This is a genomic window from Streptomyces sp. CA-142005, from assembly GCF_050942335.1.
Classification (GTDB): Bacteria; Actinomycetota; Actinomycetes; order Streptomycetales; family Streptomycetaceae; genus Streptomyces.
The window spans coordinates 2460929-2516229 of record NZ_CP192078.1; the positions used below are offsets into that span (position 1 = coordinate 2460929).

Sequence of the window (55301 nt, forward strand, 5' to 3'; positions counted from 1 at the left end):
AGAGCGACCGCGACCTGCACGGGAGGCGTTTCGCGCGGGAGGACGACGTCTCGCTGAACGCGTACTTCGAGAAGAAGGAGCATGTCGCGACGAGCCTGGACGGACTACCCGGGCTGCCGTTGCCGCTTCCGCCGTCTAGCGTCTGAGCCATGCGCCCCGGTGTCGTGCTCGCCCTCGTGTCGGCCTCCTCGCTCGCCCTGCTCGGTTTCACTCCGGGTCCCGAGTCCGGCCCGCTGCCCGCACGTCTGGCGGACACCGGCGGAGGAAGCCAGCTGCTCATCGCCCAGGCCCCGGACGCCGGCTCGACATCGGGGACGGTCACCTGGTGGGACCTGCGGGGCGGGCAGTGGGTGCAGGCCGGTTCGGCACCGGCGCGCTTCGGGGCGAACGGGCTGGCGGAGGGCACCTCGCGGAAGCAGGGGACGAACACGACACCGACCGGCTTGTACGACCTTCCCTTCGGCTTCGGGATCAGGGCAGCGCCGGGCGGGACGAGCGTGGAGTACCGGGCGGTCAAGGAGAGTTCCTGGTGGTGCCAGGACAACGACTCGGCGGCGTACAACCGTTGGGTGGATCCGCTGCCCGCCGACTGCCGCGCCTCCGAGTCCGAGCACTTGATCACCTACAGCACCCAGTACGCGTACGGGCTCGTCATCGGCTTCAACTACGACCGGCCGGTGCGCGGACGCGGAGCCGGGATCTTCCTCCATGTGAACGGGCAGGCGGCGACGGCCGGATGCGTGTCGGTGCCTCAGGACGCGATGCGGCGCATCCTCCAGTGGGCGAAGCCGGACCAGAAGCCGCACATGGCCATCGGGACGGTGGACGGAGCCACGGCCGTCACCCGGTACTGAAGGGCTCAGCTCGCCGGAAGCCGCACCGTGAACGTCGTCGAGCCCGGGCTGCTCTCCAGCCGCACGCCGCCCCCGTGCGCCTCCACCACCGCCGCCACGATCGACAGGCCGAGGCCCGCGCCGGAGCCGGAGGTGCCCGTGGGGCGGCGGTGTTCGGCTCGGGTGAAGCGTTCGAAGACGCCGGGCTGGACCTCCTCGGGCACGCCGGGGCCGTCGTCGTGGACAGAGAGGAGGGCCGCGTCGGTGCCGGCCTCCAGGGTGACCGTCACCTTGGTGCCAACGGGTGTGTGCAAACGCGCGTTGGCCAACAGGTTGGCCAACACCTGTTGGAGGCGGTGGGCGTCGCCCGGGACCGTCACCGGGTCCTCGGGCAGGTCCATGCTCCAGCGGTGGTCGGGACCGGTGGCGCGGGCGTCGGTGACCGCGTCCAGGACCAGGTGGGTGAGGTCCACCGGGCGGCGCTCCAGCGGGCGGCCCGCGTCCAGCCGGGCCAGCAGCAGCAGGTCGTCGACCATCTCGCCCATGCGGGCGGACTCGGCCGTGATGCGCTGCAGGGCGCGGGTGACCTCCGGCGGTACCGGGCCGGGGTGCAGCAGGGCCAGCTCGGCGTGGCCGCGGACCGAGGCGACCGGGGTGCGCAGCTCGTGGCTGGCGTCGGCGGCGAAGCGGCGCAGCCGCTCCTCGCTCGCGTGCCGTTTGGTCAGCGCGTCCTCGACATGGCCGAGCATGCGGTTGAAGGCCGCGGCGACACGGCCCACCTCGGTGCCCGGGTCGGCGTCCGGGGCGCGCGGCGGCAGCGCGACCTCGCCGCTGGCCAGCGGGAGTTCGCTGACCCGGGTGGCGGTGGCGGCGACCCGGCTGAGGGGGCGCAGGGACCAGCGGACCCAGAGGGCGCCGGCCACGCCGGTCACCACCAGGGCCAGCCCGAAGACGATCGCGGCGACCGCCTCCAGCCGGCGGACGGTGGCCTCGACCGGTTCCAGTGGCAGGCCGACGATCAGCACGTCCCCGTCCCGGCCGGCGGTGGCGACGACCCGGTAGTCGTGCAGGGCCGACAGCTCGACGGTGTGGGGCCGGCCGTCGGCCGGTGTCCGGGCCAGCCGGGCTGCGTCCTGCGCGGTCAGGCCGACGGTCAGGTCGGCCGCCGGGTCACCGGAGCGGATGAGGCCCTTGTTGGTGACCGTGCCGTTCAGCAGACGGGCGCCGAAGGTGCCGGTGGCCATCCGGCGGGTGTCGCCGTGCTCGTCCCCGTCGTGGTCGTCGGGCAGCTTGCCGTTGTGTTCGAGGCTCTCCGGGAACCGGGTGCCGACCTGGGCGAGCTGCTCGTCCAGGCGCTGGGTGAGGAAGCCGTTCAGCTCGACGACCGCGGCCAGGCCCACGGCCGCGCAGCTCACCGCCAGCAGCACCACCAGACCGAAGGTGAGCCGGGCGCGGAGGGTGCGGGGCCGGGGCAGCCGGGCCAGGGCACCGCGCAGGCCGAGGCGGCTCACTTGGTCACCGGTTTCAGGACGTAGCCCGCCCCGCGCACCGTGTGGATCATGGGCTCGCGGCCCGCGTCGACCTTCTTGCGCAGATAGGAGATGTACAGCTCGACCACATGGGCCCGGCCGCCGAAGTCGTAGGACCAGACCCGGTCGAGGATCTGCGCCTTGCTGAGCACGCGGCGCGGGTTGCGCATGAGGAAGCGCAGGAGCTCGAACTCGGTGGGTGAGAGCTCGATCAGTTCGCCGGCCCGGGTGACCTCGCGGGCCTCCTCGTCCATCACCAGGTCGCCCACGACCAGCCGGGGCCCCTCCTCCTGCTGCCGGGCCATGCCCGCCCGGCGCAGCAGGCCGCGCAGCCGGGCCACGACCTCCTCCAGGCTGAAGGGCTTGGTGACGTAGTCGTCACCGCCGGCCGTGATGCCCGCGATCCGGTCCTCGACCGCGTCCCGTGCCGTGAGGAAGAGGACGCAGACGTCCGGCTTCACCTCGTGCAGCCGGCGCAGCACGGCGAAGCCGTCGGTGTCCGGGAGCATCACGTCCAGGACGACGGCGTCGGGCAGCAGCTCGCGCGCGGTGCTGAGGGCCGACGCGCCGTCCCCGGCGGCACGCACCTCCCAGCCCTCGTAGCGCAGGGCGCCGGTGAGCACCTCCGCGAGGTCGGGGTCGTCGTCGACGACGAGGACGCGCAGCGGGGTGCCGTCGGGTCGGGTGAGGGCCGGGCGGCCGGAACGGGTGGTGTTCATCGCGCCTTCCAGCATCACCCATGGGGAGGAATGCGAGACACCGCCTCCGCTCTGAGTTTTCTCTGAGAGCCCTCAGGCCCGCTGAACGCAGTCTGAGAACAGCTTCTGAGTCTGCTCTCAAAGCGCCTGGTGACAGGGTTGCTCAGAGGTGTCTCAGAGCTTTCCGCCGCACAGTGGCCCGGTACGACGGACGAAGGGACGGCGACTGATGACCACCGTGGATGTGCGGCGGGCGGCACCGCCCGTGACCGCACGGCGCTCCCCCGCGGGGCCCGTGCTGGCCGCGCTGTGGGCCGGGGCGGCGGCCGTGGTCGCGCTCTGGTGGGCGGACACCGGGTCCGTGGTCGGTTCGGCCGGGTGGCTGACCGGCGCCGGGCGGATCGCCGGGCTGCTGTGCGGGTACGCCTGCGCGGTGCTGGTCGGTCTGATGGCGCGGGTGCCGCTGCTGGAGAGGCGGATCGGCTCGGACCGGGTGGCGCGCTGGCACGCGATGGCCGGCCGGTACACGGTCTGTCTGCTGGTCGCGCACATCGTGCTGATCCTCGCCGGGTACGCCGCCCAGGACCGGGCCTCGCTGTGGCACGAGGCGGTGACCGTCGTCCTGGACTATCCGGACATGCTCAAGGCCACCGCCGGCACGGTGATCCTCTTCGCGGTCGGCATCACCTCGGCCCGGGCCGTGCGCCGCCGCACCAGCCACGAGTTCTGGTACTACGTCCACCTGCTGACGTACGCGGCCGTGTTCCTGGCCTTCTTCCACCAGCTGACGCTGGGGAACGAGTTCAACGGCAAGCCGGTGGCGACCGCCGCCTGGTACGCGCTGTACCTGGGCGTCGCGGCCCTGGTGCTGTGGTTCCGGATCCTCGCCCCGGTCCGCCTCAACCGGCGCCACCGGCTGCGTGTGGACTCGGTTCACCTGGAGGCACCGGGTGTGTACTCGGTCGTCGTACGCGGACGGCACCTGGACGAGCTGGGCGCGCGGCCGGGGCAGTTCTTCCGCTGGCGGTTCCTCGGCGAGGGCCTGCGCTGGACGTCGACGCCCTACTCCCTGTCGGCGCCGCCGCGCCCGGATCTGATGCGCATCACGGTCAAGGCGCTCGGCGACCACAGCGCGGCCGTCGCCCTGCTGCGGCCCGGCACCCGGGTGTGGGCGGAGGGCCCGTACGGCTCGCTGACCGCCGACCGGGCCACCAGCCACCACTCCCTGCTGATCGCGGCCGGCGTCGGCGTCACCCCGCTGCGCGCCCTGTTCGAGACGCTGCCCGGCGAGGTCACCCTGCTCTACCGGGCGCGCCGCGCCGAGGACCTGGCGCTCGGCGCGGAGCTGGAGGCGATCGCCCGGTGGCGCGGCGCCCAGGTGCTGTACGCGCTGAACGGTCCCCGGGGCGAGCGCCCGGACATCACGGCGCAGTCGCTGCGCGCGACCTTCCCGGGCCTCGCCGGTCACGACGTCTACATCTGCGGGCCGCACGGCTTCGCGCAGGACGTGTACGAGGCGCTGCGCGCGGCCGGGGTGCCGGACCGCCGCATCCACCACGAGTCGTTCGAACTGTGAGAACCGTGAGAACTGTGAGGCTGACCACGTGCATGCCCTGAGGAAGAACCGCCCGCTCCGCCGGATCGTGCTGGCCAGTGCCGCCACCGTCTCCGGGATGGTGCTGCTGCTGTCGCTCAAGCCGCACACGGGCCCCACGCTGGCCACGGCCGACACCAAGTCGCCGACCGTGTCGAGCAGTTCGGCCCCGTCGAGCGGATCGGGCGGATCGTCGGGCGGATCGAGCGGCTCCTCCGGCGGCTCCGCCTCGGGTTCGAAGGTCAGCAAGACCGTCACCGGAGACACCGTCCAGACCCGCTGGGGCCCGGTCCAGGTGCGGGTGACGATCAAGAGCGGCAAGCTCACCGAGGTGACGGCGGTGCAGTACCCGCAGGACAACCCGCGCGACCAGGAGATCAACAGCTACGCCCTGCCCCAGCTGCGGCGTGAGGCGCTGGCCGCGCAGAGCGCGGACATCGACATGGTGTCGGGCGCCACCTACACCAGCACCGGCTACAAGCAGTCCCTGCAGTCCGCGCTGGACTCGGCGGGACTGTGAGGCGGAACCGCTGAACACTCGGCGCACGCGGCACGTATCTGTGGGCCAAGGGTCAAGTCCCCACGGAGGAACCGTGACCACCACGCTCGCAGGCGGACGTGCCGCCCGCCGACAGACGATGCGCCGCATCCGCCCGCGCCGCTCCCCGGCCGTACCGCTGCTGCTCGCCGTCTGGGCGGGCGCGGCGGCCGTGCTGTGGCTCTGGTGGCACAACACACCGTCCATCGCCGACGACACCGGCCGGATCCTCAACGCCGGCCGAATCACGGGCCTTCTGGCCGGCTATCTGATGGCGCTGGTCGTGTTGCAGATGGCGCGCGTGCCGGCGCTGGAACGGCGGGTCGGCTCGGACCGGGTGGCCCGCTGGCACGCGATGAGCGGCCGCTACACGATCTGCCTGATCGTGGCGCACGTCTTCCTCACCATGTGGGGGTACGCGCGCCAGGCGGGCAAGTCGCTCGGCGACATCGTCCAGCAGACCATCGACTCCATCAACCAGCTTCCCGATGTGGGCAAGGCGGCCATCGGCACGGGCCTGTTCGTGCTGATCGGGCTGACGTCGATCGGCGGGATCCGCCGCCGTATGCCGTACGACACCTGGTACCACGTCCATCTGATGACGTACGCGGCGGTGTTCCTGACGTTCTGGCACCAGATCACCACCGGCAACGACTTCGCGGTCGAGCCCATGGCGAAGACCTTCTGGTACGTCCTGTACGGCGCGGTCACCGCGCTCGTGATCTGGTACCGGATCCTCACCCCGATCCGGCTGAACCTCAAGCACCGGATGCGCGTGGAGGCGGTCATCGAGGAGACGCCGGGCATCGTGTCGGTGCTCATCGGCGGGCGCAAGCTGCACCGGATGGGCGCGGAGGCGGGACAGTTCTTCCGCTGGCGGTTCCTCGCGCCGGGGATGCGCTTCAGCTCGCATCCGTACTCGCTGTCGGCGGCGCCCCGCCCGGACATGCTGCGGATCACGGTGAAGGCGATCGGCGACCACAGCGCCCGGCTGCGCGAGCTCACGCCCGGCACCCGGGTGTGGGCGGAGGGCCCGTACGGCGCGATGACCGCGCAGCGCCGCAGCCGGGGCAAGGTGCTGCTGGTCGCGGGCGGCGTCGGCATCACCCCGATGCGGGCGCTGTTCGAGACGCTGCCCGGGGCGGCCGGTGACATCACCCTGCTCTACCGGGCCAACAGCACCCAGGACCTGGCGCTGTGGGACGAGCTGGCGAAGATCGCCGACGAGCGGGGCGCGCGGCTGATGTACGCGGTGAACAGCCCCGACGGGGAGCGGCCGGACATCTCCGCGGAGAACCTCCAGCGGAAGATCCCGGACATCGACCGGCACGACGTGTTCATGTGCGGCCCGACCGGGTTCGCTCAGTCGGTGTACGAGGCACTGCGCGGCGCGGGGGTCCCCGCCCGCCGCATCCATCACGAGTCGTTCGAGATGTGAGCGGGAGCTACGGACTGATGAGGAAGAGCCACCCCATTCGGCGGGTCGTGCTGGCCACCGCCGCCACCGTGTCCGGTGTCGTGCTGCTGCTGTCGCTGAAGCCGGCGTCCGATCCGGCCGCGGCCTCGGCGGCGGGCGCGGCCCCGCAGCAGCCGGCCGCGGGGCAGGAGTCACCGCAGGGCGGTGCCCAGGCCTCCACCGGCTCCGGCACGGTGACCGGCGACGCCACGCAGACGCAGTACGGGACCGTGCAGGTACGGCTGACCGTCGCGGGCGGCAAGATCACCAAGGCCGAGGCGGTGCAGGCGCCCAAGGGCGGACTCAGCGACCAGAAGACCGCGCTGGCCGTCCCCAAGCTCAACCAGGAGGCCGTCGCGGCGCAGAGCGCGCGGATCGACGCGGTGTCCGGGGCGACGTACACGAGCAACGGCTACAAGCAGTCGCTGCAGTCGGCGCTGGACAAGATGAAGACGTCCGCCGGGTCCTCGACGGGCACCCCGGCCGGCTCCTCCGGTTCCGGGGCCTCCGGTTCCTCCGGTGCGGCACAGGCCCGCACGGTCACCGGCAAGGTCGCGCAGACGCAGTACGGCCCGGTCCAGGTGCGGATCACGGTCAGCGGTGGCAAGATCACCAAGGCCGAGGCGGTGCAGGCGCCCAAGGGCGGACTCAGCGACCAGAAGACCGCGCTGGCCGTCCCCAAGCTCAACCAGGAGGCCGTCACGGCCGGGAACGCGAACATCGACGCCGTCTCCGGCGCCACCTACACCAGCACCGGCTACAAGCAGTCGCTGCAGTCGGCGCTGGACCAGGCCGGTGGCTGACCCGGTGACCGAGTCGGCCGATGCTCCCGCCGCGGTGCGTCATGCGGAGGAGGTCATGGGGACCGTCTTCTCCTTCGACGTCCGCGGCGGGGAACCCGGTGCGGTGCGCGAGGCGCTGGCCGAAGCCGTCGCCGGTCTGCACCGTGCGGACGCGGTGTTCAGCACCTACCGCGAGGACAGCGAGGTCTCGCGGCTGGCCCGCGGCGAGCTGACCGTGGCGGAGTGCGCGCCGGAGGTGGCCGAGGTGCTGGACCTCGCGGCCGAGGCGGAACGGGTGAGCGAGGGCTGGTTCAGCACCCGCTACCAGGGCTCGCTCGATCCCACCGGCATCGTCAAGGGCTGGGCCGCCGAGCGGGCCGCGCGGCTGCTGGCGGCGGTGGCCGGGGTGCGCGGGGTGAGCGTCAACGGAGGCGGGGACGTCCAGCTCCTCGGCACGCCGGAGCCTGGGCGGCCGTGGCGCGTGGGGGTGGCGGATCCGCTGCGGCCGGGTGGTCTGGCGGCGGTGGTCTCGACGGCGGGCGTGGCCGAACTGTCGGTGGCGACTTCGGGGACGGCCGAGCGGGGCGCGCACATCGTGGATCCGCGCACGGGGAAGTCCGCGGTGTCGGACCTGGTGGCAGTGACGGTGATCGGTCCCCGTCTGACCTGGATCGACTGCTGGGCCACGGCGGCCTTCGCGATGGGCTCCCGGGCGGGCCTGGTCTGGCTGGAGTCGCTGCCGGACGTGGAGGGACTGCTGATCACCGCCGGCGACGAGGTGCGGTGCACCGGGGGGCTGGCGGCGCGACTGGGCTGACCACCCGGGAAAAGCCCGCTCGCCGTATCAGGCGGCCACTGTTCCCTCCTTCGGTTGCACGACGTGCCCCTTCATCAGGTGGGCCGTGGCGATGACGGTGCCGCCGGGTGTCGTCAGCCGGGCACCGGAGAGGGTCGACAGGTCGCCGGGAGCGCCCACGCCCCACTCGCCGCGTCCGCCGCTCAGGAGGAAGTCGCCGACCCGTACGGTCGTGCCGTCGGCGCGCTCCAGCAGACAGGTGACCTTGCCGGTGTACACGCCGCGAGGCCCGGCGGAGTCGACGGACACGAAGATCCAGCCGGGGTTCTCGGGATGGATGTAGACCTCGCCGACCTTGCCGCCGTTCGTCGCCGAGGTCATGTCGCCGAGCAGCACGGGCTCGGACTCGGTGGCGGGCGCGGTCGAGGCGATGACGGTCTCGACGACGGTGCCGATCCCCCAGCCGGCGAAGCCGACGGCGACGGTGAGCGCGGTGGCGACGGCCGCGAGCCGCAGCCGGGCGCGCCGGGCGCGCCCGCGCAGGTTCCCCGGTGCACGGCCGGAGGCGCCCCTGGGAGCCTCGGGCCCCGAAGCCTGTTCGGCCAGCCTGCGCGCCACCCGGGTCTCGAACCCGGCCGGGGGCTCGGCGTCCGGCAGCAGGCCGATCAGCCGGTCGCCGACCAGGGTGAGCCGGCGGACGTACTCCCGGCAGTCCGCGCACCGGTCCAGATGGGCGACCGCTTCCGCGCGCTCCCGGGCCGGCAGCACGCCCAGCGCGAGCTCGGCGCCGATCTCGCGCAGCTTGTCGCAGTTCGCGTCACTGGACATGGTCGCCTCGCTTCGAAGGCGCGAGCGTGGTGCGCAGTTTCGCCATGGCGGCCCTGATCCGTGTCTTGGCGGTGCCCAGCGGGATGCGCTCCGCCTCGGCGATCTGCTGGGCCGTCATCCCGTAGATACCCGCCATCACCAGGGCCCTTGCCTGTTCCCGAGGCAACCGCCCCACGGCGGCCCGCAGCTGGGAGGAGGCCTCGTCGGCCAGCGCCCACTGCTCGGGGGTCTCGGTGACGACGCCGATGACGGAGTCGAGGTCCTCAGGTGCCATCGGCTCGGTCCGCCGGGAGCGGACGGCGTCGACGGCGAGGTTGTGCGCGATGGTCGTCAGCCAGGTGGTGACCGAGCCGCGGCGCGAGTCGTAGATCTGGGCGTGCCGCCACGCGCGCTCGAACGTCGACTGAGCGACGTCCTCGGCGAGTTGCACATCTCCGGTGACGGCCATGGCGACCCCGAACACCCGGCGCTGGAACCTGCGTACGAAGATCACCGCGAGTTCCGGATCACCGGTGGCCAGCCCGGCCAGCAGGGCTTCGTCCGGGAGGCGGTCCACGCGGAACCGGAAACCCGACACACCCTTGTATACGGCCGACGGCCGCCAGGGGATTGCCCGCCCACCTGCCCGCCCGCCGCGGAAGATCACACTGTCATTCTCCGCCCACGGGCGGGGCGCCGCATGCCGGTTCAGTGCCCGTTCTGCGCCAGCCGCAGCAGGTGGTCCGCCAGGGCCTGGCCCCCGCTCGGGTCCCGGCTGATCAGCAGCAGCGTGTCGTCGCCGGCGATCGTGCCCAGGATGTCGTGCAGCTCCGCCTGGTCGATGGCCGAGGCGAGGAACTGGGCGGCCCCCGGCGGGGTGCGCAGGACGACGAGGTTGGCGGAGGCCTCCGCGGAGATCAGCAGCTCCTGGGAGAGGCGCCGCATGCGCTCCTCCTTGGCCGACTCCCCCAGGGGGGCACGGGGGGTACGGAACCCGCCCTCGCTCGGCACCGCGTAGATCAGCTCGCCGTCGGTGTTGCGGATCTTCACCGCGTTCAGCTCGTCGAGGTCCCGGGAGAGCGTCGCCTGGGTGACGCTCAGCCCGTCGTCGGCGAGCAGCTTGGCCAGCTGACTCTGCGACCGCACCGGCTGCCGGTTGAGGATGTCCACGATCCGGCGGTGCCGCGCGGTGCGGGTCTGCGGCACGGCCGGTCCGGTACCCGCCGCCTGCTCGTGGTCCTGCGCCTGGCTCATCGTCGTCCTATTCTTCGGATCGTCCGTCCCCATCCACTGGGTTCGCTGCGTCGAGGATGCCGGGCAGCGCCTGCAGGAACGCTCCCGCCTCGTCGTCGGTCAGGTTCAGCGGCGGCATGAGCCGTACGACGTCGGGGGCGGGCGCGTTCACCAGGAACCCGGCCTCCTGGGCCGCCTGCTGCACCTGCGGCGCGTGCGGCCCGGTGAGCACGATACCCAGGAGCAGACCGGCGCCCCGCACAAAGTCGATCAGCGGGTGGCCCAGTCCCTCGATTCCCTCGCGCAGCTTCTCGCCCTGCCGCTTGACGTTCTCCAGCAGCCCCTCGTGCGCGATCGTGTCGAGCACTGCGAGTCCGGCGGCGCAGGCGACCGGGTTGCCGCCGAAGGTCGTACCGTGCTGGCCGGGCCGGAGCAGTTCGGCGGCCCGGCCGAAGGCCACGGTGGCGCCGAGCGGCAGTCCGCCGCCGAGCTGCTTGGCGAGGGTGACGACGTCGGGCAGCACGCCCTCGTGGGCCTGGTACTCGAACCAGGTGCCGGTGCGGCCGATGCCGGTCTGCACCTCGTCCAGTACCAGCAGGGCGCCGGTGGCGGCGGTGATGGCGCGGGCGGCCTTCAGATAGCCGGCCGGGGGCACCACCACCCCGTTCTCGCCCTGGACCGGCTCGATGATCACCAGAGCGGTCTCCTCGGTGACCGCCGCCGCGAGCGCCTGGGCGTCGCCGTAGGGCACGTGGGTGACCTCGCCGGGCAGCGGCAGGAAGGGGTCCTGCTTGGCGGGCTGGCCGGTGAGCGCGAGGGCGCCCATCGTACGGCCGTGGAAGCCGCCGGTCGTGGCGACCATGTGGGTGCGCCCGGTGAGCCGGCCGATCTTGAAGGCGGCCTCGTTGGCCTCGGCTCCGGAGTTGCAGAAGAAGACGCGGCCCTCCCGGCCGAAGAGCGTCAGCAGCCGTTCGGCGAGGGCGACGGTGGGCTCGGCCATGAAGAAGTTGGAGATGTGGCCGAGGGAGGCGATCTGCCCGCTGACGGCCTCCACGATCGCCGGGTGGGCGTGACCGAGGGCGTTGGTGGCGATGCCGCCGACGAAGTCGTGGTACTCCCGGCCCTCGGCGTCCCAGACCTTCACGCCCTCGCCGCGCACGAGGGGCAGGCGGGGGGTGCCGTAGTTGTTCATGAGCACGCCCTGCCAGCGCTGGGTCAGCTCCTGGTTTCCCCGGTGCTCCTGGGTGCCCTGGTTGCCCGTCACTGTGCGTCCCCCTCGAGCTCGTCGGGCACGACCATCGTGCCGATGCCTTCGTCGGTGAAGATCTCCAGCAGGATCGAGTGCTGGACCCGGCCGTCGATGACGCGGGCGGTGTGCACCCCGTTGCGCACGGCGTACAGACAGCCCTCCATCTTCGGCACCATGCCGGAGCTCAACTCCGGCAGCAGCTTCTCCAGTTGGGAAGCGGTGAGGCGGCTGATCACCTCGTCGGAGTTCGGCCAGTCCTCGTAGAGGCCCTCGACGTCGGTGAGGACCATGAGGGTCTCGGCGCCCAGTGCCGCAGCGAGTGCCGCAGCCGCCGTATCAGCATTGACGTTGTAGACATGGTGGTCGTCCTGGGAGCGGGCGATCGACGACACGACCGGGATACGGCCGTCGGCGAGCAGCGCCTCGATGGCGCCCGTGTCGATGGCGGTGATCTCGCCGACCCGCCCGATGTCGACCAGTTCGCCGTCGATCTCGGGCTGGTGCCTGGTCGCGGTGATGGTGTGGGCGTCCTCGCCGGTCAGGCCGACGGCGAGCGGCCCGTGCCGGTTGAGCAGGCCGACCAGCTCCCGCTGCACCTGTCCCGCCAGCACCATCCGTACGACGTCCATGGCGTCCTCGGTGGTCACGCGCAGGCCCGCCTTGAACTCGCTGACGATGCCGTGCCGGTCGAGGGCGGCGCTGATCTGCGGGCCGCCGCCGTGGACCACGACCGGCTTGAGGCCGGCGTGGTGCAGGAACACGACGTCCTGGGCGAAGGCCGCCTTCAGCTCTTCGTCGATCATGGCGTTGCCGCCGAACTTGATGACGACGGTCTTGCCGTTGTGCTTGACCAGCCAGGGCAGCGCCTCGATGAGGATCTGGGCCTTCGGCAGGGCTGTGTGCTTGCGAGTGCTCATGACGAATAGGCGCTGTTCTCGTGGACGTAGTCGGCGGTGAGGTCGTTGGTCCAGATCGTCGCGGTCTCGGTGCCCGCCGCCAGGTCGGCGACGATGTGCACCTCGCGGTAGCGCATGTCGACCTTCTCGCGGTCCTCGCCGACCGAACCGTTCTTGCACACCCACACGCCGTTGATGGCGACGTTGAGCTGGTCCGGGTCGAAGGCGGCCTTCGTGGTGCCGATCGCGGAGAGCACCCGGCCCCAGTTGGGGTCCTCGCCGTGGATCGCGCACTTGAGGAGGTTGTTGCGGGCGATGGAGCGGCCCACCTCGACGGCGTCCGCCTCGCTGGCCGCGTTGACCACCTCGACCTTGATGTCCTTGCTGGCGCCCTCGGCGTCCCGGATGAGCTGCTGTCCGAGGTCGTCGCACACCTGCCGTACGGCATCGGCGAACTCGGAGAACTCCGGGGTGATGCCGGAGGAGCCGGAGGCCAGCAGCAGGACGGTGTCGTTGGTGGACATGCAGCCGTCGGAGTCGACGCGGTCGAAGGTGACTTTCGTGGCGGCGCGCAGCGCCCGGTCCAGTGCGTCGTCGTCCAGCTCCGCGTCCGTGGTGAGGACGACCAGCATGGTGGCGAGGCCGGGGGCGAGCATGCCGGCGCCCTTGGCCATGCCGCCGACGGTCCAGCCTCCCTTCGTCACGACGGACGTCTTGTGGACGGTGTCGGTGGTCTTGATGGCGATGGCGGCCTTCTCGCCGCCGTGCTCGGAGAGCTGGGCGGCGGCCGTCTCGACACCCGGGAGCAGCTTGTCCATGGGCAGCAGGACGCCGATGAGCCCGGTGGAGCAGACGGCGACCTCGATGGCGCCCCGGCCGAGCACCTCGGCCACCTTCTCGGCGGTGGCGTGGGTGTCCTGGAAACCCTTCGGGCCGGTACAGGCGTTGGCGCCGCCGGAGTTGAGGACGACCGCCGAGACCTGGCCGCTCTTGAGCACCTGCTCCGACCACAGCACCGGTGCGGCCTTCACGCGGTTGGAGGTGAAGACGCCCGCGGCGGCACGGCGCGGCCCGTTGTTGACCACGAGGGCCAGGTCGGGGTTGCCGTTCTCCTTGATCCCGGCGGCGATCCCCGCCGCCGTGAATCCCCTGGCTGCCGTGACACTCACGGTGCGACTCCGATCGTGGAAAGCCCGGTGGTCTCGGGAAGACCGAGGGCGATGTTCATGCTCTGGACGGCACCGCCGGCGGTGCCCTTGGTCAGGTTGTCGATGGCGCTGATCGCGATGATGCGGCCCACGGACTCGTCGTACGCGACCTGCACCTGAACGGCGTTGGAACCGTAGACGGACGCCGTCGCGGGCCACTGGCCCTCGGGCAGCAGGTGCACGAAGGGCTCGTCGGCGTAGGCCTTCTGGTAGGCGGCGCGGACCGACTCGGCGGTGACGCCCGGCTTCGCGGACGCGCTGCACGTGGCGAGGATCCCGCGCGGCATCGGCGCGAGCGTCGGCGTGAAGGAGACCGAGACCCGCTCCCCCGCCGCCCCGCTGAGGTTCTGGATCATCTCGGGGGTGTGCCGGTGGCCGCCGCCGACACCGTACGGCGCCATGGAGCCCATGACCTCGCTGCCGAGCAGATGCGGCTTGGGCGCTTTTCCGGCGCCGGAGGTGCCGGACGCGGCGACGATCACCGCCTCGGGCTCGGCGATCTGTGCGGCGTAGGCCGGGAACAGGGCCAGGGTGACGGCGGTGGGGTAGCAACCGGGCACCGCGATGCGCTTGGACCCCTCCAGCGCGGCGCGGGCGCCCGGAAGTTCGGGGAGGCCGTACGGCCAGGTGCCGGCGTGCGGGGAGCCGTAGAACTTCTCCCAGTCGGCCGGATCCTTCAGCCGGAAGTCGGCGCCCATGTCGACCACGAGGACATCGGGCCCGAGCTGCTCGGCGACGGCGGCGGACTGCCCGTGCGGCAGCGCGAGGAAGACCACGTCGTGCCCGGCGAGCGCCTCGGGCGTGGTCGGAGTCAGCACGCGGTCGGCCAGGGGCAGCAGATGCGGCTGCAGTGCGCCGAGCCGCTGGCCGGCGTTGGAGTTCCCGGTCAGGGCCCCGATCTCGACCTCGGGGTGCGCGAGGAGCAGGCGCAGGGCCTCGCCGCCCGCGTATCCGCTCGCTCCGGCCACCGCCGCACGTACCGCCATGTCCATCCTCCTCGTGATGGCATGACTATACGTACTGCTGCAGTTTTATGCAACGACTATGCGGGCGGCCGGGCGATCTGCCGGGGAAGCATCACCCAGCGGGACACGACGAAGGTGACCGGGATCGCCGCCGCCGAGGCGAGCAGCGGGGCGAAACGGCTCCCGGCGTGCAGGACGTCGACGATGACGTAGACACCCGATGTGGTGACCAGGAAATTGGTGACGTTCGTCAGCGGGAACAGCAGGAATTTACGCCAGGTCGGCGGCGTCCGGTAGGTGAAGCGCGCATTCAGGAAAAAGGAGCCGATCATACTGGTCACGAAGGCGATGACATGCGCGAAGAGATAGGGCAGCCAGTTCAGGAACAGCAGGTAGAGACAGTAATAAGTGGCGGTGTTGATCACACCGACCGCGGCGAAGGTGAGGATCTGTCGCTTCAAGGAATGAGGTCTTTCGTCCGTTCCACGTTGGTCGCCTTCACCAGGAAGTGCGGACGGCCCTTCACCTCGTAGTAGATGCGGCCGGTGTACTCCCCGATCACTCCCAGCATGACCATCTGCACCCCCGCCAGGGCCGTCACGGCGGTGATGATGGTCACATAGCCCGGAGTCTGCACCCCGTTGATCAGCGCGGCGCCCACGATCCAGGCCGTGTAGAGGCCCGCGCACAGCAGCAGTCCCATGCCCAGCCAGAGGGCGGCGCGCAGCGGGCGGTTGTTGAAGGACAGCAGCCCGTCGATGCCGTAGTTGAGCAGGCCGCGCAGGTTCCAGGAGCTGTTGCCGGCCTCGCGCGCGGCGTTCTCGTACTCGAAGGTGGTGCTCGGGAACCCCACCCAGGCGAACAGGCCCTTGGAGAAGCGGTTGTACTCGGTGAGGGCCAGCACGGCGTCCACCACGCGGCGGGACAGCAGCCGGAAGTCTCCGACGCCGTCGACGAGTTCGACGTCGACCAGGCGGTTGACGAGCCGGTAGTACAGGCGCGCGGCGAGGGTCCGGGCGAGACCGTCGCCGGTGCGGCTGCGCCGGGCGATGACCTGGTCGTGCCCTTCCTCGCGCAGCCGGACCATCCGCCGGATCAGTTCCGGCGGGTGCTGGAGGTCGGCGTCCATGACGATCACGCAGTCGCCGGAGGCGTGCCGCAGGCCGGCGAGCAGGGCGGCCTCCTTGCCGAAGTTGCGGCTGAAGGAGACGTAGCGGACCCGTGCGTCGAGGTCGGCCAGGTGTTTCAGGACGGCGAGCGTACGGTCGCGGCTGCCGTCGTCGACGTACACGAACTCCATGTCGTGGCCGAGCGGCAGCAGTTCCTCGGCGACGCTCTGGATCTTCTCGTGGAAGCGTTCGAGGACGTCTTCCTCGTTGTAGCAGGGCGCGACGATCGATATCAGCATGGTGAATCCCCCCAGGGGCGCGGTCAGGGTGCGGTGGTCACGCGCTCGCGTGGTGGTGTGGGCGTGGGCGGCACGGGGGCGCGCCGGCGGCGGACGGCGGTGAGGGCGGAGAGCAGGGTGAGGGCCGCGAGCGAGACGAGCCCGACGGTCGTGCCCAGCCGCAGGCCGGGTGGGTGGAAGGTGCAGGTCAGAGTGGTCGAGCGGCCGTCGAGGGGGACGGCGATCAGGCCGTGGTAGTCCTCGGCGGGCCTGGCCGCGCCGTCCCCGGTGGCGCAGCGCCAGCCGGCGATGCGGGGTGCGGCGACGACCGCGATCCCCTTGCTGCCGGCGGGCAGTCGAGCCCGGACGGTGCCGTCGGAGACGCCCACCTCGGTGGCGCCGGTGGCCTTCAGCCGGGCCGCCGCGGTGTGCAGCCGCGCGGCGTCCAGGCAGCCGACCGCGCCGGGCGGGATCCGGCCGGGGCGGTCCGGGGTGAGCTCGATCCGTACGCGCCCGGAGGCCGGGGTACGGCCGAGCGGCTCCATGGCCGCGCGGTTGCGGCCGTACTCGAACCGGAAGGGGACGCCTGTGCCGGAGCCCGCGAGCCGCGCGGTGCCGGAGAAGTGCGGGGCCCACAGGTTCACTTGCGTCCCGGCCGGGCAGCGGGCGGTGATCGCCGGCCCGGTCATGGCGTTCCCCGCGCCCACATAGCGGCTGCTCACCGGCTTCCCGAAGTCGTCGTACACGGCGACGCGCGGCACGGTGTAGACCCGGCTGCCGAGCAGCAGTTCCTGGTTGCGGTACGGCGACGGGCCGAAGGGGGTGTCGTCGGGCGCGGTCCGCACGGTCACCAGGGGCGGCACCTCGCGCCGGATCACGGTGATCGGCCCGGTGGTCCCGGGCAGCGCCGCCTGGTGCGGGTCCGGCGGGTTGTGCAGCCGGGCGCCGACGGAGAAGAGGACGTCCGTGACGGCGTTGTCCAGGCTCTGCACACTGCGCCCGCGCGAGGTCCAGCCGCCGCCGAGGGCGGTGAGGGTACGGCTGAGGACGTCCGGGGTGAGGCTGCTGTAGTACTGGGCGCCCTGGCCGCCGACCAGCATCGGGTCGTTGCCGACGATCTGTTCGCGGCCGGGGTCGGTGCGGTAGCGCGGCCAGCCGTCGGCCTCGGCGATCGCCGCCGCCTGCCGCTGCTGCCGCTCGCCCCAGGGCGCGTAGTCGTCCAGGTGCTTCAGGCGCAGCTTGGTGGCGACGGCGGAGGTGGCGGCGGTCTCGCCGACCTGCGCGCCGAGGAGGAGTACGACGGCCAGGCCGGCGAGTCGCGTGCGCGGCCCGGCGCGGCCGAGGAGGACGAGTCCGGTCAGGGTGCCCGCGACGGCGAGCAGCAGCACCGGCCAGGTGTGCGGCCGTACCAGCGTGCTGCGGCTCGCGACGGCGGTGACCAGGGCGAGCAGCGCGGTCGCGGCGCCGAGGGTCCGCCCATCGGGGAGGCCGTACGACAGGGCGTGCCAGGCGGCGATGACCAGCAGTCCGCACAGGACGAAGGCCTGCCGGTAGGAACTGCCCTGCGGGGTGGCGAAGGCGTGCCAGACCAGGCTGGTGGGCGCCCACTGGAGCGACAGGGCGACCGCGAGGACGAGCGTGGTCCAGCCCGTGCGGACCGGGGCGGGGACCGCGCGGTGGAAGGGCAGGGCGAGGGCGAGCACCAGGGCGGTGATGCCGACGTAGAGGGCCGGGGAGCCGAAGCCGTAGGTCGTGGGCAGCAGGCGGGCCGGCAGGTCCTCGCCGGGCACGGGGGTGAACGGCCGTACGCGGCCCGGGTAGGCGTACCTGGTGCCGAAGTAGATCACCGTGACGAGCGGGGCGGCGAGGCCGATGCCGAGGGCGACGGTGAGGGTCGCGCGGCCGGCCGCCGCGAGCGCCTGTCGGCGGGGCGGGCGGGCGAGCAGCAGGCGCAGCAGCAGGACCAGGGCGGCGCCGAGGGTGGCCATGTAGGCGGTGTAGAAGTTGGCGGTCCAGGCGAGGGCGACGACCAGGACTCCGAGGAGGCGCCGGCGCCCCGCGGCCGCCCATTCGCCGACCAGGCACAGCAGCGGCAGGGCGATCAGCCCGTCGAGCCACATCGGGTTGTAGTCGGCGTCGGCCACGGTCCAGCCGCACAGCGCGTAGGAGGCGCCGAGCAGTCCGGCGGCCCACCAGCGCCCGGGCCGCAGGGTGAGCAGCAGCCAGGCCATGGCGGCCGCGGCGGAGGCGGTCTTCAGGACCGTGACGACGTAGACGGCGAAGTCGATCCGGTCCCGTGGGAAGACGGCGACGAGCAGGGCGAAGGGGCTGCCGAGGTAGGTGCCGAGGTCGGGCAGGAAGCTGGAGCCGTACCCGGACTGCCAGTTGACGAGGAGGCCGCCGTCGGCGTGGCCGTGCAGCAGGTCCCACAGGTGGGCGTGGAAGGGCACGTACTGGTTGCCGAGGTCGTTGACGCTGCGGGTGCGGGGGCCGAAGGGGTAGCTGCGGGCGAGGACGTCGCCCGCGCAGAACGCGGTGACGGCGACGGCCGCGGCGAGCAGGGCGGCGGCGCGCCTCGGAGGGGATATCGGTGTCACACCCTGTTGCATTTTCCGGCGTTCCCCCACAAAGGTGTGCCCGTCTTTTTTCGCCGACTTAGACGGTCCGTGTTTCGGGTTGGTTGTGCGCGTACCCAAAAGTGACGCGCCGTCCTCCGAATACGGGAAACACCGTATGAATTTAATGACGTCCCGGGAAATCTTTGATTTCCGGGAGGTGTTTTTAAGGTGAACTGGATGGACCGGTCTTGCGGGCGGCGTAGGCGCGGGCGGCCCGGACCCGGTTGCCGCACTTCGTGGTGCACCAGCGGCGGGCGCCGTGGGAGCGCAGGAACCAGCGGGCGCAGCCCTGGGCGGCGCACTCGGTGAGCTGGTCGGCGTCGGCGCCGGTGAGCAGGTCGGTGGCGTCCTCGGCGAGCAGGGAGAGCGCGGCGGCGGCCGGGTTTCCGGTGTCGGGGAGGTCGGCGCGGCGGGGGCCGTCGGCGGTCCAGACGAGCCGGGGCGTGGCGGGCGCGGCGGCGAGCGCGGCGTTGAGGGCGTCGAGGGCGTCGGCGGGCGGGAGTGCCGCGCGGACGCGGGCCTCGAAGAGGGTGCGCAGCGCCTCGCGCAGGGTGCGCAGCCGGCCGGACTGCCTGCCGTTGATCACCACCTGGTCGGGCAGCAGCCCGTGCCGGACGAGCCAGAGGTGCGCGGCCTCGGTGTCGTCGAGCAGGTCGACCTGGCCGTGGCTGACGGTGAAGCGCGTGTTGACCAGCGCCAGCGAGAGGTACCGGTCCTCGCCGGGGACCGGGAGCCGATGCAGGTGGACGGGGGCCTCGTGATGCACGGCTCTCATGGTAATCCTTGCGGTTCTCCGTGAGGGAGGCTTAGCGTGTCTCACGGAGAACCATCGCGAAAACCGTGAGATAAGACCGTGAGAGGTGAGCCGTCGTGGCCTTCGACGTGCACGCGCTGCGCAAGGACTTCCCGATCCTGGAGCGGACCCTGGACGGCGGCGCCCCGCTCGTCTACCTGGACTCCGGCGCCACCACCCAGAAGCCCCTCCAGGTGCTCGACGCCGAGCGGGACTTCTATCTGCACCACAACGCGGCCGTGCACCGCGGCGCGCACCAGCTGGCGGGCGAGGCGACGGAGGCGTACGAGCAGGCCCGGCACACCGTGGCCCGGTTCATCGGCGCCGCCGCCGGCGAGGTGGTCTTCACCCGCAACACGACCGAGGGCATCAACCTGGTCGCCTACGCGCTGGGCAACGCCGGCCGGCTCGGCCCCGGCGACCGGATCGTCGTGACGGAGATGGAGCACCACGCGAACCTGGTCCCCTGGCAGCAGCTGGCCGAGCGGACCGGGGCGAGCCTCGACTGGTTCGGGCTCACCGACGACGGCCGGCTCGACCTGTCCCGGGCCGGGGAACTGCTGGACGAGCGCACCAAGGTGCTCGCCCTCGGCCACCAGTCCAATGTGCTCGGCACGCTCAACCCGGTGCGCGAACTCGCCGACCGGGCGCACGCGTTCGGCACCCTGGTGGTCGTGGACGGCGCCCAGTCGGTGCCGCACCGCCCGGTCGACGTGACGGAACTGGGCGCGGACTTCCTCGCCTTCTCCGGGCACAAGATGCTCGGCCCGAACGGCGTCGGCGTGCTGTGGGGCCGCGCGGACCTGCTCGCCGGACTGCCGCCGTTCCTGACCGGCGGCTCGATGATCGAGATCGTGGAGATGGACCGCACCACCTTCCTGCCGCCGCCGCAGCGCTTCGAGGCGGGCGTCCCGATGACCTCGCAGGCGGTCGGGCTCGCGGCGGCGGTGGAGTACCTGGAGCGGCTCGGCATGGCGGAGGTGGCGGCGCACGAGGAGGCGCTCACCGCCCGCGCGCTGGAGCTGCTCGCCGAGGTCCCGGGCGTCCGGATCGTCGGCCCCACCGAGCTCGCGGACCGGGGCTCGGCGGTCTCCTTCACGGTCGACGGCATCCACCCGCACGACGTGGGCCAGGTGCTGGACGAGCGGGGCGTCGCCGTCCGCGTCGGCCACCACTGCGCCCGGCCCATCGTGAAGCGGTACGGAATCCCGGCGACGACCCGGGCGAGCTTCTACGTCTACAACACGCCGGCCGAGGTGGACGCGCTGGTGGAGGGCGTGCGAGCGGCCCGGACGTACTTCGGCGTCTGATCGCCTGACCGCGCTTGACCTGGAGCGCGCTCCAGGTTCTACCGTTCTTGTCATGACCAGCGGACAGCCCCTCCCCGACGATCGGGAACCGTCGCTGACCATCGCCCAGGTCGCCGAGCGCACGGGTCTTACGCAGGACACCCTGCGGTACTACGAGAAGGCCGGCCTGATCGAACGGGTCGGCCGGACCACCGGCAACCAGCGCCGCTACCGGACGGCGGACCTGGCCTGGCTGGAGTTCCTGCTGCGGCTGCGCGAGACCGGCATGTCGATCAGCGACATGCAGCGCTACGCGCGGCTGCGGGCGGAGGGGGACGGCACGCTCGCCGAGCGGCTGGCGATGCTGCGCGAGCACCGCGCCGCCCTGGCCGACCGGATGCGGGCGCTGCGGCGCAACGCGTCCGCCCTGGACGACAAGATCTCGCACTACGAAGGGATGCTCCACGACGGGCGGCCGGGAACGGACGAACGGACATGAGCCAGAGCACCACCCGTGACGAACGCTTCGCCCATGGCCTGGAGGTCCTGCGGTCCGTCGACGGTGAGGCGGGGCAGCGGGTCATCGACTCGCTCGCCGACGTCAGCCCCGAGCTGGGGCACCAGATCGTCGCCTGGGGCTTCGGCGAGATCTACGACCGGCCCGGACTCCCGCCCCGCGACCGCCAGTTGGTCACCCTGGGGATGCTGACCGCGCTCGGCGGCTGCGAGCCCCAGCTGGAGGTGCACGTCAACGCGGCGCTGAACGTGGGGCTCACGCCCGAGGAGATCGTCGAGGCGCTGCTGCACTCGGCCGGGTACTGCGGTTTCCCGAAGGCGCTGAACGCGACCTTCGTGGCGAAGAAGGTCTTCGCCGAGCGCGGGCTGCTGCCGCTCGGACAGCGGCCCGCGCCGGACGGCACTACTTCTGCTTGATCCTGAGGAACGTGATCGAGTTCGCCGGGAAGGTGTAGGTGAACTTGTCCGCGACTCCGGTGAAGGTGAACGTCCGCGGCGCGACCGCCGTGGACGTCTCGCTGTTCACCGCGTCCGGTGCGGCGGCGAGCGTGGTCACCTTCGCCTCGGGGGCGGTCTTCGCACCGCCCAGGTCGATGGCCGTACGCGCCGCCGAGGACTGGTCGTTGACGACCTTGACGATCAGCTCACCGGTCTTCGCGTCCCGCGTGACGACCTGGCGGAACGGCTCGGCCGGCTTGTCGTCGGTGAAGCTGCCCCACTGCTGCCCGTCGAGGCACAGGGTGACCTGGCGGCCGCGCACCTTGATGTCGATGTCGTAGGCGCGTCCGGTGTCGACCGAGCCCGGCTTGGCGATCAGGGTGGACTTGCCGCCGTCCACAGCCTGCTCGACCGCGGTCTGGGTGTTGTTCCAGCCGTCGATGTTCCACCAGTAGCAGGTGCCGGTGTCCTTGACGCCGAAGGCGACGAGGAAGCCCTCCTGACCCGCCCTCTTGGTGGCCTTCGCATGCAGGTCGTAGTCGTGCCAAGCGGGGTCGCCGGCGGAGACCATGGTGTTCTGGGCGGTGGTGTCGGTCTGGACGTACTGGCCGTCCTGGACGCTCCAGCTGCCGGTGCCCGTGTGGGTCCACTGCGAGGCGCCACCGAGAAGGCGTCGCCGAGCAGGGTCGATCCGTGGGCCGGCGTTGGAGAGGACCTGCATGTAGGGGTACTTGGCCTGGATGGCCGCGCGGAACTGTGTGAACCGGGCGAAGATTCGAACGCACGGTAAGAGCAGGGGTGTGAACACGTCAATGGGCGAACGCGGTCGGCCGTAAGCTCGCCTCATGGATCTGCAGCCCCCGTACTGGCCGGTCACCGATGTGCCGGCCTATCTGGCCGGCCGCTGGCGAGTGGAGCGCAGCGTGCGAGACCTGGCGAGCGGAGCGGAAGGGCACTTCTCAGGGGAGACCGTCTTCACCGCGCTGGAGGCCGGCGGCCTGCTGCACGAGGAGTCCGGCACCTTCACCTGGCAGGGCGTGGCGCGCCCCGCCACCCGCACGCTGCGGTTTCTGCCAGGGCCCGGGCCGGGCACGGCGGACGTGCGGTTCGCGGACGGGCGGCCCTTCCACGCGCTGGACCTGACCTCGGGACACTACGTCGCCGAGCACCCCTGCGCGGCCGACCTCTACCGAGGCGAGTTCACCGTCCGGGACGCCGACCGCTGGCGCTCGGTGTGGCGGGTCGGCGGCCCGGCGAAGGACCTGGTGCTGACCACGGACTACGTGCGCGAGAGCTGAGCCGAGCCGGCCTCGAGACGGAGATTCCTGCGGCCCTTCCACGCGCTGGACCTGCTCGGGACGCCACGTCGCCAAGCACCCCTGCGCGGCCGACCTCTACCGGGGCGAGTTCACCGTCCAGTGGCGGGTGCGCGGCCCGGGCGAAGGACCTGGTGCTGACCACGGACTATGTCCGCGACGGCTGAGCCGAACCGGCCTCGAGACGGAGGTTCCAGCGGCCCGCGCGGCCGGTGACGGTGGACGTGGACAGCGGGCGCACGTCGATGTTCCAGTAGGTCGAGGGTGGCGCCTTCAGGGCGTAGACCAGGGCGGCGCGGATCACGGCAGGCTCGGCGACGGCGACGATCCGGCCGCCGTCCTCCGCCGGCCGGGTGTCCAGCCAGCCGCCGACCCGGGAGATGAAGGCCAGCAGGGACTCCCCGCCGTGCGGGGTGGCGCGCGGGTCGGCGAGCCAGGCGTCCACCGCGTCCGGCTCGCGGGCCATCGCCTCGCCCAGGGTCAGCCCACGCCAGCGGCCCATGTCGCAGTCCCGCAGCGCCAGCTGGGCCAGCGGGGCGTAGCCCAGCGCGTCGCCGGTGGCCCGGCTGCGCGGGGTCGGCGAGCAGTACCGCAGGTCCGCGGCCGCCAGCGGCAGCAGATCCCCGGCGGCGCGTTGCACCTCGTCCCAGCCGGCCTGGTCCAGCGGCCGGTCGTCGTCGAAGCGCTCCGCGAGCAGCGGGGTGCTGCGCGCGGCGGCGACGAACGTCACCCTCAGTGGCATGCGGTGATGGTGAGCCGCAGGTGAGTGCAGGGTCAAGGGGTACCACTGTCCGTTACGGCGGGTGTGCGGCCGCTCACTCGGACTGGAAGTGGTGGACCATCCACTGGTCGGGGCGGTCCAGCGCGCTGAAGCCCAGCTTCTCGTACACCCGGTGCGCGTCCTCCGTGGCGAGCAGGATGCGGCGCAGTCCGTACGGCTTCAGGTGGTCGCGGATGCGGCCGACGAAGGCCGTGCCGACGCCCTTGCCGCGCACCGAGGGGTCCACGTACACATCGGCGAGCCAGGCGAACAGCGCCTGGTCGGTGACCACGCGCGCGTACGCCACCTGATCCCCCGAGGCCCGCTCGTACACCCCGAAGTTCAGTGACCCCGCCATCGCCCGCTCGTGCTTGTCGCGGGGCCGGCCGATCGCCCAGTAGGCGTCGGTCGACAGCCAGCCGTGGACCCGGTCGACGTCGACGCGGGCGGGGTCGGCGGAGAACTCGTAGCCGTCGGGGAGTCGCGGTGTGCTGTCCATGGTGTGATCCTCGCAGGTCAACGCGGCGCCGGTCCAAGGGCTTTCGGCGCGGCGCAGGCGCTAGAACAGCTCGTCGCAGGCCGCCCGCAGCCGCCGTACGCCCTCCGTGATCTCCCCGGTGCCGGCGACCGCCGCGAAGCTCAGACGGAGGTGGGCGGCGGGGGGTTCGGCGCTGAAGTAGGGACGGCCGGGGGTGAGGGCGACACCCGCGCGCAGGCCCGCCGCGGTGAGGGCGGACTCCTCTGTGCCGTCGGGCAGGCGCAGCCAGAGGTGGTAGCCGCCGGACGGGACGTGCGGCAGGGCCAGTTCGGGCAGGTGCCGGGCGAGCGCGGCCGTCATGGCGTCGCGGCGGGCCTTCAGCTCGGCCGACAGCGCCCGCAGATGGCGGGGCCAGGCCGGGGAGCCGACCAGTTCGAGGGCGGCCTCCTGCAGCGGCCGGGGGACGAAGAAGCTGTCCACGACCTGGATGGCGCGCAGGCGCTCCAGCACCGGGCCCCGCGCGGCCAGGGCGCACACCCGGAAGCTGGGCGAGGTCGCCTTGGTCAGCGAGCCGACGTGCACGACCACGCCGTCCGGGTCGTCGGCGGCCAGTGGGCGGGGCAGCGGGGCCGCGTCGGCGTGCACCAGGCGCCGTACGAAGTCGTCCTCGACGACGAAGGCGCCGGCCTCGCGGGCGATGCGCAGCACCTCGGCGCGCCGGCCGGGGGCCAGCACGGCGCCGGTGGGGTTCTGGAACAGGGGCTGGCAGACGAACACCCGGGCGCCGCTGGCCCGGAATGCGTCGGCGAGCAGGTCGGGGCGCACTCCGTCGGGGTCGACGGGCACCGGGACCGGGCGCAGTCCGGCGGCGCGGGCGCAGGCCAGCATGCCGGGGTAGGTGGGCGACTCGACCAGGACGGGGGCGCCGGGCGGGGCGAGGGCGCGCAGGGCGGTGGCCAGGGCGGGCTGGCCGCCGGCCGCGATGAGCACCTCGGCCGCGGTGACGGCCCCGCCGATCTCGCGCGCGAACCACTCCCGCAGCTCCGGCAGGCCCTCCAGCGGCGGCCTCCCCCAGGCGCCCGGCCGCCGCCCGGCCCGGGCCAGGGCCGCGGCCATGGCCCGCTCGGGCTGCAGAGAGGGGTGCAGATAGCCGCCGTTGAACTCCAGCACGCCGGGCGGCGGCGCGGCCAGCGAGACCGTGACCCCGGAGGCGTCCACCGTGCGCGGTACGAGTTCGGCGGCGCCGTCGGCGCTCAGCGCGACCTCCTGCCAGGAGGTGTCCCCGGCGGGGGTCTCCGTCGTGCGCGGCCTGGCCCGGAAGGCGCCGGCCCCGGGCCGGGTGACCACCAGTCCCTCGGCGGCCAGCTGGGCGAGGGCGCGCGAGACGGTCACCGGGCTCACGTGGAACCGCTCGACCAGCGCCCGGCTCGACGGGAGCTTTCCACCGGGAGAGTAGCGGTCGAGGTCCCGGCGAAGCTGTTCTGCCAGTTCACTGACGCTGCTACGCTCGTGCATGAGAACACAGAGTAGCGCTACTGCTCCGAACCCGATAGCGGTCACCGCTCCCCGCGAGCGTCGCGGCCTCGGCACGGGTCTCGCCGCCCTCGGCGTCGCCGCCTTCTCCCTGACCTTCCCGGCCACCGCCTGGGGACTGGAGGGCTTCGGCCCCTGGTCGCTGGTGGCCGTGCGCAGCGTCCTCGCCGCGCTCGTCGCGGGCGGCTGCCTCCTGGTTCTGCGAGTTCGGCTGCCCGAGCGCCGGCATCTGCCGGGTCTCGCGGTCGTCGCCGCCGGTGTCGTGCTCGGCTTCCCGATGCTGACCACGCTCGCTCTGCAGACCTCCACCACCGCGCACGCCGCCGTCGTGGTGGGACTGCTGCCGCTGACCACCGCCGTGTTCTCGGCGCTGCGCACCGGCAGCCGCCCCTCGCGCCGGTTCTGGCTGGCCGCGCTGGCGGGGGCCGCGGCCGTGGCCGCCTTCACCGCCGGGCAGAGCGGCGGCGCGCTGACAGCCGCCGACGGGTATCTGTTCGCGGCCCTGCTGGTGTGCGCGGCCGGCTACACCGAGGGCGGCCGGCTGGCCCGGATCATGCCGGGCTGGCAGGTGATCGGCTGGGCGCTGGTGCTGTGTCTGCCGCTGACCGTGCCGGCCGCCGCGGTGGCACTGACGTACGAGCCCGTCCAGCTCACCGGGCACGGCATCGCCGGTCTGCTGTGGGTGGCGCTGGGCTCGCAGTTCCTCGGCCTGGTCGTCTGGTACCGGGGCATGGCGGTCATCGGCATCCCCCGGGCCAGCCAGTTGCAGTTGGCTCAGCCGCTGCTCACACTGGTGTGGTCGGCGCTGCTGCTGGGCGAGCACTTCACGGCAGCCGCTCCGGTGACCGCCGTCGCCGTGCTCGTGTGCATCGCCGTCACACAGCGGTCGTGACCATGAGGAGGACCTGCGAGATGCGTGCAGCCAAGGGTGACCACCTCGTCCAGCATGGCAGGGTGGTCGGCCAACACGACCAGGAAGCGGAAGTCCTCGAAGTCCTCGGCCAAGAGGGCAATCCGCCCTACCGCGTCCAGTTCCAGGACGGACACCAGGCGATCCTGTCGCCCGGACCCGACTGCCAGGTCAAGCACAAGGAAGAGCGACAGCGGTAGGTCACCGCGGCGGTTTCACCGCTCCTCCGTAGTGGTCGGTGATCACGCGTGACATCGCCCCGATCGGATCGGCCGCCACATCCGCGGCGGCGAAGAACACATGCCCGCGCACCTGCGGGTAGCCGGCGGCGAGGGTGAGGTGCCGGGACAGCTCGACCGGGTCCCGCCAGGCCGAGGGCTGCCCGGCGGCCCCCGCCCGGTACAGGCCCTCGCCGATGTAGAGGTGCGTCTTTGTGCCCTTCGCGACCGCCGCCCACCACTCGACCAGCTTCGCGTAGTCGGCGGCGGCGAAGCCGATGTGCCAGTACAGCTGCGGGACGACGTAGTCGATCCAGTGGCTGCGCACCCAGGTGCGGGTGTCCGCGTACAGGTCGTCGTACGTCTGCACGCCCGCCTGGGTGTCCGAACCGCGCGGGTCCGTCGAGGCGTTGCGCCACACACCGAAGGGGCTGATCCCGAACCGGGTGCCGGGCCGGACGCGGCTGATGCCGGCGGCCATCTCCTGCACCAGCCTGTCGATGTTGCCGCGCCGCCAGGCGGCCCGGCTGGAGAAGCCGCCGCCGTAGCGGTCGTAGGCGTCGTCGTCGTCGAAGGTCTGCCCCGGGACCGGGTACGGGTAGAAGTAGTCGTCGAAGTGGACGGCGTCGACCGGGTACCTGACGACCGCGTCGAGCATCGCCCGCTGGACGAAGGCGCGGACCTCGGGCAGGCCGGGGTTGTAGTAGAGCCTTCCGCCGTAGGGGACCGCCCAGTCGGGGTGCCTGCGGGCCGGGTGCGAGGCGGCCAGCCGGCTGCGGTCGGTGTGGTTCGCGATCCGGTACGGATTGAACCAGGCGTGCAGTTCCAGGCCCCGGGCGTGGGCCTCCTGCACCGCGGTGCCCAGCGGGTCCCAGCCGGGACTGCGGCCCTGGGTGCCGGTGAGGTACTCGGACCAGGGCTCGTACGGGGACGGCCACAGGGCGTCGGCGGTGGGCCGTACCTGGAAGATCACCGTGTTGAGCCGGTCACGGGCCGCCCGGTCGAGGTGGGCGATCAGCTCCCGCCGTTGCGCGGCGGCCGTGAGCCCGGGCCGGGACGGCCAGTCCCGGTTGGACACGGTCGCGAGCCACACGCCCCGCATCTCGGCGGCCGCACGGGGCCGGTGCCCCGCGGCCGCAGCCGCACCCGGCGCCGTCACGAGCGCCGACAGTGCCGCCAGGGCGAAGGTCCGCCGTGCCAGATGCCCCATCCGCACATCCCATACGCTCCGGATCCGCACCGTCACGGATCGTTCCGCGCCCCAGGATGCCCCCACCCCGCCGATCGATCATCGATACTTGACGGTAACGTGCTCGATCGGAGCAGGCGCCGAACCCGGAGGTCCTGCCAGCGAGCCGGAGAACAGCGAAGGGGACGATGTGACCGACATCGAGCGCGTCGGAGTCGTGGGCTGCGGCCAGATGGGCGCGGGCATCGCCGAGGTGTGCGCCCGCGCGGGACTGGACGTGAAGGTCGCCGAGACCACCGGCGAGGCCCTGGAGATAGGCCGTACCCGGCTGTTCAACTCCCTGGCCAAGGCAGCCGAGCGCGGCAAGATCACCGAGGAGGAGCGGGACGCCACGCAGGAGCGGCTCACCTTCACCACGGACCTCGGCGAGTTCGCGGACCGCGACCTCGTGATCGAGGCGGTCGTGGAGAGCGAGCCGGTGAAGACGGAGATCTTCCAGGTCCTCGACCAGGTGGTGACCCGCCCGGACGCCATCCTCGCCTCCAACACCTCCTCGATCCCGCTGGTGAAGCTGGCGGTCGCCACCTCCCGCCCGGACCACGTGGTCGGCATCCACTTCTTCAACCCGGCCCCGGTGCAGAAGCTGGTCGAGCTGATCCCGGCGCTCACCACCTCCGAGGGCACCCTCAGCCGCGCCCAGGTCTTCGCCGAGAAGGTGCTCGGCAAGCACGCCATCCGCGCCCAGGACCGCTCCGGCTTCGTGGTCAACGCGCTGCTCGTGCCCTACCTGCTGTCGGCCATCCGGATGTTCGAGTCGGGCATCGCGAGCCGCGAGGACATCGACAACGGCATGGAGATGGGCTGCGCCCACCCGATGGGCCCGCTGAAGCTCTCCGACCTGATCGGCCTGGACACCATCGTCTCCATCGCCAACTCGATGTACGCCGAGTACAAGGAGCCGCTGTACGCCGCTCCCCCGCTGCTGCAGCGCATGGTCGAGGCGGGCCGGCTGGGCCGCAAGACCGGCTCGGGCTTCTATACCTACGGCTGATCACACAGAGCTACGCCTCCGGGCCCGGCACCGCACTCGGTGCCGGGCCCGTGTCGTTTCACACACCGTGTGCGCGCCGGGCACGCATATGCCGCGCGCACACGCTCCCCGCGCGCCCACCAGCAGAGTTCACTCTTCATGCCCATGCAACGGATGTGGCGGACCACATTCGGCTACAGAGAGGAATGAAACCGTGACCACCGATTCCGATCATTCCGTGGTCCAGGAGGAACTCGCAGAGTTACGTCGCCGCCTCGACGTCGCGTACGCACGCGTCGAGGGAGGGCTGGCGCTGCTCGATCACCGCGCCGAGGAGACCGCCAAGGAAGTGGACGAGCTGAACTCCCGGATGGTCTCCCTGGAGCACGCGCGCTGGCCCCTGCCGTCGGTCGCCGCGCTCACGACGCTGGGAGCGCTCGTCGTGACGGTCTGGCAGGCACTGGCCCGCTAGGCACCGGAACCGCTCGGGCCGCTAGCCCTCGGCGAGCCTGAGGTGGTGCAGCAGGAGTAACGCGGCCGCCATGTTGGCGGCCGGGACCTCCCCACGGGCGATGAGGTCGGGAACGAGTTTGAGGGGGACCCATTCCCGGCGGTCCGACTCGAAGTCGTCCACGGGGTGCCCGATGTACTCGCCCCGGTCGGACCAGTAGATGTGGTGCCGGGCGTCGGTGAGGCCGTTGGACGGCTCCACGCTCATGAGGTGGTGCAGGGGTCCCGGCCGCCAGCCGGTCTCCTCCTCCAGTTCCCTGGCGGCCGCGCTCGCGATGTCCTCGCCGTCCTCGACGACGCCCGCGGCCAGTTCCCAGCCCCAGCTGTCGGTGATGAAGCGGTGCCGCCACAGCAGCAGCACCTCGTTCACCTCGTTGACCACGGTGGCCACGGCCACCGGCCGCAGCCGTATCAGGAAGTGGTCCAGGTGCCGGCCGTCCGGCAGCTCGACATCTGCGAGATTGACGCTGAACCAGCGGTTTGCATACACAGTTTGTTCGTTCTGCTTCGTCCACTGCACGGTTCTGCCACCTTCCGCCGAGTAAGTGGCAATATCGCAGCAGGGACTGTGCACCTACAGGGGGCCTACAGCGGTACGCGCAGTGCCCCGTCGATGAGTTCGGCGGCTTCGGCGGTGCCGGCCGAGCCGCAGCGGGCCAGGTGTTCGCGTACCGCGCGGAGTCTGTCGCGCAGCCGCTGGGACTCCATCCCGCGTGCCTGCTCCGCCATCTGCACGGCGGTGACCACCGCCTTGTCGGCGTTGCCCTGGCGCAGCTCGATGGTGCTGAGCATGGCGAGCCGGTGCACCCGCCCCCGGTCGTGGGCCGGGTTGTCGACGGCCGCCGCCGCGTGCTCCCGGGCGGCGGCCAGCTCGCCGAGGCTCAGCAGCGCCTCGGCCACCTGCACATTGACCAGGCCCGGCTGGACATAGCCGGTCTCGTCGGGCTCGTATCCGCGCCGGATCCGCTCGGCCGCCGCCTCCGCGCGCCGGATGCAGGACAGGGCGCCCGCGGAGTCACCGAGGTGGGCGTAGGCCTTGGCCTGCATCGCGTACAGGTCGGAGGCGAGCGCCGGGGTGATGTGCTTGCCGGCCGCGCGCAGCGCGGCCTCGGCGAAGGCGACGGCCTGCCGGTACTCCCGCATGAACAGCGACTGGTTGACCAGCAGCGCTATGACGTACGCGCCAAGTCCGCGGTCGCCGCTGGCCTTTGCCAGCCGCAGCGCCTGGTGGAAGTACCGCTGGGCGAGACCGTGGGCGTCGGAGTCGTACGCGCAGATGCCGGCGATGGCCACCAACCCGCCGGTGGCCCGGTGCAGTTGGCGTCCGGTGGCGTCGGTGTAGCTCCCGCGCAGCAGCGGCGCAGCTTCGGCGTTCAGGAAGCCGACGATCCGGGTGCGGGTCGCGATGCCGCCGGCCTTGCGGTACATCTGCTCGTAGTGCGTCCGCGCGGCGCGCAGCATCTCGATGTCGGCCGGGGTGACCCGGTGCCGGCCGCCGCGCGAGACGTCGACGTCCTCGGGCGGGTTCTCCCACTCCCACACCGGCATGACGGCCGGCGTCCCGGTGACGGCGGGGGCGCCCAGCACATGCGGCCGCTGCTGTTCGTCGGAGCGCCACAGGGCGGTCGCCCGCTCCACGAAGCCGCTCAGCGAGCCGGCGTGCGGGGTGCCGGGCTCGCCGGGCACGCCCAGGCCGATGTCGTCGAGGGTGACGGGACGGCGGAGGCGGGCGGCGAGCACCTCGCAGATCAGGTCCGGGACCTGTCCGCGTGGTCGCTGGCCCTTCAACCAGCGTGCCACGGCGGTGTGTTCGTAGCGGAGCGCGAGGCCGCGCCTGCGTCCCGCCTGGTTGACGTGGGCGGCGAGACCGGCGTGCGAGATCCCCGCCTCGTCCAGGATCGCGTCGAGCAGAGTGTTGGGCTGCATGGGATGCCCCCCGAGTGGCCTGGTCCGATTCAGCGTAGTGTGCTGCGGTTCACACGGGGTGTGAACGGAACACGTGCATCCGGCCTGTACACGCGCTGTCGCTCAGCGTGCTGCCCCGGTTGACTTAGATGCCGGCCAAGCCGCCGGCTCCCCCTCGAAAAGCGGTGGCTTGGCCGGGCCGACTACTGGGGTGTCGCCAGCGGCGCATTGTCGGCCGCGGGTGGCCCGTGGCTGGTCGCGCACGTCCCCGCGCCCCTGACGTCCACACCTCTTTTTCGGTCGTTGCGCAGCACCAGGAGGGCTATGTCGTCCGTCGGGCGGCCGGACGTGTGGTGAAGGAGGGCGGTGAGGACGGCACGCAGGACCCTCTGGGGTGACACCGGGTGATCGCGTACGGCCGTGCGCAGCGCGTCCGGCAGCGAGAAGAAGCGGCCCCGGGTGTCCCGGGCGTCCTCCACGCCGTCGGTGAAGAGGACCAGGGAGTCGCCGGGAAGCAGCTGTCCGCAGGCGCGGGCTTCCAGGGCCGTCGGCAGCGGGAAGGGGCCCAGCGGCGGAAGCGGGTCGACGTGCGTCAGCGGCTCGACTCTGGTGCCGCAGAGCAGATAGGGCCACGGATGACCGCAGTTGAGGGCGCGCAGTCCGCCCTCGCCGTCGATCTCCAGGAGCAGGACGGTGACGAACTCCTCGGCGACCGGGTGGTCGGGCTCCTGGCCGCCGCTCGCGGGGTGTTCGGCGCGGGCGCGTTCGCGCAGGTGCCGGGCGAGGGCGCGGTCCAGCCGGCCCAGTACGCCGCCGAGCTCGGGCTCGTCGTGGGCGGCCTCACGGAAACTGCCGAGGACGGCGGCGACGGTGCCGAGCGCGGCCAGTCCGTGCCCGCGTACGTCGCCCATCACCACCCGCACCCCGTGCTCGGTGGCCACCGCCTCGTACAGGTCGCCGCCGACGCTCGCGCCCCGGTCCGCGGACAGCTGCGCCGCGGCGACGTTCAGCCCGTCCAGGCGCGGCGGCAGGGGCCGCAGTACGACGCTCTGCGCGGCCCGCGCCACCCGGCGGGCCTGTCGCAGCTCCCGCAGCAGCGCGCGGCGGACATGGGCTATCAGTCCGGTGCCGACGGCGAGGAAGACGGCGCTGGTGACGATGCGCGCGCCGAGCCCGGTCTGCTGGGCGAGCGGGCAGCCGAGCTTGTAGGCGACCGCCGTGGCTCCCCAGACCGTGGGCAGTACGGCTCCCCGCGCGGTGGGTGCCCGTGCCTTGATGCGGATCATGCCTCTGGTCCCCCATGTGGGCCCCGAAAGAGCGGACGGACCGACCCCGAAAGGCCGGTCCGATTCTGTCGAGGGCATGGCCCGGGAAGACCAGATCGCCGTCAGTTCCCACCCGAACGAGTGAGCCCGGGCCGGTCAACCCGCATTTATGCAGCTCGCCGCGGGGGTGACCGGCTTCCTGGGCCCTCAGCCGACGGCCTTCCTCACGAGCTCGCCGATCCTCGCCTCGTCGGCGGCGGTCAGCTCCTTCAGGGCGTAGGAGGCCGGCCACATGGTGCCCTCGTCGAGGTTCGCCCGGTCGCTGAAGCCGAAGGTCGCATAGCGCGTCCTGAACTTCTCCGCGCTCTGGAAGAAGCAGACGACCTTGCCGTCCAGGGCGTACGCGGGCATCCCGTACCAGAGCTTCGGGGCGAGCCCGGGCGCGGCGGCCGTGACCACAGCGTGGAGCCGTTCGGCCATGAGCCGGTCGGAGTCCCGCATCTCGGCGATCTTGGCGAGCACGGCGGCCTCGTCCTCCGCCGCCTTGGCGGCGCGCGATGCGCCGCGCGTGGCCGCCCTGACCTCCTTGGCCCGCTCCTTCATCGCCGCTCGCTCCTCGTCCGTGAATCCCCCGGACGCGGCGGCGGTCCTCCCGGTCGTCTTCTGCGTGGCCTTCACAGTGGGTCTCCTTCGGTTCTCGCGGGGGTGGGCGGGGACGGTGGGTGTCAGCCCCACGCGCCGGCGATCTGGCGGGTGGTGGCGTTGAGCCGGTTGAACAGGTTGGTGACGCCGATCATCAGGATGATCGCGGCCAGCTGCTTCTCGTCGTAGTAGGTGGCGGCCGTGTCCCAGACCTCGTCGCTCACCGCGTCGGGACGGTCGGCGAGCCGGGTCGCGGCCTCGGCGAGCGCGAGGGCCGCGCGCTCCTCGTCGGTGAAGTACGGGGCCTCCCGCCAGGCGGCGACCGTGGCCAGCCGCTCGTCGCTCACGCCGGCCTTCCGGGCCGTCTTGGCGCCGGCGTCGACGCAGGCGCTGCACCCGTTGATCTGGCTGACCCGCAGATGCACCAGCTCCAGGGTCTGCTCGTCCGCTCCGCCGGAGTGCACGGCCTTGAAGAGCTGCTGGATGGGCTGCATGGCGTCGGACAGGACGACGGCGGGGTTCTGCATACGGGACTGCATGTCGGTTCGCTCCTCCACTGCTTGGCTTGTGGTCGGTGCCCCTGTCGTGGGGGCGTGACTCCATGACAGCCGCAGCGGCCTGCCCGGGCCATGGCGATGGGACACCGTGGGACAGCCGAAAGGGCCTTGACCAGCGGCGAATTGGCTGGGAAGACTTCAGCCGGAACGGGACGGAGAGCGGGGGGACAGTGGAAGCGCACGCACGGACGACGACGACCGGCCCGCAGGAGGAGCTGGCGGCCCGGCTGCGGCTGCTGCAGGAGCTGTCCGGGCTGGGGGTACGGGCCCTCGCGCGGGACACCGGTCTCAGCTCCTCCTCCCTGTCGCGGTACCTGAACGGGCAGACCGCGCCGCCCTGGCCCGCCGTGGTGGCCCTCTGCCGGCTCGTCAAGCGCGACCCCCGCCCCTTGCGCCCGGTGTGGGAACGGGCCTCGAACCCGTTGCCCGCGCCCCCGAAGAGCACCCGCCAGGGCCGCCCGCCGGCCCGCAACGACCTGCCGCGCGACGTGCCCGACTTCACCGGGCGCGAGGAGCGGCTCGCCGCCGTGCTGGCCGCCGTCGCGAGTCATCGGGCGGTCTCCGTCGACGGCATGGCGGGCGTCGGCAAGACCTGTCTGGCGGTGCACGCCGCGCACCGGCTCGCCGCCGACTTCCCGGACGGGCAGCTCTATGTGGACCTGCACGGATTCACCGAGGGCCGGCCGCCGCTCGACCCCGACGCCGCGCTGCGCATGCTGCTCGGCGCGCTCGACGTGCCGTCCGAGAAGGTCCCGCAGGACGGGCTGGAGCAACTGGCCGCCTGCTGGCGGTCGGAGCTGGCCGGCCGGCGGGTCGTCGTGGTCCTCGACAACGCCGCCGACGCCGAGCAGGTGCGCCCGCTGCTGCCCGGTGCCGGTCCCTCCGTCGCCCTGATCACGAGCCGCAACCGGCTGCTCGGCCTGGACGAGGTGCCGCCGGTCTCGCTCGACGTGCTGAGCCCCGAGGACAGCGCCCGGCTGCTGGCCCGGGCCAGCAGCGACCCCGACGGGCCCGACGGCAGGCTGGCCCGCGATCCCGGCGCCGCCGCCGAGGTGCTGCGGCTGTGCGGCCATCTGCCGCTGGCCCTGCGCCTGGCCGGGGCGCGGCTGCGGCACCGGCCGGGCTGGACCGTGGGCGTCCTCGCCGAGCGGATGGCTCAGGGCGCGGGCGGGTTCGACGCCGCGTTCGGCGCGGCGCTGGCGATGTCCGTACGGCAGCTGAACCGCTCCCAGGCCCGGCTGTTCCGACTGCTGGGCCTGCTGCCCGGGGAGTCCTTCGACGAGTACGTCGTGGCGGCCCTGGCGGACGTGCCGCTGCACAGCGCCGGGGCGATGCTGGAGGACCTGCTCGACGCGCACCTCGTCCAGCAGCCGACGGTGGGCCGGTACCGGCTGCACGACCTGGTGCACCAGCACGCGCGGCGGGCCGCGGGGGAACAGGACGCGCCGGCCGACCGGGAGCGCGCCCTCGGCCGGGTGCTCGACTACTACGTGCACGCGGCGGCGGCCGCCGACGCCGCGATGCCGTTCCTGTCACCCGGCCGGGCGCCCTCCGCCGGACAGCGCCCGGCCGAGCTGCCCGAGTTCAGGGACAAGCACGCGGCCTTCACCTGGTTCGTCACCGAGTACGGCAATCTGATGGCGGCCTTCGAGACGGCGGCTGCCGTCGGGGCCGATGCGCACGTGTGCGAGCTGCCGCGCTTCCTGCGGGCCTACTTCGCGCGGCGCTGCGGCACCACGCATCTCAACGTCCTCTTCGAGCGGTCGCTGGCCGCCGCCGAGCGCCTGGCCGACCCGGTGCAACTGGCCGAGGCCCACAGCGATCTGGGCTACGCACGCTACAACGCGGGCCGGGCGGCCGAAGCGTACGCGGCGTACGAGGCGGCGGGACTGCGGCTGGCCCAGGCGGGCGACGCCCGGGCGGAGGCCGAACTGGCCGTCCGGCGCGGCTACTTGAGCTGGGACGCGGGACAGGCCGAGGAGCCGCTCGCACTCTTCCGGCTGGCGGGGAAGCTGTACGAGCAGGCCGGCTGCCCGACGGGAGCGGCCCACGCGGCGGCGTCGGAGGCCTGGACGATGCTCCAGCTGGGGCACCGTACGGAGGCGGCCCGGCGGGCCCGGGAGGTGCTGGATCTGCAGCCCACCGACCCCGGCTGGCCGCCCGGTCTCACGGCCCGGATCACACTCGGCCTGGCCGTCGCCCCGGAGGACCCCGAGGAGGCCGCGGACCAGCTGCGTCGGGCGCTGACGCTGGCCCGCGAGGACGGGCACCTCAACAACCAGGCGTGGTGCCTCAACTGCATGGGCGTGGCGCTGCGGCAGATGGGCCGGTACGAGGAGGCGCTGGCCAGCCACCGGGAGGCCTTCGCGCTCCTGGACGAGCTGTTCGAGGAACACTGGAAGATCCACTTCCTCAACGGCTACGCCGAGACCTGCCGCCTCGCGGGCCTTGCGGACGAGGCGCTACGGCTGCACCGCGAGGCCCTTGAGCTGGCCCGGAGACTCGGCAACCAGCACGCGGAGGCGCTGGCGCAGGAGGGCATCCAGCAGCTCGTCCCGGCCGGGTAGCGCCCCGAAGGGGCGCAGGCCGTGCTCACCATGCGGCTCCGCCGCAGGGGCGCGGCCGGCCACGGACGATCCGCGGCCGGCCGCGCACAGAACCCCTACGGCGACTAGCCCCGGAGCACAGCCCCGGTCCGCTCGCCCGCGAGGGCGACCGCCGCATCCCGGGCAGCGGACGCCTCGTCCACCGTCAGCGTCCGGTCACCGGCCCGGAACCGCAGCGCGTACGCCAGCGACTTCTTGCCCTCGCCCAGCTGCTCGGCGTTCTCGTACACGTCGAACAGCCGGAGGGACTCCAGGAGTTCGCCCGCGCCCTCACGCAGCGCCGCCTCGACCTCCCCGGAGGGGATGGGCTTGTCGACCACGAGGGCGACATCCTGCGTGGCGACCGGGAAGGTGGAGATGCTCGGCGCCTGCGGAGCGCCGTCGCCCACCGCCTCCAGAGCCTCCAGGTTCAGCTCCATCGCGCAGGTGCGCTCGGGCAGCCCCAGGGCCTTCAGCACGCGCGGGTGCAGCTCACCCGCGTGGCCGACGACCTGCTCCGCACCGTCGGCGACGACCACCAGCTCGGCGCAGCGGCCGGGGTGCCAGGGGCCGTACTGGCCCTTGCGGACGATCAGTTCGGCACCGGCTTCCCGCGCCACGGCGCGTCCGGCCTCCACCGCGTCCGCCCAGTCCGACGGACGGCCCTTGCCCCACCAGCCGGCCTGCTCGCGGGCGCCGGTGAGGACGACGGCCACATGCCGCGGCTGCACGGGCAGCGCGGCGTTCAGCACGGCGATCTCCTCGTCGGTGGGACGCCGGTCGACGGGCAGGTGGGTGGCGACGCGCTGCTCCTCGCGGGGGTGGAACACCAGCCCGGTCTCGAACAGCGCCAGGTCGTGCGAGCCCCGGCCGTCGTTGCGCCGCAGGGCACCGAGCAGGCCCGGCAGCAGCGTCGTACGCAGCGCGGGCTCCTCGTCGCTGAGCGGGTTGACCAGCTTGACGACACGGCGGGCCGGGTCGTCGGCCGCCAGGCCGAGCTGGTCGAAGACCTGCTCGCCGAGGAAGGGGTAGTTCGGCGCCTCGACATAGCCCGCGCCGGCCAGCGCCCGCCCGACCCGGCGGTGCAGCCGCTGGCGGTGGGTCAGGCCACGGCCCGAGGGCAGCTTGGGCAGCGTGGAGGGCAGGTTCTCGTAGCCCTCCAGGCGGATGACCTCCTCGGCGAGGTCGTTCGGGTCGACCAGGTCGGGCCGCCAGGACGGGACGGTGACGGTCAGCTCGTCCTGCCCGTAGACGTCGCAGCCGACCTGCTGGAGGCGGCGGACGACCGTCTCGCGGCCGTAGACGACACCCGCGACCTTGTCCGGGTGGTCGGCCGGGATGGTGATGGTGTGCGGCGCCGTGGGCGCGACGACCTCGGTGACGCCGGAGTCGGCCGTACCGCCCGCGAGCAGCACCAGCAGGTCCACGGTGCGCTGCGCGGCGGCCGCGGCGGCCTGCGGGTCGACACCGCGCTCGAAGCGGCGGGACGCCTCGGAGAGCAGCTTCTGGCGGCGGGACGTCCGGGCGACCGCGACGGCGTCGAAGTGGGCGGCCTCGATGACCACGTCGGTGGTCCCGTTCACCCCGTCGTCGGTCACCTCGTGGTCGGCGATCTCCGTGTTGGCGCCGCCCATCACACCGGCGAGGCCGATGGGGCCGCGGTCGTCGGTGATGACCAGGTCCTCGGCGTGCAGCTTGCGCTCGACGCCGTCGAGGGTGACGAGCTTCTCGCCCTCCTCGGCGCGGCGCACGCCGATGGTGCCCTGGACCAGCTTGCGGTCGTAGGCGTGCAGCGGCTGGCCCAGTTCCATCATCACGTAGTTCGTGACGTCGACGGCGAGCGAGATCGGGCGCATGCCGACCTTCTGCAGCCGGCGCTGGAGCCAGATCGGCGAGCGGGCCTCGGGGCGCAGGCCGGTGACCGTGCGGGCGGTGAACCGGTCGCAGCCGAAGGGGTCGGAGACCTGGACGGGGTAGCCGTAGGCGTTCGGGGCCGGCACGTCGATCAGGGCCGGGTCGCGCAGCGGCAGGCCGTAGGCGATGGCGGCCTCGCGGGCGACACCGCGGATGGACAGGCAGTCGCCGCGGTTGGCGGTGACGGCGATGTCCAGGACCTCGTCGACCAGCTCCAGCAGCTCGACGGCGTCCTTGCCGACCTCGGTCTCCGGCGGCAGCACGATGATGCCGTGGGTGCCGTCGTCGCCCATGTTCAGCTCGTCGCTGGAGCAGATCATGCCGCGGGAGACCCGGCCGTAGGTCTTGCGCTCGGCGATCCGGAAGTCGCCGGGCAGCACGGCGCCGGGCAGGGCCACGACGACCTTGTCGCCGACCGCGAAGTTGCGGGCACCGCAGATGATCTCCTGCGGCTCGCCGGTGCCGTTGGCCTGGGCGACGTCGACGGTGCAGAAGCGGATCGGCTTCTTGAACTCCGTCAGCTCCTCGATCGTCAGGACCTGGCCGACGACGAGCGGGCCGGTGAGGTCGGCGCCGAGCTGTTCGACGGTCTCGACCTCCAGGCCGGCCGAAATGAGCTTGGCCTGCACGTCGCGGCCGGTCTCCGTGGCCGGCAGGTCGACGTACTCCCGCAGCCAAGAAAGCGGGACCCGCATCAGATCTCCATCCCGAACGGCCGGGTGAACCGGACGTCACCCTCGACCATGTCTCGCATGTCTTCGACGTTGTGGCGGAACATCAGCATCCGCTCGATGCCGAACCCGAAGGCGAAGCCGCTGTACTTCTCCGGGTCGACGCCGCAGGCGGTGAGCACCCGCGGGTTGACCATGCCGCAGCCGCCGAGCTCGATCCAGCCCTCGCTGGAGCAGGTGCGGCAGGGCCGGTCGGGGTTGCCGACGGACTCGCCCTTGCAGACGTAGCAGAGCATGTCCATCTCGGCGCTCGGCTCGGTGAAGGGGAAGAAGTTCGGCCGCAGCCGGGTCTTCATGCCCTCGCCGAACAGGGACTGGACCATGTGGTCCAGGGTGCCCTTGAGGTCGGCCATGGTCAGGCCCTCGTCCACGGCGAGCAGCTCGACCTGGCGGAAGACCGGGGTGTGCGTGGCGTCCAGCTCGTCGGTGCGGTAGACGACGCCGGGGCAGATCACGTAGACCGGCAGCTCACGGTCGAGCATCGAGCGGATCTGCACGGGCGAGGTGTGCGTGCGCAGCACGACGCCGGACTCGGTGCCGCCGTCCGGGCCCTGCACGAAGAACGTGTCGGCCTCGCCGCGGGCCGGGTGGTCCGGGCCGATGTTCAGGGCGTCGAAGTTGAACCACTCCGCCTCGACCTGCGGTCCCTCGGCGACCTCGTAGCCCATGGCCACGAAGATGTCCTCGATGCGCTCCGACAGCGTGGTCAGCGGGTGGCGGGCGCCGGCCGGGACGCGGTCGTACGGCAGCGTGACGTCGACGTCCTCCTCGACCAGCACGCGGGCGTCCCGCTCCGCCTCCAGCTCGGCCTGCCGGGCGGCGAGGGCCTTGTTCACGGCGCCACGGGCCATGCCGACGCGCTTGCCGGCCTCGGCCTTGGCGTGCGGGGGCAGGGCGCCGATCTCGCGGTTGGCGAGGGCCAGCGGAGAGGCGGGGCCGGTGTGGGCGACCTTGGCCTCGTGGAGCGCGTCGAGGGAGTCCGCGGCGGCGAAGGCGGCGAGCGCCTCGTCCCGCATGCGCTCGATCTCTTCCGGTTTCAACGCCTCGACCTCTACAGGGTCGTACGACTTATTGGGTGCCGACATCTCTTCCCGTGCTTCCGATTAGCTGGCGGATGGTCCCCGTCACCGACTCGCGAGGGCCGCGTGAAGGACACAAAGGTGCCAAAGGCCGAGTCTAACGGGGTGGAGATAGACGAATGGCCCGTGGGCCGCTAGGCGAGATACGCCGGCGCGCCCACGGGCAACGTAAATCGGAACTCGGCGCCGCCGCCGGGGGCGCGGCCGACCGTGATGGTGCCGCCGTGGGCCTCGACGATGCCCTTGACGATGTACAGCCCGAGGCCGGTGCCGCCGCGCTTGCTGCCCCGCCAGAAGCGGGTGAAGACGCGGTTCATGGACTCCTCCGGGATGCCGGGACCCTCGTCGCTCACCGTGACCGACGTGCCGGTTTCCTCGCCCTCGCGCGGGGATGCGCAGGGCGTCACGTCCATGGTGACGGTTCCCTCGCCGTGGCGCACGGCATTTTCGATCAGGTTGCCGAGCACCTGGTCGATCTTGTCGGGGTCGGCCCACAGGGCGGGCAGCGGCTGTTCGATGCGGAGCAGGAAACGGTCGGCGGGCTGGCCGGCGGCGACGTAGGCCTGGATGTGCCGGGAGACGGCGGCCCCGATGTCGACGGGCTGCCGGCGCACCTCCAGCCGCCCGGAGTCGATCCGCGAGATGTCGAGCAGTTCAGCGATGAGCCGGGTGACCCGGTCGGCGTCGGCGTCGACGGTCTCCAGCATCAGCCGCTTCTGGTCGTCGGTGAAGCGTTCCCACTTGGCGAGGAGCGTGGCGGTGAAGCCCTTCACGGAGGTGAGGGGCGAGCGCAGTTCATGGGCGACCGTCGCGATCAGCTCGGCGTGGCTGCGCTCGGTGCGGCGGCGGGCCTCGGTGTCCCGCAGGGAGACGACGACCCGCCGGACGGGCCCCAGGGGCCGCTCCCGCACGTACGCGGCGGAGACCAGCACCTCCCGCCCGCCGGGCAGCAGCAGATTGCGCTCCGGCTGCCGCACCCGGATCGCGAGTCCTCCGTAGGGATCGGTGAGCTGCCACCAGCGGCGGCCCTCCAGATCCTCCAACGGCAGCGCCTTCTCCAGCGGCTGTCCGAGGGTGTCGGCGGCGCGTACGGCGGTGATCCGCGCGGCGGCGGCGTTGAAGCAGACGACGCGGCCGTGCTCGTCGGCGACGACGAGGCCGTCGGGCAGCTGGTCGGGGTCGAGGCCGCAGTCGGGGTCACCGTGCCGGGACGCGGCTGTACGCCGCGCGTCCCGCCCCTCCGGCGTGGTGCTGGTGCCGGCCACACTCATCCCCGTACCCCACCTCTCAGACGGCGCAGGGCCCCGAGCTGGTCACCCTACTAGCTCTGGGTGACGGAGCGGCACCCTCCGGAGGCGCGCTGTGCACGGGCCGACGCGTACAGACATACGGCGGCGGCGGTGGCGAGGTTCAGGCTCTCGGCCCTGCCGTGGATCGGCACGCGCACCACGGCGTCCGCGAGCGCGCGGGTCTCCTCCGGCAGCCCCCAGGCCTCGTTGCCGAACACCCAGGCGCTGGGCTCGCCCATGGTGCCCTTGTCCAGTTCCTCGTCCAGGTCGCGGTCCCCCGCCCCGTCGGCGGCCAGGATGCGCACCCCGGCGTCCTTCAGCCCTTGGACGGCCCGCTCGACGGGCACGCCGACGGCGACCGGCAGATGGAAGTGTGAGCCCACGGAGGCGCGCACGGCCTTGGGGTTGTACAGGTCGACGGAGGCGTCGGTGAGGATGACCGCGTCGGCGCCGGCGGCGTCGGCGCAGCGCAGCACGGTCCCGGCGTTCCCGGGATCCCGCACATGCGCCAGCACGGCGACCAGCTTCGGCCTGGCGGCGAGGATGTCCTCGAAGGGCGTGTCCAGGAACCGGCACACCCCGACCAGCCCCTGCGGGGTGACGGTGGTGGAGATGTCGGCGATGACGTCCTCGGACGCGAGGTGCACCCGGGCGCCCGCGTCCCGCGCGGCCCCGATGATGTCGGCGTACCGCTCGGCGGCCTCGACGGTGGCGAACAGCTCGACGAGGGTGGGCGTGCCGTCGACCCGATGCCCGGCCGCTTCCCTGACGGCCTGCGGCCCCTCCGCGAGGAACAGCCGGTCCTTGCCCCGGAAGTTCCGCTTGGCGAGCCGCCGGGCGGCGGAGACGCGTGCGGACCGGGGGGAGATCAGCTCGGGGCTGACGGGGGGCATCCTCGTGTTCACCTTCAAGATCTTCTCTTTGTGGCACCGTCCAGGGTGCGCGCCCCGAAGGGGCGCGGGGAACTGCGCGAGCAACCACGACGCGCCCGCAGCCGAACGAGCACCTTACGAACGCCAACAACAGGACCCGCAAGCCGTAAAAGCCTGCGGGTCCAGTGAGCGTCGGCTAAAGCCAGCGCAGCGTCACGCGGCCTTGGGCGCGTTGACGTCCGACGGCAGCGCCTTCTGCGCGACCTCGACGAGCGCGGCGAACGCGCCCGCGTCATTCACGGCCAGCTCGGCCAGGATCTTGCGGTCGACCTCGACGTTCGCGGCCTTCAGACCCTGGATGAAGCGGTTGTAGGTGATGCCGTTGGCGCGGGCAGCGGCGTTGATGCGCTGGATCCACAGCTGACGGAAGTCGCCCTTGCGCTTCTTGCGGTCGTTGTAGTTGTAGACCAGCGAGTGGGTGACCTGCTCCTTGGCCTTGCGGTAGAGGCGCGAACGCTGACCGCGGTAGCCGGAGGCCTGCTCGAGGATCGCCCGGCGCTTCTTGTGGGCGTTGACTGCCCGCTTGACGCGTGCCACTTGTTAACTCCTTGTAGCGGGGCCGTGGGGGTACTCACACGACCCGGAAACGATTCGGTCCCGGTCCAGACGTACGGCGCTCAGACGGCGCCGCAGGTCACTTGCCGAGAAGCTTCTTGATCTTCGCGGCGTCGCCCGGGGCCATCTCGGCGTTGCCGGTGAGGCGACGCGTGACGCGGGACGACTTGTGCTCGAGCAGGTGGCGCTTGCCGGCGCGCTCGCGGAGCACCTTGCCGGAGCCGGTGATCTTGAAGCGCTTGCTGGCACCGCTGTGCGACTTGTTCTTCGGCATAGCGCCGTTATCTCCTCGTCGGTGGCGCTCCGGTGCCCGGTCGCGAAACCGGGCACGGTGGAGCGTCGCTCTCTTGTATCGGTTACATCCTCGGGGACCTGAAGGTCCCCCGGGATCACGCCTCGGCGGGCTCCTCGGCGGACGCCTCGGCCTCGGCAGGGTTCTGCGAACGACCGGGGTTGGCCTTCGCCTCCGCCTTGCGGGCTTCCTGCGCCTGCCGGGCCTCGGCCATGGCCTCGGTCTTCTTCTTGTGCGGACCGAGGACCATGATCATGTTGCGGCCGTCCTGCTTCGGGTTCGACTCCACGAAACCGAGGTCCTGGACGTCCTCCGCGAGACGCTGCAGCAGTCGGTAGCCCAGCTCGGGACGGGACTGCTCGCGACCACGGAACATGATCGTGATCTTGACCTTGTCGCCCTGCTTGAGGAACCGGACGACGTGACCCTTCTTGGTGTCATAGTCGTGCGGGTCGATCTTCGGCCGGAGCTTCATCTCCTTGATGACCGTGTGCGCCTGGTTCTTGCGCGCCTCACGGGCCTTCATGGCCGACTCGTACTTGAACTTCCCGTAGTCCATGAGCTTGCACACGGGCGGACGGGCGTTCGCCGCGACCTCGACCAGGTCCAGGTCGTACTCCTGCGCAAGCTCCAGTGCCTTAGCGAGCGGGACGATGCCCACCTGCTCGCCACTGGGACCGACAAGTCGCACCTCGGGAACGCGAATCCGGTCGTTGATGCGGGGCTCGGCGCTGATGGATCCTCCTCGGTAGCACCACACGGTTGTCTGGCGGACAGCCGCGTATGTCTGTTCAGTAGACCTAACCGCGCCGAAGCAGAAAAAATGCCCCGGACGATCACAGGCGGGGCTCCAATGGCTACCGGAGCACCGCCGCGGTGACCGCGGGGCGCACTTTCGGGCGACTCCATCGTCCGTACGGAACGATGGTGGCCGCCTGACCGGGTGACCCGCCGTCCCGGGGGACGGTCAGGTGGGAGATCGGAGCCTCCACTTGTGGGCCGCACACGTGAATGTTCGGCCGGTCGTCAACCAGGTTACCAGGATCGCTTGACAAGGCCTAATCGAGAACCCGTAAGCGGGAACCGCTTATCGTGTGGGGCATGAGTGAGACCCCTCCTGAGAGCCCCGACTTCGACGCGATGACCCGGGACATCGCCGAGGTCCCCGCCGTCGAGGTGATCGTGACGGTCGCCGTCAACCTGATGAGCGCCGCCGCCGTGAAGCTCGGGCTGAGCGAGGAGGGCGAGAAGTACAAGGACCTGGACGAGGCCCGCAAGCTGATCACCGCGCTCGCCGGCCTCCTGGACGCGAGCACGACCGAGATCAGCTCCTTCCACGCGGCGCCGCTGCGCGACGGCCTGAAGTCGCTGCAGCTGGCGTTCCGCGAGGCGTCGATCGTCCCGGACGAGCCGGGCCAGGGGCCGGGCGAGAAGTACACCGGCCCGGTCTACGGCTAGCTATCACTTCACGTACAGGGGCTCGCCCGGAGGCGTGGTCCCGGCCGGCAGCAGTGCCAGGTCGAGGCCGCGCACCAGGCGGGCCCTCAGTGTTTCGTCGGCGGCGAGCCGCTCGGCGACCGCGCGGGCGGCCTCGGCGGCCGGGGCGGCCGGGTCGAGGACCAGGGCGAGGGTGCCGTCGGCCTGTCCGGGCCCGAGGTGGGCGCGCAGCACGGCGGGCTCCGCCGCCACCGCCGTACGGACGGCCTCGATCACGGCCGGGTCGGCGAGCGGGTCGGTGCTGGTGCGGCCCTCGGCGAGGGCGAGCAGCGCCGGGCCGGTCAGCTCGAAGGGCACCGGTCCGGCGAGGTCCAGCACGACCGTGTCGGCCTTCTCGTGGGCGGCGGCCTGCAGCGCCTGGTGCAAGGGGACGGCGACCGGGCGGGCCCCGGGGTCCCAGCGGGCGAGGGAGTCGGTGGAGGTGAAGGCGGGCAGGGCGGTGCGGTGGCCGGCCTTCAGGGTGGGTACGGCCATGTCGCTGGTCTTCTCGCGGCGCATGCCGTTCTCGTCCTCCTCGACCTCGCCGAGCACGGCGACGACCGGGACCAGCAGGCGGGCGCCCTTGAGGGCCTCCAGGACGGGCCCGAGGGCGCTGTGGTCCTCGGCCCAGGCGGCGAGCGCGGCGCTCAGCCGGGGGTCGGCGGAGCCGTCGTCGTCGGAGAAGCCGGGGTCGGGAATGTTCTTGTTCGCCACGGTCACCGACCCTATAGGGGGGAAGCTGCAGGCCTTGTGCGGGGCCGGAAACAGTGCCGTCATCGCTTTCACAGGAATCTCAGCTTTCCCTGACCCGGATCTCACGTCCGGCTAACGGGGCGCACAGTCCGCGCCAGGAGCATCGCGGGCATGGAGTCCTCCAGAGCCCGCCGTGGCCGTCGTGCGCGCCCGTCCCGGCCCGGTCCGCTGCTGTCCGTCGTGCTCGCCGTGGTCGCCGTGGGCGGGATGACGGCCGGGGGCACGGTGTATGTGAAGGGGCGGGCGCACTCGGGCTCGGCGGCCGTATCGTCGGCGGCGACGCCCTCGGCCTCCCCCTCGGCCGGGGCGGGCGAGGAGGCCTCGGTGGAGCCCGTGACGGAGCCGGCGGTGGACCGGGAGGCGCTGCTGGGCAAGGCGATGACGACGGTGAGCGTGCCGTCGGGTGCGCGGGTGGCGGCGGCGGTGCTGGCGGTGGACTCCGGGGAGAGCGCCGCGTACGGCGACGCGGCCTTCGACACGGCGAGCATCGTGAAGGTCGACATCCTGGCCACGCTGCTGCTCCAGGCGCAGGACGCGGGCAGGCGCCTGACCGCCGCCGAGCAGGCGTACGCCACGAAGATGATCGAGAACAGCGACAACGCCTCCGCGACGGCGCTGTGGCGCACGATCGGGCGGGCGGACGGCCTGGACGCGGCGAACAAGCGCTTCGGCCTGACCGCGACCCGGGGTGGCGAGGGTGAGCTGTGGGGGCTGACGCAGACCACGGCCGCGGACCAACTCGCCTTGCTCCAGCAGGTGTTCGCGGCGAACTCCAGGCTGAGCGCGGCCTCCCGGACCTATGTGCAGGGGCTGATGAAGTCGGTCGAGGCGGACCAGCGGTGGGGGGTGTCGGCCGCCGCGCAGGGCAACTCCTGGGCGCTGAAGAACGGTTGGCTGCCGCGCAGCACGACCGGGCTGTGGGACGTGAACAGCATCGGGCGGATCACCGTGAACGGCTCCGACTACCTGGTGGCGGTGCTGTCGAAGGGCACGCGGACACAGGCGCGGGGCATCGCGCTGGTGGAGGCGGCGGCGAAGGCGGCGGTGTCGGCGTTCGCCGGTAAGTGATCGGTGTGAACCGTCGGCGCCTTCGGGCACTCCCGGGGCGGGGCCGCGTCGGCGCTCGTGATGTATCTGGACGAGCGGGTGCGGGCCGGCGTCGACCTGGACGGCGCCCTGTACGGCCCGGTGGTCGAGCGCGGTCTCGACCGGCCGTTCCTGCTGATGGACACGGCGATCCACGACGGGCTGAACCAGGACGGCTCCTGGCCGCCGTTCTGGCGGCACCTGAGTGACTGGCACCGCTGTCTGCGGCTCGCGGACGCTGACCACAACTCCTTCACCGACATCGTGGCCATCGCCCCGCAGCTGCCCGAGCCGGTGCGGCGGCAGTTGCAGGCCGGCGCGATCCCCGCCGGCCGGGCGGTCGCCGCCGTACGGGCGACCGTGCGGGCCTTCTTCGACCTCCAGCTGCGCGGCCGCCCGGACACGCGGCATCTGCTGCGGGGCGCGTCGCCGCGCTACCCGGAGATCCTTTACATCGCTGGTTAGCGGGCCGCCCGGACGCCCTCAGACGCGCTGCCTGCGGCCCCGCCACAGCACCACGCCCGCCACCAGCAGGACCCCGCCGGTGCCGCCGGCCAGGGGGCCCGCCCAGTCGGCGGTCGAGGACGAGGCCTTGGGGGCGTCCGGGCCTTCGCCGAAGTACTTCCTGCCGTACGACGCCGCGCGCAGGCTGTGCGGCTTGAGCCGCTCGGCCGCCCGCAGCGCGGCCGCCGGGTCGATCATGCCGAAGCCGCGGGAGTCGTCCCGGCCGCCGGCCGGCGCGTTCCGGGCGGTGTCCTCCAGGAGCTTCTTGATCTGTGCCGGGCCCAGCTCGGGATGGGCGGCCTTGACCAGGGCCGCGGCGCCGGAGACGAAGGCGGAGGCGGCCGAAGTGCCCCAGCCCGCGTAGTACCTGTGGTCGGGGTCGGCGATGACCACGTCGACGCCGGGCGCGCTGACCGCGGCGTACCAGCGGCGGGTCGAGAAGGAGGCGCGGGTGCCGTAGCGGTCGACGGCGGTCGCGGCGATGACCCCGGGGTAGGCGGCGGGGTAGGAGACATGGTCGCCCTTGTCGCCGCCGTTGCCCGCGGAGGCGACGACGACCACGCCCTTCTTCAGGGCGTACTGCACGGCCTCGTCCTCGCTGGGTTCGGGGTGCGCGGAGTTCGAGTCGTCACCGAGGGAGAGGTTGATGACGTCGGCGCCGTGGTCCGCGGCCCAGCGGATGCCGTCGGCGAGGGCGTTGCCGCGGCTGGTGCGGGCCTTGGCCCGGGCGGGGTCGCCGTCCTCCAGGATCACGCGCACAGGCAGGATCTTCGCCTCCGGGGCGACGCCCATGACACCGGCACCGTGGCCCGGGCCGTGGCCGTGCCCGGCGATGATGCCGGCCATGGCGGTGCCGTGCCGGGCCCAGTCGCGGTCGCCCTGCCCGGCACCGAAGCCGATCATGTCCTTGGCGGGCAGGACGTTGCCGGCGAGGTCCGGGTGGTCGGCCTCGACGCCGGTGTCCAGCACGGCGACGGTGACGCCCCGGCCCTTGGTGGTCCGCCAGGCCTGGTCCAGGTGCAGCGCGGACAGGCCCCACTGCTGGGCGCGTATGCCGTCGGCGTGGGCCGTGGTGGCCGGCGCCAGGGCCAGGGCGCCGGCCAGCAGCAGGCTGAGCGCCGCGCCGGCGGGTTCCACACGGTGGCGGCCGCGTGTCGATCGCCTCGATCGCCTCATGAAGGATTCTCCGTGGCCGTGCCGATGTTCTGGCGCAGGCGCCGTTCGATGCGGTCGGCCAGGCCCTGCGCCTCGTTGCCGAGCCCGGCCTGGGCCGGCGCGGTGGTGGCGCCGGAGCTGACGGCGTCGGCGGCGGGCTGGGGCGTATCGACGCTGCGGCCGTCGGCCCAGCCGGAGACGGCGTAGGCGACGACGGGGGCGTCGGTGAGGACGGAGACGGTCCAGGAGGCGCGCTGCTCGTCGCCGAAGCCGGCCGCGGCGGTGCCCTTGGCCGCGTACGGCCGGGGCATCAGGTCGGCGCGCCGGTCCAGGCGCTCGCTGCGGAAGCGGTGGGCGAGCGCGGTCATGGCGGCCGGGTCGGCCTTGGTGAACAGCAGGCCGACGGTGGTGACATAGCTCTGGGTGGCGTCGGTGTAGGTGGCGCGCAGGAGCCGCCGGCAGCCGACCGGGGCCAGCACCTTGGCCAGCAGCGGGTCGAAGGCGTGCGCGCAGCCGGTGTCCGGGGCCACGGCGATCCTGGTCCAGGTGCGGTCGGCGCCGCCGGGTCCGGCACCCGTGCCCTGCACGGTGGGCGGGAACACCTGGTCGACGGGCACGTTGTGCCAGAGCGCGCCGGCGGTGGCGAAGTGGTCGCCGGTGGCGTCGTCCGCGCCGTCGTCGGTGAGCCAACTCCCGGTCACCGCACCGCCGATGAGACCGAGACCGAGCACGAGACAGGCGGCAGCGGCGGCGGTACGGGGTCCCACCCGCTGCCAGGGCCGCTCGCTGAAGGCCTCGGGCTCCCCGAACGACACGACGGGCCGCGTGGCCGCGGCGGCGCTCCAGGACAGCCCGGGGTCCGGCCCGAAGGCGCCGGCGGGTGGTGGCGGGCCTACGGGATGAGCGGGCGCCATCGGGCTCCACGCGGTCGCGGACCGCCCGGCGCCGGAGGCGGTGCGGCGCTCACCGCCCGTCCCGGCGGACGGACTTGCGGGAGCGGAGGCCGGGCCGGGCCCGGTACCGGGACGCGGTGCCTTCGGGGAGCCGGTGATCGGGCGGAGCCGGGCCGTCGTCTCCGACGCGGTGACGGGGCGGAGCCGGGCCGTCGTCTCGGCGGGGGCCTCCGGCCGGCCGGCCTGCCGTCCGGGGCGGTGGGCGGAGCCCGCGGATCCCGCCGCGCCGGTGCCGTCCCGGCGCGCCTCGCGCCCCGAGCCGGGCGGCGCGTCGGGGAACCGGGCGGAGGCCGGTGGTGGCGGCGGGCTCACGGGCTCGCCGGCCGCGGGCACGACGGGGCGCTGCCCCTGCCCCGCACCGGTACCGGAGCCCACACCGGGGGCCCGGCCGTCCCGGCCGGCGGCCTCACCGGAAGCGGGACCGCTCCCGGCGGCCGGCCCGGACGAGACCGCGGCGCGCTTCTCGGAGCGCCCCGAAGAGGGCACACCGCCGCCTGCCGACCCCGCGCCGGAAGGCGCCCTGCTCCCCGCGAAGGCCCCGGCCGACGCCCGGCCCTCGCCTGCGGCGGACCCTGCCGAGGTCCGGCCCGCACCCGCGAAGCCCCCGGCCGACGGTCGGGCCTCGTCCGCGCCCGCCCTCGCCGAAGCCGTCTCCTCGCGTGCCCCGGCCGCGGTGGACGGGCGGCCGGCTCGCGGTGTGAAGACCGACGGCTCGTCGTCGGGGTCGGCGGGCGGGGAGGACGGGCGAGGTGGGGTCGAGGGGCGTGGGGGGATCGGAGCGTGGCGTGCCTCGGTGGTCATGCACCCCCCGTTTCCTCGTGCCCGGGCCGTCCTCACGTACGCGGGCCGCTGCGCTGCTCGGCCGCGCCCGGCGCGAAAGCCGTCCCGGGCACGCATACCCGTACGGCTGGACCGGCATCCCGGTTCAGGTGAAGCGGCCGGGCGCCTTCCGCCGTACGTGCGCGTCACTCTACGGGTTGTCCGGACCGGAATCGGAACCAGTCCGGGACGCCGGGGCATCTGCCCGGAACGTCCCCCTACCCTGCGGTAATCCTGTCTGGCAGGCTTCCGTCATGACTGCGCGCGCCGCCGACCGGGCCCGTTACGACCGGGCCACCGCCCATCTCGACGCCCCTCTCGCGATCGTGGACCTGGACGCCTTCGACGCCAACGCGGCCGATCTCGTCCGGCGGGCCGCCGGCAAGCCGGTCCGGGTCGCCAGCAAGTCGGTTCGCTGCCGGGCGCTGCTGGAGCGCGTCCTGGCGATGGACGGCTTCCAGGGCATCATGTCGTTCACCCTGGCCGAGTCGCTGTGGCTCGCCCGCTCCGGGTTCGACGACGTCCTGCTGGCCTATCCGTCCGCCGACCGCGGCGGCTTCGCGGAGCTGGCCGCCGATCCCAAGCTCGCCGGTGCGGTGACCGTGATGGTGGACGACCCGGCGCACCTCGACCTCATCGACGCCGCCCGCGACGGCGGACGCGAAGTGGTGCGTGTGTGCCTGGAGTTGGACACCTCGCTGAAGCTGCTCGGCGGCCGGTTCCGGGTCGGGGCGCGCCGCTCACCGCTGCACTCCCCCGCCCAACTCGCCGAGCTGGCCCGGTCGGTGGCCCGGCGCCCGGGCTTCCGGCTGGTCGGGATCATGGCGTACGAGGGGCACATCGCGGGCGTCGGGGACGCGGTGGCCGGGCGGCCGCTGAGGTCCCGGGCCATCCGGCTGATGCAGGCGGCCGCGCGCCGGGAGCTGGCCGAGCGGCGGGCCGAGGTGGTGCGCGCGGTACGGGAGGTCGTGCCTGGCCTGGAGTTCGTCAACGGCGGCGGCACGGGCAGTGTGCAGCACACCGCCGCCGAGGAGTCCGTGACCGAGATAGCGGCCGGTTCGGGGCTGTACGTGCCGCGCCTGTTCGACAACTACACGTCCTTCACCGGCCGTCCGGCCGCTCTCTTCGCCCAGCCCGTCGTACGCCGCCCGGGAGTCGGCGTGGTCACCGTGCTCGGCGGCGGCTATCCGGCCTCCGGGGCCGCCGGCCGCGACCGGCTGCCGGTGCCGTACCTGCCGGAGGGGCTGGAGTACGACCCCCAGGAGGGCCCCGGCGAGGTGCAGACCCCGCTGCTCGGCTCGCCCGCCGACGACCTCCTCATCGGCGACAAGGTGTGGTTCCGGCACGCCAAGGCGGGCGAGCTGTGCGAGCGGTTCGACGCGCTGCACCTCGTCGAGGGCGACGAGGTGACGGCGACGGTGCCGACCTACCGGGGTGAGGGGCAGACCTTCCTCTGACCGGCCGGCCTACAGGGGCGTGACGTACGCGCCAGCGATTCCGCCGTCCACCAGGAAGTCGGTGGCGTTGACGAAGGAGGAGTCGTCGCTGGCCAGAAAGGCGACGGCGGCGGCGATCTCCTCGGCCTCGGCGAACCGGCCGACCGGGATGTGCACCAGACGGCGCGCGGCCCGCTCCGGGTCCTTGGCGAACAGCTCCTGCAGGAGCGGGGTGTTGACCGGCCCCGGGCACAGGGCGTTGACGCGGATGCCCTCCCGCGCGAACTGCACGCCGAGCTCGCGCGACATGGCGAGGACGCCGCCCTTGGACGCGGTGTAGGAGATCTGCGAGGTCGCCGCGCCCATCCGGGCCACGAAGGACGCGGTGTTGATGATGGAGCCCTTGCCCTGGCGCCGCATGTAGGGAATGGCGGCCTTGCAGCACAGGTAGACGGAGGTGAGGTTGACCTCCTGGACGCGCTTCCAGGCCTCCAGGCCGGTCTCCAGGATGGAGTCGTCGTCGGGCGGGGAGATGCCGGCGTTGTTGAAGGCGACGTCGACGCTGCCGTAGGTGTCGTAGGCCGCCTGGAACAGCGCCTCGACCTGCTCGGGGTCGGTGACGTCGGTCTTCACGAAGAGTCCGCCGACCTCGTCGGCGACGGCCTTGCCGCGGACCTCGTCCACGTCCGCGCAGACCACGTGGGCGCCCTCGGAGGCGAGCCGCCGGGCGGTGGCGAGGCCGATGCCGCTGCCGGCTCCGGTCACGACGGCGGTACGGCCGACCAGGCGGCGGCAAACACTGTTGTCGGTCACTGTGCGGGGCCCTCCGTGCTGATGAAGACGTTCTTGGTTTCGGTGAAGGCGGTCAGGGCGTCGGGGCCGAGTTCGCGGCCGAGGCCGGACTGCTTGAAGCCGCCGAACGGGGTCCAGTAGCGGACGCTGGAGTGGGAGTTGACGGACAGGTTGCCCGCGCGCACGGCCTGGGAGACGCGCAGGGCACGGCCGAGGTCCCGGGTCCACAGGGAGCCCGAGAGGCCGTAGGGGGTGTCGTTGGCGAGGCGGATCGCGTCCTGTTCGTCGGTGAAGGGCAGCAGGACGGCGACCGGGCCGAAGATCTCCTCGCGGGCCGCCCGGCCGTCCGGCCGCTCCCCCGTCAGGACCGTCGGCGCGAACCAGAAGCCGGGGCCCTCGGGGGCACTGCCGCGCAGGGCGGGGGCGTCCTCGGGGACGTACGACCGTACGCGGTCCAGCTGCTGACGGGAGATCAGCGGGCCCATCTGGGTCTTGTCGTCGGCCGGGTCGCCCACGACGACGGAGGCGAGGGCGTCGGCGAGGAACGCGCGGGCGTCCTCCAGCACCGGCTCCTGCACGAGGATGCGGGTGCGGGCGCAGCAGTCCTGGCCGGAGTTGTCCAGGAAGGAGAAGGGGTCCAGGGCGGCGGCGAGGTCGGCGTCGGCGAAGACGATGTTGGGGCTCTTGCCGCCGAGTTCGAGGGTGACCGGCTTGACGAGCCTCGCGCAGTGCTCCATGACCTCGCGGCCGGTGCGGGTGGACCCGGTGAACACGATCTTCGCCACGTCCGGGTGGTCGACCAGGGCGCGGCCGGCGGTGTGGCCGTAACCGGGCAGCACCTGGAACACGTGCTCGGGCAGGCCCGCCTCCAGGGCGAGTTCGGCGAGGCGGAGCGCGGTGAGCGGGGTGGTCTCGGCGGGTTTGAGGACGACCGCGTTGCCGGCCGCGAGCGCCGGGAAGGAGCCCCAGGCGGCGATCGGCATGGGGAAGTTCCAGGGGGCGATCACCCCCACCACACCCAGGGGTTCCTGGAAGGTGACGTTCCAGCCGCCGGGCACCGGGATCTGCTTGCCCAGGAGGCGCTCGGCGCCACCGGCCGCGTACAGCAGCAGGTCGCGGGCGTTGCCGGCCTCCCAGCGGGCGCCCGCGACGGTGTGGCCGGCCTCGCGGACCTCCAGCCGGGCGAGTTCCTCGAGGTGCGCGTCGACGGTGTCGGCGAAGCGGCGCAGCAGCCGGGCCCGGTCGGCGGGGGCGAGGGCGGCCCATCCGGTCTGGGCGCGCGTGGCCCGTGCGACGGCGGCGGCCACGTCCTGCTCGCTCGCGGCGGGGACGGTGGCGACGACCTCTTCGGTGGCGGGGTTGAGGACGACGAGCTCGTGCGGGTCGGACACGTGATGACCTTTCACAGGCGTTGTCACAGGCGTTCGAAGGAGCGGCGCAGCTCCCAGTCGGTGACCGCGGCGTCGAAGGCCTCCAGCTCGACGCGCGCCATGTTCCGGTAGTGCGCGACGACCTCGTCGCCGAAGGCGGCCTTCGCGATCGGGCTGTTCTCCCACAGGTCGGCGGCCTCGCGGAGAGTCGTCGGCACGTGCTCGAAGTCGGCGGTGTAGGCGTTGCCCGGGCACGGCTCGGGCAGTTCCAGCTGCTGCTCGATGCCGTACAGGCCGGCCGCGACGAGACCGGCGACGGCGAGGTAGGGGTTCACGTCCCCGCCGGGGAGGCGGTTCTCGAAGCGCAGGGAGCGGCCGTGGCCGACCACGCGCAGGGCGCAGGTGCGGTTGTCGTGGCCCCAGGCGACGGCGGTGGGGGCGAAGGAGCCCGGCTGGAACCGCTTGTAGGAGTTGATGTTCGGGGCGTAGAGGAGCGAGAAGTCGCGCAGGGCGGCGAGCTGTCCGGCGAGGAAGTGCCGCATGACGTCCGACATCCCCTCGGGGCCCGCCATGGCGTTGGTGCCGGCGGCGTCGGCGAGCGAGAGATGGATGTGGCAGGAGTTGCCCTCGCGCTCGTTGTACTTGGCCATGAAGGTGATCGAGACGCCCTCCTGGGCGGCGATCTCCTTGGCGCCGGTCTTGTACAGCGCGTGCTGGTCGCAGGTGACGAGGGCCTCGTCGTAGCGGAAGGCGATCTCATGCTGGCCGGGGTTGCACTCGCCCTTGGCGGACTCGACGGTGAGGCCGGCGCCGGCCATGTCGTTGCGCAGCCGGCGCAGCAGGGGCTCGATGCGGCCGGTGCCGAGGATCGAGTAGTCGACGTTGTACTGGTTGGCCGGGGTGAGGCCCCGGTAGCCCGCGTCCCAGGCCTGTTCGTAGGAGTCCTTGAAGACGATGAACTCCAGCTCGGTGCCGACCTGGGCGGTGTAGCCGAGCTCGGCGAGCCGTTCCAGCTGGCGGCGCAGGATCTGGCGGGGCGCGGCGACGACCGGGGAGCCGTCGTTCCAGGCGAGGTCGGCGACGAGCAGGGCGGTGCCGGGGTGCCAGGGGACGCGGCGCAGGGTGCTGAGGTCGGGGTGCATGGCGAAGTCGCCGTAGCCGCGGTCCCAGGAGGACATCGCGTAGCCGTCGACGGTGTTCATCTCGGTGTCGACGGCGAGGAGGTAGTTGCAGCCCTCGGTGCCGTGGTGCAGGACTTCGTCCAGGAAGAAACGGGCGGCGAACCGCTTGCCCTGCAGCCGCCCTTGCATGTCGGGGAAGGCCAGGACGACGGTGTCGATCTCGCCGCTCGCGACGAGGGCGTGCAGTTCCTCGACGCCGAGCGGGGGTGTGCGGTCTGCCACGGGAGAGCCTCCTTCGGCGCCTTCGCGCTTCTTCGGCCGGGCCGGGAGCCATAAGGTATTGCTCAGAACCATTGCTTGGGAAGGGGGTACGGCCGGATGTCGCGGGAGAGGGATGCGCAGCAGGTGGCCGACCGACTCGCTCCGGTGCTGCGGCCGGTGCGGGCGGGCAACGGCTTCGAGGAGGCGCTGGAGCAGATCCTCCAGGTCGTGCGGCTGGGGCTGGTGCCGGGCGGGGAACG

General features: G+C 72.5%; 56 protein-coding genes and 1 pseudogene (2 of these 57 running past the window's edge). 21 read left to right on the forward strand and 36 right to left on the reverse strand.

Features of this window, described 5'->3' with window-relative positions; genetic code table 11:
- A protein-coding gene (locus ACQPXS_RS11765; protein ID WP_433449169.1) for a pyridoxamine 5'-phosphate oxidase family protein crosses the window boundary here: on the forward strand, nt 1-146 show its end. It extends 442 nt beyond the left edge of the window; 146 of the gene's 588 nt are visible here — the last part of the coding sequence; its start codon lies off the left edge, out of view; it ends in the stop codon at nt 144-146.
- Nucleotides 147-149: 3 nt separating this feature from the next.
- Nucleotides 150-854 carry a L,D-transpeptidase family protein gene (locus ACQPXS_RS11770; protein ID WP_390681836.1) on the forward strand — a complete coding sequence of 235 codons (705 nt, stop codon included), beginning with the start codon at nt 150-152 and terminating at the stop codon, nt 852-854.
- A gap of 5 nt (nt 855-859) precedes the next feature.
- Here the strand turns inward: ACQPXS_RS11770 and ACQPXS_RS11775 are convergent, their stop codons facing one another.
- The gene (locus ACQPXS_RS11775; RefSeq protein ID WP_433449170.1) at nt 860-2344 is read right to left on the reverse strand and encodes a sensor histidine kinase; all 1485 of its coding nucleotides are present in this window, start codon (nt 2342-2344) and stop codon (nt 860-862) included.
- Nucleotides 2341-3081, reverse strand: coding sequence for a response regulator transcription factor (locus ACQPXS_RS11780; protein WP_356313313.1), 741 nt, complete (start codon nt 3079-3081; stop codon nt 2341-2343). The genes ACQPXS_RS11775 and ACQPXS_RS11780 overlap by 4 nt, the downstream gene beginning before the upstream one ends.
- A 208-nt stretch (nt 3082-3289) precedes the next feature.
- Here ACQPXS_RS11780 and ACQPXS_RS11785 point away from each other — a divergent pair, with 208 nt between their 5' ends.
- The 5 genes from ACQPXS_RS11785 (at nt 3290) to ACQPXS_RS11805 (ending at nt 8247) form a co-directional block, all read left to right on the forward strand.
- The gene (locus ACQPXS_RS11785; RefSeq protein ID WP_433449171.1) at nt 3290-4636 is read left to right on the forward strand and encodes a ferredoxin reductase family protein; all 1347 of its coding nucleotides are present in this window, start codon (nt 3290-3292) and stop codon (nt 4634-4636) included.
- Between the two features lie 28 nt (nt 4637-4664).
- Nucleotides 4665-5174, forward strand: coding sequence for an FMN-binding protein (locus tag ACQPXS_RS11790; RefSeq protein ID WP_433449172.1), 510 nt, complete (start codon nt 4665-4667; stop codon nt 5172-5174).
- Between the two features lie 73 nt (nt 5175-5247).
- Nucleotides 5248-6630 (forward strand): ferredoxin reductase family protein, encoded by a 1383-nt coding sequence (locus tag ACQPXS_RS11795; protein WP_433449173.1) that lies wholly within the window; start codon nt 5248-5250, stop codon nt 6628-6630.
- A gap of 17 nt (nt 6631-6647) precedes the next feature.
- On the forward strand, nt 6648-7451 hold the full coding sequence (locus ACQPXS_RS11800) for an FMN-binding protein (protein WP_433449174.1): 804 nt from the start codon (nt 6648-6650) through the stop codon (nt 7449-7451).
- Nucleotides 7452-7506: 55 nt separating this feature from the next.
- Entirely contained in the window at nt 7507-8247 is a 741-nt protein-coding gene (locus ACQPXS_RS11805) for an FAD:protein FMN transferase (protein WP_433449175.1), read from the forward strand.
- A gap of 27 nt (nt 8248-8274) precedes the next feature.
- Here ACQPXS_RS11805 and ACQPXS_RS11810 read toward each other — a convergent pair whose 3' ends face one another.
- From ACQPXS_RS11810 to ACQPXS_RS11860, 11 genes are all read right to left on the reverse strand, one after another.
- Nucleotides 8275-9054 carry a hypothetical protein gene (locus ACQPXS_RS11810; protein WP_433449176.1) on the reverse strand — a complete coding sequence of 260 codons (780 nt, stop codon included), beginning with the start codon at nt 9052-9054 and terminating at the stop codon, nt 8275-8277.
- The gene (locus ACQPXS_RS11815) at nt 9044-9631 is read right to left on the reverse strand and encodes an RNA polymerase sigma factor (RefSeq protein WP_351804354.1); all 588 of its coding nucleotides are present in this window, start codon (nt 9629-9631) and stop codon (nt 9044-9046) included. The genes ACQPXS_RS11810 and ACQPXS_RS11815 overlap by 11 nt, the downstream gene beginning before the upstream one ends.
- 110 nt (nt 9632-9741) lie before the next feature.
- On the reverse strand, nt 9742-10287 hold the full coding sequence (locus ACQPXS_RS11820; RefSeq protein ID WP_351804351.1) for an arginine repressor: 546 nt from the start codon (nt 10285-10287) through the stop codon (nt 9742-9744).
- A 7-nt stretch (nt 10288-10294) separates the two neighbouring features.
- Nucleotides 10295-11530, reverse strand: a complete 1236-nt coding sequence (locus ACQPXS_RS11825) for an acetylornithine transaminase (RefSeq protein ID WP_433449177.1) — start codon at nt 11528-11530, stop codon at nt 10295-10297.
- Nucleotides 11527-12432, reverse strand: a complete 906-nt coding sequence (gene argB, locus ACQPXS_RS11830; RefSeq protein WP_390681841.1) for an acetylglutamate kinase — start codon at nt 12430-12432, stop codon at nt 11527-11529. Before argB ends, ACQPXS_RS11825 begins: the two co-directional genes overlap by 4 nt.
- Nucleotides 12429-13580, reverse strand: a complete 1152-nt coding sequence (gene argJ, locus ACQPXS_RS11835; protein ID WP_366486445.1) for a bifunctional glutamate N-acetyltransferase/amino-acid acetyltransferase ArgJ — start codon at nt 13578-13580, stop codon at nt 12429-12431. The genes argB and argJ overlap by 4 nt, the downstream gene beginning before the upstream one ends.
- Nucleotides 13577-14605: an N-acetyl-gamma-glutamyl-phosphate reductase gene (gene argC / locus ACQPXS_RS11840; protein ID WP_433449178.1), complete on the reverse strand. Its 1029-nt coding sequence runs from the start codon at nt 14603-14605 to the stop codon at nt 13577-13579. Before argC ends, argJ begins: the two co-directional genes overlap by 4 nt.
- Nucleotides 14606-14661: 56 nt before the next feature.
- Nucleotides 14662-15045, reverse strand: a complete 384-nt coding sequence (locus tag ACQPXS_RS11845) for a GtrA family protein (protein WP_433449179.1) — start codon at nt 15043-15045, stop codon at nt 14662-14664.
- On the reverse strand, nt 15042-15992 hold the full coding sequence (locus ACQPXS_RS11850; RefSeq protein ID WP_351804338.1) for a glycosyltransferase family 2 protein: 951 nt from the start codon (nt 15990-15992) through the stop codon (nt 15042-15044). The genes ACQPXS_RS11845 and ACQPXS_RS11850 overlap by 4 nt, the downstream gene beginning before the upstream one ends.
- Nucleotides 15993-16015: 23 nt before the next feature.
- Nucleotides 16016-18580 carry a YfhO family protein gene (locus ACQPXS_RS11855; protein WP_433449180.1) on the reverse strand — a complete coding sequence of 855 codons (2565 nt, stop codon included), beginning with the start codon at nt 18578-18580 and terminating at the stop codon, nt 16016-16018.
- A gap of 172 nt (nt 18581-18752) precedes the next feature.
- Nucleotides 18753-19364, reverse strand: coding sequence for an ABATE domain-containing protein (locus tag ACQPXS_RS11860; protein ID WP_433449181.1), 612 nt, complete (start codon nt 19362-19364; stop codon nt 18753-18755).
- Nucleotides 19365-19459: 95 nt separating this feature from the next.
- On the opposite strand from ACQPXS_RS11860, the gene ACQPXS_RS11865 reads away from it, so the two are divergent.
- Genes ACQPXS_RS11865 through ACQPXS_RS11875 form a run of 3 tightly spaced genes read left to right on the forward strand, consistent with a single transcriptional unit; the run spans nt 19460 to nt 21604 of the window.
- Complete coding sequence (locus ACQPXS_RS11865) at nt 19460-20692, forward strand: cysteine desulfurase (protein ID WP_433449182.1); 1233 nt, start codon at nt 19460-19462, stop codon at nt 20690-20692.
- Nucleotides 20693-20744: 52 nt separating this feature from the next.
- Nucleotides 20745-21170 (forward strand): MerR family transcriptional regulator, encoded by a 426-nt coding sequence (locus ACQPXS_RS11870; protein ID WP_433449183.1) that lies wholly within the window; start codon nt 20745-20747, stop codon nt 21168-21170.
- On the forward strand, nt 21167-21604 hold the full coding sequence (locus ACQPXS_RS11875) for a carboxymuconolactone decarboxylase family protein (protein WP_228618752.1): 438 nt from the start codon (nt 21167-21169) through the stop codon (nt 21602-21604). The genes ACQPXS_RS11870 and ACQPXS_RS11875 overlap by 4 nt, the downstream gene beginning before the upstream one ends.
- Here the strand turns inward: ACQPXS_RS11875 and ACQPXS_RS11880 are convergent.
- A pseudogene (locus tag ACQPXS_RS11880) lies at nt 21591-22330 on the reverse strand (alpha-L-arabinofuranosidase C-terminal domain-containing protein); the annotation flags it as partial. The gene ACQPXS_RS11875 and the pseudogene ACQPXS_RS11880 overlap by 14 nt on opposite strands.
- A 140-nt stretch (nt 22331-22470) precedes the next feature.
- Between ACQPXS_RS11880 and ACQPXS_RS11885 the strand changes: the two are divergent.
- Nucleotides 22471-22923: a DUF6314 family protein gene (locus tag ACQPXS_RS11885; RefSeq protein WP_433449184.1), complete on the forward strand. Its 453-nt coding sequence runs from the start codon at nt 22471-22473 to the stop codon at nt 22921-22923.
- A gap of 166 nt (nt 22924-23089) precedes the next feature.
- Here the strand turns inward: ACQPXS_RS11885 and ACQPXS_RS11890 are convergent, their stop codons facing one another.
- The 3 genes from ACQPXS_RS11890 to ACQPXS_RS11900 all read right to left on the reverse strand — a co-directional run bounded on the left by ACQPXS_RS11890 (nt 23090) and on the right by ACQPXS_RS11900 (nt 25694).
- Nucleotides 23090-23683 carry a histidine phosphatase family protein gene (locus ACQPXS_RS11890; RefSeq protein ID WP_351804324.1) on the reverse strand — a complete coding sequence of 198 codons (594 nt, stop codon included), beginning with the start codon at nt 23681-23683 and terminating at the stop codon, nt 23090-23092.
- A 73-nt stretch (nt 23684-23756) separates the two neighbouring features.
- The gene (locus ACQPXS_RS11895) at nt 23757-24200 is read right to left on the reverse strand and encodes a GNAT family N-acetyltransferase (RefSeq protein ID WP_433449185.1); all 444 of its coding nucleotides are present in this window, start codon (nt 24198-24200) and stop codon (nt 23757-23759) included.
- A gap of 60 nt (nt 24201-24260) precedes the next feature.
- Nucleotides 24261-25694, reverse strand: a complete 1434-nt coding sequence (locus ACQPXS_RS11900) for a PLP-dependent aminotransferase family protein (RefSeq protein WP_433449186.1) — start codon at nt 25692-25694, stop codon at nt 24261-24263.
- On the opposite strand from ACQPXS_RS11900, the gene ACQPXS_RS11905 reads away from it, so the two are divergent.
- Nucleotides 25693-26604 carry a DMT family transporter gene (locus ACQPXS_RS11905; protein ID WP_433449187.1) on the forward strand — a complete coding sequence of 304 codons (912 nt, stop codon included), beginning with the start codon at nt 25693-25695 and terminating at the stop codon, nt 26602-26604. The genes ACQPXS_RS11900 and ACQPXS_RS11905 overlap by 2 nt on opposite strands.
- 20 nt (nt 26605-26624) lie before the next feature.
- Nucleotides 26625-26822 carry a DUF1918 domain-containing protein gene (locus ACQPXS_RS11910; RefSeq protein ID WP_351804316.1) on the forward strand — a complete coding sequence of 66 codons (198 nt, stop codon included), beginning with the start codon at nt 26625-26627 and terminating at the stop codon, nt 26820-26822.
- Nucleotide 26823: 1 nt separating this feature from the next.
- Here the strand turns inward: ACQPXS_RS11910 and ACQPXS_RS11915 are convergent, their stop codons facing one another.
- Nucleotides 26824-28050 carry a glycoside hydrolase family 10 protein gene (locus ACQPXS_RS11915; RefSeq protein ID WP_433449188.1) on the reverse strand — a complete coding sequence of 409 codons (1227 nt, stop codon included), beginning with the start codon at nt 28048-28050 and terminating at the stop codon, nt 26824-26826.
- Between the two features lie 169 nt (nt 28051-28219).
- On the opposite strand from ACQPXS_RS11915, the gene ACQPXS_RS11920 reads away from it, so the two are divergent.
- Both ACQPXS_RS11920 and ACQPXS_RS11925 read left to right on the forward strand, forming a co-directional pair.
- On the forward strand, nt 28220-29080 hold the full coding sequence (locus ACQPXS_RS11920) for a 3-hydroxybutyryl-CoA dehydrogenase (protein ID WP_433449189.1): 861 nt from the start codon (nt 28220-28222) through the stop codon (nt 29078-29080).
- Between the two features lie 193 nt (nt 29081-29273).
- Nucleotides 29274-29531, forward strand: coding sequence for a hypothetical protein (locus ACQPXS_RS11925; RefSeq protein WP_351804310.1), 258 nt, complete (start codon nt 29274-29276; stop codon nt 29529-29531).
- Nucleotides 29532-29552: 21 nt separating this feature from the next.
- Here ACQPXS_RS11925 and ACQPXS_RS11930 read toward each other — a convergent pair whose 3' ends face one another.
- The 5 genes from ACQPXS_RS11930 to ACQPXS_RS11950 all read right to left on the reverse strand — a co-directional run bounded on the left by ACQPXS_RS11930 (nt 29553) and on the right by ACQPXS_RS11950 (nt 33920).
- Nucleotides 29553-30089 (reverse strand): NUDIX hydrolase, encoded by a 537-nt coding sequence (locus ACQPXS_RS11930; RefSeq protein ID WP_351804308.1) that lies wholly within the window; start codon nt 30087-30089, stop codon nt 29553-29555.
- 65 nt (nt 30090-30154) lie between these two features.
- Nucleotides 30155-31495, reverse strand: a complete 1341-nt coding sequence (locus tag ACQPXS_RS11935; protein ID WP_351804306.1) for a transcriptional regulator — start codon at nt 31493-31495, stop codon at nt 30155-30157.
- A gap of 182 nt (nt 31496-31677) precedes the next feature.
- On the reverse strand, nt 31678-32760 hold the full coding sequence (locus tag ACQPXS_RS11940; protein WP_433449190.1) for a PP2C family protein-serine/threonine phosphatase: 1083 nt from the start codon (nt 32758-32760) through the stop codon (nt 31678-31680).
- Between the two features lie 186 nt (nt 32761-32946).
- Nucleotides 32947-33417, reverse strand: a complete 471-nt coding sequence (locus tag ACQPXS_RS11945) for an iron chaperone (RefSeq protein WP_433449191.1) — start codon at nt 33415-33417, stop codon at nt 32947-32949.
- A gap of 47 nt (nt 33418-33464) precedes the next feature.
- A complete protein-coding gene (locus ACQPXS_RS11950) occupies nt 33465-33920 on the reverse strand; it encodes a carboxymuconolactone decarboxylase family protein (RefSeq protein ID WP_351804302.1) in 456 nt (151 codons plus the stop codon).
- 188 nt (nt 33921-34108) lie between these two features.
- Here ACQPXS_RS11950 and ACQPXS_RS11955 point away from each other — a divergent pair, with 188 nt between their 5' ends.
- A complete protein-coding gene (locus ACQPXS_RS11955) occupies nt 34109-36505 on the forward strand; it encodes an ATP-binding protein (RefSeq protein WP_433449192.1) in 2397 nt (798 codons plus the stop codon).
- A 104-nt stretch (nt 36506-36609) separates the two neighbouring features.
- Here the strand turns inward: ACQPXS_RS11955 and pheT are convergent, their stop codons facing one another.
- From pheT to infC, 7 genes are all read right to left on the reverse strand, one after another.
- Nucleotides 36610-39132 carry a phenylalanine--tRNA ligase subunit beta gene (gene pheT, locus ACQPXS_RS11960; RefSeq protein WP_433449193.1) on the reverse strand — a complete coding sequence of 841 codons (2523 nt, stop codon included), beginning with the start codon at nt 39130-39132 and terminating at the stop codon, nt 36610-36612.
- A complete protein-coding gene (gene pheS / locus ACQPXS_RS11965; protein WP_399171559.1) occupies nt 39132-40253 on the reverse strand; it encodes a phenylalanine--tRNA ligase subunit alpha in 1122 nt (373 codons plus the stop codon). The genes pheT and pheS overlap by 1 nt, the downstream gene beginning before the upstream one ends.
- Nucleotides 40254-40381: 128 nt before the next feature.
- Entirely contained in the window at nt 40382-41518 is a 1137-nt protein-coding gene (locus ACQPXS_RS11970; protein ID WP_433449194.1) for an ATP-binding protein, read from the reverse strand.
- 50 nt (nt 41519-41568) lie between these two features.
- A complete protein-coding gene (locus ACQPXS_RS11975; protein WP_433449195.1) occupies nt 41569-42429 on the reverse strand; it encodes a TrmH family RNA methyltransferase in 861 nt (286 codons plus the stop codon).
- 192 nt (nt 42430-42621) lie between these two features.
- On the reverse strand, nt 42622-43005 hold the full coding sequence (gene rplT / locus ACQPXS_RS11980; protein ID WP_004002577.1) for a 50S ribosomal protein L20: 384 nt from the start codon (nt 43003-43005) through the stop codon (nt 42622-42624).
- A gap of 97 nt (nt 43006-43102) precedes the next feature.
- Entirely contained in the window at nt 43103-43297 is a 195-nt protein-coding gene (gene rpmI, locus ACQPXS_RS11985; protein ID WP_003977225.1) for a 50S ribosomal protein L35, read from the reverse strand.
- Between the two features lie 115 nt (nt 43298-43412).
- Nucleotides 43413-44075, reverse strand: coding sequence for a translation initiation factor IF-3 (gene infC, locus ACQPXS_RS11990; protein WP_078630469.1), 663 nt, complete (start codon nt 44073-44075; stop codon nt 43413-43415).
- Between the two features lie 341 nt (nt 44076-44416).
- Here infC and ACQPXS_RS11995 point away from each other — a divergent pair, with 341 nt between their 5' ends.
- Nucleotides 44417-44773, forward strand: a complete 357-nt coding sequence (locus ACQPXS_RS11995) for a DUF1844 domain-containing protein (RefSeq protein ID WP_351804290.1) — start codon at nt 44417-44419, stop codon at nt 44771-44773.
- Nucleotides 44774-44776: 3 nt separating this feature from the next.
- Here ACQPXS_RS11995 and ACQPXS_RS12000 read toward each other — a convergent pair whose 3' ends face one another.
- On the reverse strand, nt 44777-45505 hold the full coding sequence (locus ACQPXS_RS12000; protein WP_433449196.1) for an SseB family protein: 729 nt from the start codon (nt 45503-45505) through the stop codon (nt 44777-44779).
- Nucleotides 45506-45655: 150 nt separating this feature from the next.
- Between ACQPXS_RS12000 and ACQPXS_RS12005 the strand changes: the two genes are divergently transcribed.
- Both ACQPXS_RS12005 and ACQPXS_RS12010 read left to right on the forward strand, forming a co-directional pair.
- On the forward strand, nt 45656-46612 hold the full coding sequence (locus ACQPXS_RS12005) for a serine hydrolase (protein WP_433449197.1): 957 nt from the start codon (nt 45656-45658) through the stop codon (nt 46610-46612).
- A 57-nt stretch (nt 46613-46669) separates the two neighbouring features.
- Nucleotides 46670-47095 carry a hypothetical protein gene (locus tag ACQPXS_RS12010; RefSeq protein WP_433449198.1) on the forward strand — a complete coding sequence of 142 codons (426 nt, stop codon included), beginning with the start codon at nt 46670-46672 and terminating at the stop codon, nt 47093-47095.
- 18 nt (nt 47096-47113) lie between these two features.
- Here ACQPXS_RS12010 and mycP read toward each other — a convergent pair whose 3' ends face one another.
- Nucleotides 47114-48310 carry a type VII secretion-associated serine protease mycosin gene (gene mycP, locus ACQPXS_RS12015; protein WP_433449199.1) on the reverse strand — a complete coding sequence of 399 codons (1197 nt, stop codon included), beginning with the start codon at nt 48308-48310 and terminating at the stop codon, nt 47114-47116.
- Nucleotides 48307-50043: a hypothetical protein gene (locus ACQPXS_RS12020; RefSeq protein ID WP_433449200.1), complete on the reverse strand. Its 1737-nt coding sequence runs from the start codon at nt 50041-50043 to the stop codon at nt 48307-48309. The genes mycP and ACQPXS_RS12020 overlap by 4 nt, the downstream gene beginning before the upstream one ends.
- Before the next feature lie 272 nt (nt 50044-50315).
- Here ACQPXS_RS12020 and ACQPXS_RS12025 point away from each other — a divergent pair, with 272 nt between their 5' ends.
- Nucleotides 50316-51518: an amino acid deaminase/aldolase gene (locus ACQPXS_RS12025; protein ID WP_433449201.1), complete on the forward strand. Its 1203-nt coding sequence runs from the start codon at nt 50316-50318 to the stop codon at nt 51516-51518.
- 9 nt (nt 51519-51527) lie between these two features.
- On the opposite strand, the gene ACQPXS_RS12030 is transcribed toward ACQPXS_RS12025, so the two are convergent.
- Genes ACQPXS_RS12030 through ACQPXS_RS12040 form a run of 3 tightly spaced genes read right to left on the reverse strand, consistent with a single transcriptional unit; the run spans nt 51528 to nt 55062 of the window.
- Complete coding sequence (locus ACQPXS_RS12030; RefSeq protein WP_351804277.1) at nt 51528-52310, reverse strand: 3-oxoacyl-ACP reductase; 783 nt, start codon at nt 52308-52310, stop codon at nt 51528-51530.
- Nucleotides 52307-53680: an aldehyde dehydrogenase family protein gene (locus ACQPXS_RS12035; protein ID WP_433449202.1), complete on the reverse strand. Its 1374-nt coding sequence runs from the start codon at nt 53678-53680 to the stop codon at nt 52307-52309. The genes ACQPXS_RS12030 and ACQPXS_RS12035 overlap by 4 nt, the downstream gene beginning before the upstream one ends.
- Nucleotides 53681-53703: 23 nt before the next feature.
- Entirely contained in the window at nt 53704-55062 is a 1359-nt protein-coding gene (locus ACQPXS_RS12040; RefSeq protein WP_433449203.1) for a glutamine synthetase family protein, read from the reverse strand.
- 96 nt (nt 55063-55158) lie between these two features.
- Here ACQPXS_RS12040 and ACQPXS_RS12045 point away from each other — a divergent pair, with 96 nt between their 5' ends.
- A protein-coding gene (locus tag ACQPXS_RS12045) for a FadR/GntR family transcriptional regulator (RefSeq protein ID WP_433449204.1) crosses the window boundary here: on the forward strand, nt 55159-55301 show its beginning. Its footprint extends 595 nt past the window's final position; 143 of the gene's 738 nt are visible here — the first part of the coding sequence; its start codon is at nt 55159-55161; its stop codon lies off the right edge, out of view.

Coding starts and splice junctions, on each gene's coding strand:
- ACQPXS_RS11895 (WP_433449185.1), bottom strand. CDS start 24,200: ATGGACAGCACACCGCGACTCCCCGACGGCTACGAGTTCTCCGCCGAC.
- ACQPXS_RS11820 (WP_351804351.1), bottom strand. CDS start 10,287: ATGAGCCAGGCGCAGGACCACGAGCAGGCGGCGGGTACCGGACCGGCC.
- mycP (WP_433449199.1), bottom strand. CDS start 48,310: ATGAGGCGATCGAGGCGATCGACACGCGGCCGCCACCGTGTGGAACCC.
- ACQPXS_RS11940 (WP_433449190.1), bottom strand. CDS start 32,760: ATGATCCGCATCAAGGCACGGGCACCCACCGCGCGGGGAGCCGTACTG.
- ACQPXS_RS11975 (WP_433449195.1), bottom strand. CDS start 42,429: ATGCCCCCCGTCAGCCCCGAGCTGATCTCCCCCCGGTCCGCACGCGTC.
- ACQPXS_RS11870 (WP_433449183.1), top strand. CDS start 20,745: ATGACCAGCGGACAGCCCCTCCCCGACGATCGGGAACCGTCGCTGACC.
- ACQPXS_RS11995 (WP_351804290.1), top strand. CDS start 44,417: ATGAGTGAGACCCCTCCTGAGAGCCCCGACTTCGACGCGATGACCCGG.
- ACQPXS_RS11935 (WP_351804306.1), bottom strand. CDS start 31,495: ATGCAGCCCAACACTCTGCTCGACGCGATCCTGGACGAGGCGGGGATC.
- ACQPXS_RS11900 (WP_433449186.1), bottom strand. CDS start 25,694: ATGCACGAGCGTAGCAGCGTCAGTGAACTGGCAGAACAGCTTCGCCGG.
- ACQPXS_RS11905 (WP_433449187.1), top strand. CDS start 25,693: ATGAGAACACAGAGTAGCGCTACTGCTCCGAACCCGATAGCGGTCACC.
- ACQPXS_RS11890 (WP_351804324.1), bottom strand. CDS start 23,683: ATGCCACTGAGGGTGACGTTCGTCGCCGCCGCGCGCAGCACCCCGCTG.
- ACQPXS_RS11770 (WP_390681836.1), top strand. CDS start 150: ATGCGCCCCGGTGTCGTGCTCGCCCTCGTGTCGGCCTCCTCGCTCGCC.
- ACQPXS_RS11850 (WP_351804338.1), bottom strand. CDS start 15,992: ATGCTGATATCGATCGTCGCGCCCTGCTACAACGAGGAAGACGTCCTC.
- ACQPXS_RS11915 (WP_433449188.1), bottom strand. CDS start 28,050: ATGGGGCATCTGGCACGGCGGACCTTCGCCCTGGCGGCACTGTCGGCG.
- ACQPXS_RS11950 (WP_351804302.1), bottom strand. CDS start 33,920: ATGCAGTCCCGTATGCAGAACCCCGCCGTCGTCCTGTCCGACGCCATG.
- ACQPXS_RS11805 (WP_433449175.1), top strand. CDS start 7,507: ATGGGGACCGTCTTCTCCTTCGACGTCCGCGGCGGGGAACCCGGTGCG.
- ACQPXS_RS11855 (WP_433449180.1), bottom strand. CDS start 18,580: ATGCAACAGGGTGTGACACCGATATCCCCTCCGAGGCGCGCCGCCGCC.
- pheT (WP_433449193.1), bottom strand. CDS start 39,132: ATGCGGGTCCCGCTTTCTTGGCTGCGGGAGTACGTCGACCTGCCGGCC.
- ACQPXS_RS11810 (WP_433449176.1), bottom strand. CDS start 9,054: ATGTCCAGTGACGCGAACTGCGACAAGCTGCGCGAGATCGGCGCCGAG.
- rpmI (WP_003977225.1), bottom strand. CDS start 43,297: ATGCCGAAGAACAAGTCGCACAGCGGTGCCAGCAAGCGCTTCAAGATC.
- ACQPXS_RS11970 (WP_433449194.1), bottom strand. CDS start 41,518: ATGAGTGTGGCCGGCACCAGCACCACGCCGGAGGGGCGGGACGCGCGG.
- ACQPXS_RS11860 (WP_433449181.1), bottom strand. CDS start 19,364: ATGAGAGCCGTGCATCACGAGGCCCCCGTCCACCTGCATCGGCTCCCG.
- ACQPXS_RS11910 (WP_351804316.1), top strand. CDS start 26,625: ATGCGTGCAGCCAAGGGTGACCACCTCGTCCAGCATGGCAGGGTGGTC.
- ACQPXS_RS11875 (WP_228618752.1), top strand. CDS start 21,167: ATGAGCCAGAGCACCACCCGTGACGAACGCTTCGCCCATGGCCTGGAG.
- ACQPXS_RS11785 (WP_433449171.1), top strand. CDS start 3,290: ATGACCACCGTGGATGTGCGGCGGGCGGCACCGCCCGTGACCGCACGG.
- ACQPXS_RS12020 (WP_433449200.1), bottom strand. CDS start 50,043: ATGACCACCGAGGCACGCCACGCTCCGATCCCCCCACGCCCCTCGACC.
- ACQPXS_RS11800 (WP_433449174.1), top strand. CDS start 6,648: ATGAGGAAGAGCCACCCCATTCGGCGGGTCGTGCTGGCCACCGCCGCC.
- ACQPXS_RS11885 (WP_433449184.1), top strand. CDS start 22,471: ATGGATCTGCAGCCCCCGTACTGGCCGGTCACCGATGTGCCGGCCTAT.
- ACQPXS_RS12025 (WP_433449201.1), top strand. CDS start 50,316: ATGACTGCGCGCGCCGCCGACCGGGCCCGTTACGACCGGGCCACCGCC.
- argC (WP_433449178.1), bottom strand. CDS start 14,605: ATGGCGGTACGTGCGGCGGTGGCCGGAGCGAGCGGATACGCGGGCGGC.
- ACQPXS_RS12005 (WP_433449197.1), top strand. CDS start 45,656: ATGGAGTCCTCCAGAGCCCGCCGTGGCCGTCGTGCGCGCCCGTCCCGG.
- argB (WP_390681841.1), bottom strand. CDS start 12,432: ATGAGCACTCGCAAGCACACAGCCCTGCCGAAGGCCCAGATCCTCATC.
- pheS (WP_399171559.1), bottom strand. CDS start 40,253: ATGTCGGCACCCAATAAGTCGTACGACCCTGTAGAGGTCGAGGCGTTG.
- ACQPXS_RS11780 (WP_356313313.1), bottom strand. CDS start 3,081: ATGAACACCACCCGTTCCGGCCGCCCGGCCCTCACCCGACCCGACGGC.